Raw genomic sequence first — 55,695 nt, 5'->3', positions numbered from 1 at the left:
GTCACCTGCTCCCCGCTGGCGACGACGACATCATATTCCGCCGGGTCATAGAGCGAACTGGCTTCACGGCAGAAATTGATCAGCCTGTCGGTCTCACCCGCCATCGCCGAGACCACCACTGCCACCTCATGCCCGGCATCGGCCTGGCGCTTGACCAGCTGGGCGACGCGGCGGATGCGCTCCGTCCCCGCCATAGAGGTGCCGCCGAATTTCATTACGATACGGGCCATGGCGGTACGGATATTCCTCTATTGTCCAGGGCATGGTGCCGGAAGGCGGGAGACGCGGCTTCCAATCATGCCGATCAATCGCCATATTATGGCTAACGCTGATAATAAGGGGTGCCGGACATGGCAAGCACAGCAGAGTCGCAAACGGCTTCAATTGTCGACAGCGAGGCCGAGCATTTCGGCAAGCTGGCTGCCGACTGGTGGGACCCGAAGGGGTCTTCCGCGATGCTGCATCGGCTCAATCCGGTGCGGCTGGGCTATATTCGTCAGGCGATCGACCGGCATTTCGAGGCTGATCCGCGTGACCGCAGCCCGCTGGCGGGCAAGCGGGTGCTCGATGTCGGCTGCGGTGCCGGCCTGTTGTGCGAGCCGCTGGTGCGGCTGGGCGGCAATGTCACCGGGCTCGATGCGGCGGCGGAAAATATCGCCGTAGCACGCGACCATGCTGCGCAAGGCGGGCTGGAGATCGATTATCGCCATCTGCCGGTGGAGCAGCTCGATGCAGACGACTTTGATCTGGTGACCTCGCTCGAGGTGATCGAACATGTTGCCGACCCGGCGAGCTTTGCCGCCTCGCTTGCAGACAAGCTGGCACCCGATGGCCTGATGATTGTTTCGACACCCAACCGAACCGCGATGTCGCGGCTGCTGATGGTCGAAGGGGCGGAGCTGGCGGGCATGATCCCGCGCGGCACCCATGACTGGGACAAGTTTCTGACGCCTGAAGAGCTGGAGACACTTTTTGCCGCACACGGCCTGGTGATGGACCATATGATGGGCATTGATTTCAGCCCGGCGAGCGGATTGCGGTTGAGCGACAATATTGCGCTCAACTATATTGTCTGCCTGACTTGGCGGGATTGAGGCCAGACCATGCGGTTCCGTAATTACCGACCAGAGGACAAACAGGCCTGCCTCGCGCTGTTCGACAGCAATGTGCCGCGCTATTTCGACCCCATTGAACGGCAGATGTTTGCCGACTTTCTCGATGATCCGCGCGGGCCCTATTTTGTGCTGGAACTGGATGGGGACGTGGTCGGCTGTGGCGGCTATGCGCGTGAGGCGCCCGATCAGCATGGCACCCGCGCCGCGACCTTTACCTGGGGCATGGTGCATAATGCACGCCACAAGACTGGGCTGGGACAGGCTCTGGCTGAACACCGGCTGGCAGCGATACGGCAGGAGCCGGATCTTGATGAGGTGCGGCTGTCGACAACGCCGGACGTGGCACCGTTTTTCGCGCGCTTCGGTTTTATCGCCGGACCGGTCGAGAAGGACGGCTATGCCCCCGGTATGGACAAGGTCGAGATGCGGATGGGGCTCTGAATCCTCCCCGTAAACGGGGAGGATCTGATGGTTAGAAATCCACCTGGTCGTAATGGGGGGGCGGTTTGATTACTTCCATCCGTTCCGAGAGCAATGGGCGAAAGGAAGGGCGTGACTTGAACACGCTGTACCATCCCTTTGTCTGTTCATGCCCGGCCCAGTCGATCCCGCCGAGATAGTCGGCCACCGAAATCTGTGCCGCTGCAGCCAGATCGGCCAGGCTGAGCGTTGCCCCGGCGAGCCAGCTGCGATGGTCGATCAGATAGTCCATATAATCGAGATGGGTGTTGGCGCGGCGCATCGCCTCGCGCAATATCCGTGCCTCGGGCGGCTGGCGGGTTACCAGCCGCTTTGTCATGCGCTCATGCAGCAGCGGCGCCACGACATCGCCGTAAAACTGTTCATCGGCCCAAGCCACCAGCCGCCGGGTCTCGGCGCGATAGGCCGCAGTGCCGGTGAGCATCGGCGTTTTCTCGACGGTTTCCTCAAGATACTCACAAATGGCGCGGCTGTCGGCGAGAACCAGCTTGCGTTCCTTATGGACCATGGTCGGGGTCCGTCCTGCCGGGTTCATATCGAGGAAATCGTCGCGCATTTCCCACGGATTTTCCCGCACCAGCTCATAGCCAATGCCCTTTTCGCTCATCAGCAGGCGAACCTTGCGCGAAAAGGGACAGAGCGGAAATTGGAAGAGCTGCCACATAAGCGCCTCATGCCCCAGCCGCCGTGCAAGGTCTATAGAGGCGGACACACTGCCGCTAATTTTTCAGTGGAAAGCAGGGTGAATATCACGTCTGGACCTATCATGATTGCGCAAACTGAATGCTACGCCGCTGATATACAGGGGAAATGCAACAGACTGCGACAAAGGACCCTTTGCTTTCGACAGACTGTCTTCGGTGTTCATCTGCGGCTTAGTTTACATTGTGTAACGAAGGCATCGGGCCGGGATTACCCCGTGAACCTGAAAATATACGAGGATAATATGAAAAATCTCAAATATGCAGCGCTCGCAGGCGCTCTCGCAACCGCTGCCATGGCGACCCCGGCCATGGCGCAGGACGGGACCGATGCCGAAATTTTTGTCGGTACACAGGTCGGTTACCACGATCTGGGCGACAACCCCGTCGGTGCTGATGATGGCTTCATCTATGGTATTTATGGTGGCGTCGATGTGCCTGTCGGTGAGGTTGTGTTCATCGGCCTGGAAGGCAATTTCAACCTTGGCACCGATGCGATCGACAGTGAATATGGTGTCGCTGCCCGGCTTGGCGCACGCGTTGGCGATCGCACCAAGCTCTTCGTCCGCGGCGGTTACCAGGAAGTCAATTTCGATGTCGGCAATCTTGTCGGCGTTCCGGTGCCCGGCATTGACGATACCGATGGCGATTATCTTGTCGGTGCCGGTGCCGAATTCGGACTGAACGAGAATCTGTCGCTGCGTGCGGGCATCGATACGATTTCGTTCGACACGGTCCGTCTGACGACAGGCCTGCAGCTCAACTTCTGATCCTGCAGATTACACTTTGAAAAGCCGGGAGGTGTGCCACGCCGCCCGGCTTTTTTGTGCCAGAGCCAGTCATTCTGCCGCGACGGCCTCATTTTCGTCGTTCAGCGGATGTGTCAGGCGCTCAACCATCTCCTTGGGGCAGACCTGCCAGAACATGCCGCGATAGAGATCCCAATTGGCCAGGACTTCCTCAGCCCATTTGCTGCCAGTCATGCGGACATGCTGCGCAACAAGGCCCTTCAGCTCCTTTTCCCAATGGGTACTGGCGAGACGCTGCCACAGAATCGATTCCGGATTGGCATGACGGGCAAAGCTCTCCTCGCGGTCGAGGACAAAGGCCATGCCGCCGGTCATCCCGGCACCGAAATTATGGCCGATATCGCCAAGGATGACAGCCATGCCGCCGGTCATATATTCACAGGCATTGGCGCCGACACCCTCAATCACCACATGCGCGCCGCTATTGCGGACGGCGAAGCGCTCACCGGCCCGGCCTGCGGCGAAGAGATAGCCCGAAGTGGCGCCATAAAGCACCGTATTCCCCAGAATGACATTGTCTGCCGTCACCAGCGGTGAGCTGACGGTCGGGCGGATGCTGATAATGCCGCCGCAAAGGCCCTTGCCGACATAGTCATTGGCATCGCCGAATATCTCCAGCCGGATGCCCTGGCACAGAAACGCCCCCAGCGACTGGCCGGCGCTGCCGCGCAGCCGGACATGGACATGGCCATGGGCCAATGCCTTCATGCCATAGGCCCTGGTGATTTTGGCCGATAGCCGGGTGCCAACGGCGCGGTGCGTGTTGCGCACATTATAGGTGAGCTGCATCTTCTCGCGCCGCTCGAAGACAGGCGCGGCATCGCGGATAATCTGTGCGTCAAGGCTGTCAGGAACCGGATTGCGATGGGTGTCCAGTGAGAAACGCCGCTGGGTATCAGGGGCATCGACCTTGGCGAGGATCGGGTTGAGATCGAGGTCGTCGAGATGCTCGGCACCACGGCTGACCTGACGTAGCAATTCGGTGCGTCCGACAATCTCGTCCAATGTGCGATAACCGAGACGCGCCAGTATTTCGCGTACCTCCTCGGCGATAAAGGTCATCAGGTTGATTACCTTTTCCGGTGTGCCGGTGAATTTCTCGCGCAGTCGTTCATCCTGAACACACACGCCGACGGGACAGGTGTTGCTGTGGCACTGACGCACCATGATGCAGCCCATGGCGACCAGGCTGAGCGTGCCGATGCCATATTCCTCGGCACCCAGGATAGCAGCGATAACGATATCGCGGCCGGTTTTCAGCCCGCCATCGGTGCGCAGCTTCACCCGGTAACGCAGATTGTTGAGCGTAAGCACCTGATTGGCCTCGCTCAGCCCCATTTCCCAGGGTGTGCCAGCATTTTTGATGCTGGTCTGCGGGCTGGCGCCGGTGCCGCCGCTATGGCCCGAGACCAGGATGACATCGGCATGGGCTTTCGCCACCCCGGCGGCTATGGTGCCAATGCCCGCCGAGGACACCAGCTTGACGCAGACCCGGGCATCTGGGTTGATCTGTTTCAGGTCATAAATCAGCTGGGCCAGATCCTCGATCGAATAGATATCATGATGCGGCGGCGGACTGATCAGGGTAACGCCGGGGGTCGAATGGCGCAGCTTGGCGATAAATTCGCTGACCTTGAAGCCGGGCAGCTGGCCGCCTTCACCGGGCTTGGCCCCCTGGGCGACCTTGATCTCGATCTCCTCACAGGCACCGAGATATTCCGCCGTAACGCCGAACCGACCCGAGGCTACCTGCTTTATCGGGCTGTTGGCATTGTCGCCATCGGGATAGGGCTGATAGCGCTCCCTGGACTCGCCGCCTTCGCCCGAAACCGACCGCGCGCCGATGCGGTTCATTGCAATCGCCAGAGTCTCATGCGCTTCGGGTGACAATGCCCCCAGCGACATGCCGGGGGTGATGAAGCGCTTGCGGATCTCGGTTGTGGCTTCGACCTCGTCGAGTGGTATCGGCGCCGATGCGTAATTGAACTCCATCAGGTCACGCAGTGATACCGGAGGCAATGCCTTCACCCCTTCGGAAAAGCGCAAATAGGTGGAATAGCTGTCGCCAGCGACCGCGCTTTGCAGCAGATGCATCAGCTGCGCCGAATAGGCATGGGTCTCGCCGCCGGCGCGCTGCTTGTAAAAGCCGCCTATCGGCAACTGCGATACCAGCGCATCAAATGCGGCCCGGTGGCGCAATACCGCATTGAGATGCAGCGAGGCATAGCCCTCGCCGGAAATCTTGCTGGGCATGCCGGGGAACAGGTCATTGACCAGTGCACGGCTGATGCCGACCGCCTCGAAATTATAGCCGCCGCGATAGCTTGAGATGACGGAAATTCCCATCTTGGCCATGATCTTGAGCAGGCCGTCGTCAATCGCCTTGCGATAGTTGGCGATGCATTGTTCCAGGCTAAAATCGGGGTAGAGACCGCGGGCATGACGGTCGGCAATCCCCGCCTCGGCGAGATAGGCGTTGACCGTGGTGGCGCCGACACCGACCAGCACCGCATGGTCATGGGTTGTCAGCGCTTCGGCCGAGCGGACATTGACCGAGGCAAAGGAGCGCAGGCCGCGTCGCACCAAATGGGTGTGGACTGCCGCAGTAGCGAGGATCATGCTCATCGCCACCATGTCTTCGCCAATGGCATCATCGGTCAGGAATATCTCGGTCTTGCCCTCGCGCACCGCCTGTTCTGATTCCTTGCGGATGCGGCTAATGGCGGCGCGCATCGCCTGAACATCGCCATTGGCAGGGAAGGTGCAGGTGATTTCGGCGCTTTGCGATCCAAATGCGTGCTTCAGCCGAAACCAGTCGCGATTGCACAGCACTGGAGAATCGAGCACCAGCACATCGTCATTCTGGCTGTCCTGCTCGAGAATATTGGCAAGGTTGGAGAACCGAGTCTTCAGGCTCATCACATGCCGTTCGCGCAGGGAATCGATCGGCGGGTTGGTGACCTGGCTGAAATTCTGGCGGAAAAACTGGCTGATCGATCGCGGCTTGTCGCTGACCACCGCGAGCGGGGTGTCATCGCCCATCGAACCAATGGCTTCCTTACCGCTTTCGGCCATGGGTGAGAGGATCATTTCCATATCCTCCAGCGTCATGCCGGCGGCCACCTGTCGCCGGGTCAGCTCGGCGCGGTTCCATGGCAGGCTGCGGATATCATCGTCCAGCTGACCGGCATCGGGCAGATCGTCGACAGTGCGAAAACCCTCGACAAGATCCTCATAGGGCTGTTCTGCCGCGATCCGGTCCTTGATCGCGCGGTCATCGTAAATCGCCCCCTGTTCGAGATCGACCGCGACCATCTGGCCGGGGCCAAGCGCGCCCTTTTCGACAATCGTGTTTTCCGGCACCACAACCATGCCGGTTTCCGAACCGATGATCAGCAACCCGTCGCTGGTGCGCGAATAGCGCAGCGGTCGCAGTGCATTGCGGTCGACGCCAGCCACCGCCCATTTGCCATCAGTCATTGCCAGCGCCGCCGGGCCGTCCCATGGCTCCATCACGCTGGCCATATATTGATACATGGCGCGATGGTTTTCCGGAATGTCGCTGGCGCCATCACCGGCAGAGGCCTGCCATGCCTCGGGGATCAGCATGATCTTGGCCGTTGGCGCCTCACGGCCAGAGCGGCAGATAGTCTCGAACACGGTATCGAGCGCCGCAGTATCCGAAGCGCCGGCAGGAATTACCGGTTTTATGTCCTCGGATTCGGCGCCGAAAGCCAGGCTGGCCATCTTGATCTCATGGCTCTTCATCCAGTTCTTGTTGCCGCGTATAGTGTTGATTTCGCCATTATGCGCCAATGTGCGGAAGGGCTGGGCCAGCCACCATTGCGGAAAGGTGTTGGTCGAATAGCGCTGGTGGAAGATGGCGAGGCGGCTCTCAAACCGCTCATCCATCAGATCGGGATAGAAGACTGACAGGCTCTCGGCGAGGAACAGGCCTTTATAGATAATCGAGCGGCAGGACAGGCTGCATATGTAAAAGTCGTTGATCTGCGCCGCGATCACCTTTTTCTCGATCCGCCGCCGTACCAGATAGAGCCGCTTTTCGAACTCGTCATGGCTTTCGTCATCGGGCATCGGCCCGGCGATCATGATCTGCTCGATTTCGGGCCGGGTGATATGCGCCTTCTGGCCGATGACCGAAACGTCGATCGGCACTTGCCGCCAGCCATAGATGGTGTAACCCGCGTCGATAATCTCCGCCTCGACAATAGTGCGGCAGGTTTCCTGTGCATTGAGGTCGGTGCGTGGCAGGAACACCATGCCAACGGCGAGCGTATTGGGCAGCACCTTGTGGCCGCTATCCGCAATGGCATCATCGAAAAAGCGCACTGGCAGATCGACATGGATACCCGCGCCATCGCCGGTCATGCCATCGGCATCCACCGCGCCGCGATGCCACACCGATTTCAGCGCATCGATCGCCGCCTCTACCACCCGCCGCGACGGCTGGCCATCGCATGCCGCGACCAGCCCGACGCCACAGGCATCGCGCTCGGCCTCGGGATGGTACATTCCCTCACGCGCCAGACGGGCATGTTCGGGGGTAGCAAAGGTGGCACCAGACTTGGTCAAGAGGCGTCTTCCTCATATTCATAGGACTCTTCTATTGCGGGGCTCCGGCCAAGATCATCGACCGGGACGCCGAGCAATTCCGCCAGTTTCTTCCGCTCTTCATCGGACAGTTCATCCAAGCTGCGCTGTGGCGGGATGTCGCCCATCAGTTCTTCCGGATTTTGCAACTCGCCCATGAAACGCTCAAGGAACAGCGGCATCATTTCCATGGTCGCGCCAATAACCTCACGGCTGGAATAGACGGCAAAGCTTTCCGAGCCGAATTTGGTGCCGGTATCGGTGGAGAGAAAGGCGGAAATGTCATCCAGTTCGGCGGCGGTAAAACGCCGTGCATAGGCTTTGGCCAGACCCTGGCGTATCGCCGGCTCGAGCTCGTCCGAAAGCTCGATCATGATGTCAAAAACCGCTTTGACCATCACCTGTTGGCGCTCTTCATAATGCGGATCGACAATCTCCATCAGATCGCGGAGCGTGGCATCGTCCGGGGGAGATATTTCATCTTCGGGGATGCCGGCAAATGTGGTGATGGTGGACAGCGGCATTCTGTCGATAGAGCCCAGCATCGGTTCCACGATATTGCCCATGGTATCGGCCATGACCCTGCGATAGCTGCCATCGGGCAACAATCTGGCCGCGACATCTTCGCCTTTGGCCAGTTGCTCGGGCGCTATGGGCTCGCCATCATCGTCGATTTGGAACAATTCCAGAAATTTATCGAGTTCTTCCTGCTCCTTGCTCACCGCCTCTGTGGTTTCTGTGTCGTCTTGCGCGGCTATGGCCTGTGCCGGTGCTGCGACGACCATGGCGATGGCGGTGGCAGGGTAGATAAATGCGCGGATCATGCGGTCGTCCTTCTGCTGTTCGCGTGCTTTGTCCTGTCCAGGAGGGAATTATCCATCGAACTCCTCGATGAACTTGATCACTGCCTGTTCGATGGCGGCATTGGTGGTGGGCGCAGTCTCTGCAACCAGCGTGTTGGTCCAGTCTATGGTTTCCCTGGCCACCTCCATTGATGCCTTTGAGAATTTCTGACCCGCGGGAGTGAGGTTGAAAGCAATCACCTGGCGGCGCTCTTCCAGTGTCAGCCCGGAAAAGATTTTCAGGCTTGTCGCGTTGAGCTCGGACATCGCCTTGTCCTCGCTGATCTGGGGCACATCTCCACTGTCATCCTCTTCGTCGAACAGCGCCATGGGGTCGACCGAGCCATATTCGAGCGCGACGATCTTTCGTCCGAGATCGCTGTCATAAGTCTCAAGGATCTTGTCGAGTTCGGCTTCGGTGAATGTTTTGACATAGATTGCGCTGACCCGGCTAACAAGGTCGTCATGCCGTGCGATCAGCGCCTGGTCGACGATCGGGATAAGCGCATTGTACATCGCTTCGTCGATGCCGGGATAGGTGGAGAGCAGGACCTTCAGCGTGCTGTCGGTCTCGGCCATGGTGGCCATGCTCTTGCGGGTGTTTTCGGCATTGGCTTCGATGATCATGTCGATGGGTGCGACCAGCAGCGCCAATTGCCGGGATTTTTGCAGCACCGCAGGCGTCGCTTCCGGCGCTGCGGCAGCGGCCTCTGCCACTTCGTCGGATTTCCGATCGCTTGTGATCGGGGCATTGGCCTGGGCGGACAGAACGACTATCGCTGCCGGGAGAAAAAGACTGGAGATCATGCGGCATCCTTTTGCAACTGAGGTTTGTCGGTGCCGATGGCGCGCGCCTTTGCCTTGAGAAATGCATGCATATGTTCGGCAACATCGCGACCATCGCGTATTGCCCATACGACGAGCGAGGCACCGCGCACAATATCGCCTGCGGCGAATACCCCGTCGAGATTGGTCATCATGGTCTTGTGATCGACGCGCAGCGTGCCCCAGCGGGTGACGCCCAGCTCGGGCGCATCGAACATTTTGGGCAGCTCTTCCGGTTCGAAGCCGAGCGCCTTGATCACCATGTCCGCCTTGATCTCATATTCGCTGTCGGGCACCGGCTCGGGGCTGCGGCGGCCGGAAAAGTCAGGTTGGCCGAGGCGCATCCGCTCAACCCGCACGGCGCTGACCACACCGCCATTGCCCTTTTTGCCGATCAGTTCGGCAGGGGTGCTGAGCCAGGCAAACTCCACGCCTTCCTCTTCGGCATTGGCGACCTCGCGCTGCGAACCGGGCATATTGTCGCGGTCGCGGCGATACAGGCATTTGACCGACTTGGCACCCTGACGCACCGCGGTGCGGACACAGTCCATGGCGGTGTCGCCGCCGCCAACGACAACGACGTGCTTGCCCTTGGCATCGAGCGTGCCGTCATCAAAAGCGGGCACATCATCGCCCATGCCCTTGCGGTTGGAGGCGATGAGATAGTCGAGCGCCGGATGGACGCCGCCCAGCACCGAGCCAGGCAGCCGCAGGTCGCGGGCTTTGTAGACACCGGTGGCGATCAGGATCGCATCATGCTTCTGCCGCAATTCTTCGAGCGTTGCATCTTCGCCGACGCTGAAATTGTGGTGAATATGAATGTCGGCGTCTTTCAGTCGCTCGATGCGGCGCATCACTACCGGCTTTTCCAGCTTGAAGCCGGGAATACCATAGGTGAGCAGCCCACCAGCACGGTCATGCCGGTCATAGACATGCACTTCATAGCCACCCATGCGCAGATATTCTGCGGTGGCGAGGCCGGCGGGGCCGGCGCCGATAATGCCGACCGACTGGCCCTTTTCGGGGCCGACCGACACCGGCTCGACCCAGCCTTCAGCCCAGGCGGTGTCGGTGATATATTTCTCCACCGAGCCGATGGTGACCGCATCATGGCCGGAAAATTCGATGACGCAATTGCCCTCACACAGCCGGTCCTGCGGGCAGATGCGACCGCAGATTTCGGGCATGGTCGAGGTTGCATTGGACAGTTCATAGGCCTCGCGCAACCGCCCTTCGGCGGTGAGGCGCAGCCAGTCGGGGATATGGTTGTGCAGCGGGCAATGCACCGAGCAATAGGGCACACCGCATTGCGAGCAACGCGCCGACTGCTCTTTTGCCGCATCTTCGGCATAACGATCGGCAATCTCGCGGAAATCCTCGGTCCGAAGTTTTGCGTCGCGCTTTTCCGGATAGGCCTGTTCGGTGTCGACAAAGCGTAGCATTGGGCGCAGCATGGGGTCGGTAACAGGCTTGGACATGGCGTCAGGTCATTCCTTCACAAGAACGGAGCAAAATTGGGGAGGCGACGCGGTACGCAAAAATATTGCGGCGAACGCCTGATAGGTGCACTGTTTATACTCAGGCAGCGCAAGAGTCACGCAAAAACTGTCATATAGGACAGTATTACTGCCATAATATCATCGTGCATATTGGTACCTTTAGAGCCAAATATAGCCGAATCGATCATAAAGGACCGATTCGGCTATATATTTCTGCGCGACTTTCCTGCCTCTGGCCGCTACTGGCTCTGCGAACGGGCCCGGTGCGAGAGGTCTGGTGCGAAAGGGTGGACATGTCATTTCTGCAGATGCTGATCATCGCCATAGTTCAGGGCATCAGCGAGTTTTTGCCGATCTCCTCCTCGGGCCATTTGATCCTCATCCAATATGCCACCGACTATGCCGATCAGGGGCCGCTAATCGATGTTGCCGCGCATGTCGGTTCATTGCTGGCGATCATCGCCTATTTCTTTCGTGACAGCTGGGGGCTGGTACGCGGCGGCTTTGCTACTATCGGTATCGGCGAGGCACCCGCCGAGCGGCGGCTGTTCTGGTGGATCGTTATCGGCACTATCCCGGCGGCCGCTTTTGGCCTGTTCCTCAAGATGGGCGACTATCTTGAAGGTTTTCGCTTTGCCGAGCTGATCGCGATCAACCTGATTGTCTATGGCATTTTGCTGGGGCTGGCGGATCGCTATGGCGCGTCCACCAAAACCTATGAGGATATGACGCTGCGCGATGGCATCATTGTCGGTCTGGCCCAGGCGCTGGCGCTGATCCCGGGCACCAGCCGCTCGGGCGTCACCATGACGACGGCGCGCTTTCTCGGCTTTGGCCGGGTCGAGGCGGCACGCTTCTCCTTTCTGCTGTCGATCCCTGCAGTAGCCGGTGCCGGGGTGCTGATCGTACCCGATATCATCGAGGTCGGCGGCGGTCTGGTCACCGAGGCGCTGATCGTCGGCGGTCTGACCTTTATTGCCGCCTTCGCCACCATGGCGTTTCTCATGCAGTTTCTCAAACGCGCCTCGATGATGGTGTTCGTGATCTATCGCGTTGGCCTCGGCGTGCTGTTGCTGGTGCTGCTCAATCTGGGTGCCATCCAGTCGGCACAGGAACCACTGCCCGAGCCGCAGCCGGTCCCGGATATACCCTATGAGAATGCAGGGCTCTAAATAGCCGTACCCAGCGCAACCCCCGAAAGCCACGCATTTTCAACGCGTGGCCCGCTGAGCCAGTCACCGCACAGGCCGATCCGTTTTTCCGCATCCCATAAGCAGGGCGCGTTATCGGCATCAGGCTTTGGCACCATGGCATAGCGCCAGCGATGGGCATTGGCGAGCAACGGCGTGGGCAGGGGGATATTGCCCGCCTGTGCCAGCGCTGTGCCCAGCATGGCGATAATATCGCCCTTTTCCGCGTCCAGATGCTGTGTCGACCAGCGCGGATCGCCCTGTATCACCCAGCTCTCAATTGCTGCGCGGCGGCCCGGCTTGGCGCTGTTGCGCGCGGCCCAGCCTATGGGTGATGCGTCACGCATGGTGTCAGGCAGGCCTGCCAGTGGTGCATCAAAGGCGAGCATTACCGTCCAGCACGGCGCCGAGTGCACCGCTGCTGCAGTGGCGGCAAAAGTGGCATGATGCGATGCGAGCAGATCGCCGACCTGCTCGGCTGGCAAGGCGATTACCACGCTTTCGTAAGGGCCATGTTCACGGCCTTTACTGGCCAGCACCCAGCCCTGATCGCGCTGCTCCATCTGCGCGATGCGCGTTCCCCAGTGCACCTGTTGCTGGCTTGCCATTGCTTTTACCGGCGCGTTCATTCCCGGTGTGCCGACATAGGCGTCATCGCCCGCAACCAGCCAGCGCGCAACAATAGCATCCGCCTCCCATTGTGCTATTTGCTGCTGGAAATCCGGGTCGCGTGCGGTGATATATTGTGCGCCATGGTCAAAGGCGGTCTCACCCAGACTTGTCGCGGTCCGCCGCGTCGACATGCGCCCGCCCGGACCACGCCCCTTGTCGAACAGCGTGACGTCCAGCCCCTTTGCCGTCAGCCGGCCGGCACAGGTCAGCCCCGCCATGCCGGCACCGATAATGGCGACCTTGCCCTTGCCTTTGGTCATGCTGCTTGCCTTTCCCATGCCCGCCTTTATCGTGATGGGCCTCAAATGGTCATAGTGACCTTCAGGAGCAACCCCGATGAAGAGCCGTGCCGCTGTGGCAGAGCAGAGAAAGCATTCGCAGCGTTGTCACCTATTGATTGCCCGCCCCGAAAGCCTCTAGGTGACGGCAAGACAATTCACATCCAAACACCTGATTCACACAACAAGGAGACAGCCTGATGTATAGCCATATGATGGTCGGCAGCGATGATATCGCACGCTCGAAGAAATTCTACGATGCCACATTCAAGGCCTTTGGCGGCCCCGAAGGGATTACCGACCCCAAGGGACGGCTGATCTATATGCACAATGGCAGCATGTTCCTGGTGACCCCGCCTATTGATGGCGAGCCAGCTTCCTGTGGCAATGGCATGACCGTCGGTTTCGCCATGACCCCCGAACAGGCCGATGCCTGGCACGCTGCCGGCGTTGAGGCAGGCGGCACTGCCATCGAAGACCCGCCGGGCATTCGCGACAATAACGGCATGAAGCTCTATCTCGCCTATCTGCGCGATCCCGATGGCAACAAGCTGTGCGCGCTCAGCCGCGTCGAGGGCTAAACCCATAAGTGTCTGCCGAGCAGAAACTGCATGATGAACTGAAAGCGCTGGGGGTCGCCTTTGAACAGGTCGATCACCCGGCGGTTTTCACCACGCTCGACAGCAGCCAGATCGAGAAGAATATCGCCGGAGCGGCGACCAAGAACCTGTTTCTCAAGGACAGTGACGGCCATTATGCGCTGGTCACGGTGCCGGCGGAAAAGCGAGTCGATCTCGGTCGCCTGCGCCATCTCACCGGGGCGAAGCGATACAGCTTTGCCGGAGCCGATGAGATGGAGCGGCTTCTCGGCATTACCCCCGGCTCGGTGACGCCGCTGGCGGCAATGAACGACAGCGCGGGGAAGGTGCAGATCGTGCTCGACGAGATATTGTCGGCACAGCCACGGGTGAATGTGCATCCGCTGCGCAATACGGCAACGATCAGCCTTTCGGGGCTGTCGCTGGTGCGGCTGCTGGTGCGCTGGCGCCACGCGCCGCTGGTGATTCCCGTGCCGGCCAAAGCGGCAGGGCCGGAGCCGGAATAAGCTGCTGTCCTGCTCGGAATTGCCGATATTGCCTTTGCTGGCCAGCTTATAATCTATTATCCGAGACGATAACCCTGTGCGACCTTGCTGCCTAGCGCAAACGATTATCCAGAGCGGCAATCTCGGTGCGCTGGCGGGCAACGATATCCTGCACTTCCGATTGTGCATTCATCAGCAGCGTCAGATCATATGGCATGTCGCGTTCATATTGCCTCTCGGTTTCGCGGATGAACAGCGTATCTATCGCGCTCAGCAGATTGACGGTGCGGTTATGATGGGTCGAAAGCGCGCTGACCTCAGTCTGTGCGACGACCCAGCTTTCGCTATTCTTTCCCGCATCCTGTCCGGCCGCTACCGCTGTTTGTGCTTTGGCCAAACCGGACCGAAAGTCACTATCGGCAGCGCGCGCATCTTGCAGCAGCGTGTCGACTTCGCCGCGCAGATTGGCAGGCATGGCTATGGCCTTCTGCGCCTTGCCCTGTTTCGCAACCGGCTGGTCGTCGACCGGCATGTCTTCAATCGGGCGGCGCTTGAGGCTTGGGAAATCGGTATCGGGCAGGGCGCAGCCTGATAGCAGCAACGCCGTCAGCGCGATACAGATTGCACGGGGTAAAAAAGCATGGCGGGTCATCGCTTCAGCCCCTACATGATGATCGGCAGTGTCACAATCCGCAGTGATATCAAGCCGCGGCTATTACAGGTAGCGCCGGTGAAAGAAGTGGAATTTTCCCGCTGCTGTTGGTTGACAGTCGGGTGATTCTCCCTTATCGGGCACTGCTTTCCGGCGCAGATCATATATGCCTTATTTCAGGCACGAGGCGCGCCGAGCCAACAGATTGATTGAAGTGAGATAACCCATGTTCGCTATCGTGCGCACTGGCGGCAAACAATATCGCGTTGCAGCCGGAGACAAAATCGCGGTTGAAAAACTCGCCGGAGAAGCCGGCGATACCATCACGCTCGACGATGTTCTGCTGGTCGGCGATGGTGGCGCGGTCAAGGACGCCAAAGGCGTTGCCGTGTCGGCCGAGATCATCGCACAGGACCGTGGTGAGAAGGTTATCGTCTTCAAAAAGCGTCGCCGCCACAATTATCGCCGCAAACAGGGCCATCGCCAATACCAGACGGTGCTGAAGATCACCGCTGTTGGTGCTGCCAAGAAACCGGCCGCCAAGAAGGCGGCGCCGGCCAAAAAGCCTGCTGCAAAGGCCAGCACTGCGGCGAAGCCCGCAGCCAAGACCGCCGCCGCGAAAAAGCCTGCCGCGAAAAAGGCTCCAGCCAAGAAGCCAGCCGCCAAAAAGGCAGCTCCGAAGAAAACACCAAATACTGATGGCGACGCCTGAAGTCAGTCAGCATAAGGACAGAGAGACATGGCACATAAAAAAGCAGGTGGTTCATCCCGTAACGGTCGCGACTCCGTAGGTCGCCGCCTTGGTGTGAAGAAGTTCGGTGGCGAACATGTCATCGGCGGCAACATCATCGTGCGTCAGCGCGGTACCAAAGTGTATCCGGGCGACAATGTCGGCATGGGCAAGGATCACACCCTGTTTGCACTGATTGAAGGCCGCGTGAAATTTCACGCCGGACGACTTGGCCGCAAATATGTATCTGTCGAAGCCATGGCAGAAGCCGCCGAATAACGGATGACCGATAACGGGTCATCCACCAGGGTGACCCCGGACTCGCAAACAGCGAATCACAAGACAGGGAGCGGGGTCATCACCCCGCTCTTTTTTTGTCCCTGTCATAGGACCGACTCATGCCTGTCACCTTTTCGGGGCAAAGCGCGAACGGCCATCAGGAGAGACATTATGTTCGCTCGTACAGAAAGATTATTACTGCGGCCCGGCTGGCCCGAAGACTGGCAGGCGCTGTTCAATGCTATCAATGATGAAGGCATTGTTTGCAATCTGGCGCGTGCCCCCTGGCCTTATACGCCGGAGGTAGCGAAGGAATTTGCCGCCAAGCCCCAGGATCCCTTCTACCCCAATTTCTTCCTGACCCTGCCCACCGAGTCCGGCTCACAGCTGGTCGGCTGTTGCGGGCTGGGTGAAACGGATCAGGGTGAGGCCGAGATCGGCTATTGGATCGCGCGCGCACATTGGGGGCAGGGCTATGCTACCGAGGCGGCAGGCGCGGTGATCGAAATTGCCCGGACCATCGGCCACAGGCAGCTGCATTGCGGTCATTTTATCGACAACCCCGCCTCGCAACGGGTGATCGAGAAGCTGGGTTTCGTGCAGCAAGGCCCTGCCGTATTGCGCTACAGCGCCGGGCGCGGCAAAGACGTTCCCTGCATGGAATATGTGATGGAGCTGGAGCCGCTGCTACAGGTGGCCTAGCGGTCACTTCGCATCAGATATCCACGCCCTTGTCACGGAGGCATTGGACGATCAGCTGATAGCCGAAATCGGCTGACGGCCTGGAATTGGCCGGACCATATTTCTGGCCATCAAACTCCACCGAAAGCGTTTTGACATCCGCTAGCTGGCCGAGCATTTCGATACCTTTGTCATTGTCTTCCCAATAGGCCATCGCCCGATAGGTAAAGCCGGCCCTGTAGACGCCGGTATCGGCGGTTGTGCGATAGCTGTCATTGACAATGACGGTGATCGGTACATTGTCCTTGTCCAGTCCCTTTTCGACAATCTCCGGAGGCAGATTCTGGACCATGATCGAGACGTTGAAATTCTCCGCATTGATCAGGAATTCCAGCTTCTTGTTGTCGCCAAGCCGGTAGCTGGCACCGCACACCTTGTTATTGGAGATCAGGCCGACAGTGATATCGAGCTGCGTGGGCTGGGCGGTCCCGCTGGTCACGGGAGCGCTTGCCAGGGCCAGTGTTCCGAGCAATAGGGCAAGTCTTCTCATAATCCGGGCCTCTCGCGTTGCTGTCAGCAATAGGGGTTGGAACGGTTGCATGCGGTGGTGCGGCCGCGCAGATAGTTCATCCGCTGGTTGAAATGCAGCCGGTCCATCGCATTCTGATGCCGCTGCCAGCTTGCGGCGGCGGCGCGTTCGCTGGCCGAACGGCCGGTGCGGGTTGCAACCGGCGAGGAATAGGATGCCGATTCAAGCCATTTGACGAACCAGCTGCGTTGCTGGCGTTCGGCTTCTGCCTGCGCAATGGCGCGGTTTCGCGCGGCGATCCGGTCACGTTCGGGCTGCTGCAGCATCAATCGCCCGATCATGGTGGCTTCTTCATCGCCGAAGCGCGCCGCTATGCGCATATAGCCAAGCCCCATTTCGCGATCGAAGGCGACTCCATGGCGCCCATACCAGTGCGCCATGCCCATCCATTTCGCCGCTTCCACATGGCCGACCCTGGCGGCATTGTCGATCAGGATAACCGCATTTTCCGGATTGGGTGTGTCGATGATTCCACGCTTGCCGGTCAGGAACCAGTTGCCGAGCAGCCATTGGGCCTCGTCATATTGCTCCTCCATCAACAGATCGACCGTGCGCGCTGCCTTTTGCGGGTCGCTTTCGACGATCCTGACCGCTTGTTCCAGTTGTTCGGCGGCGGGCAGCGAAGGGTCGATCCAGCGCCGAAGGATATCGGTGCGCTTGCCCGCGCTTTGATCCCTGGTCGTCCATTCACAGGCCGGCATATGGCCTAGTCGGCAGGATTTGAGCATCAGCATGATCGCCACGCGATAACGGAACTGGCGCATTCGGTTGTTGATATAGGCATCGGCCAGGTCATGGCATGCCGCTGCATGGTCGAGGTCACAGCCGCGCCGCAGATAAAATCCCGCTTCGCCCGGCGTGACCTTGCCCAGCCTGGCATTAGTGGTGAAGCCATGCCGCCCGATGATATAGCAGGAACGAGCGACCCCGGCATCGCAGGCGGAATCAAGAAAACCTTCGGCCATGTCGACCGACTTTGCATCGCGACGGGTGATGATCTGGGCCGCATATTCGGCGCAGACGGCCAGCCTGTCGCCCTCGCCCTGTTCGCAGCCACGTTGCAGCAGCTGGACCGCCTGAGGCCGTTTGACACCCAGCATCTGCGCCGAACCGAGACAGGCCCAGGGCCGTGCTTCCTTTGCGCAGAATGTCGAAAAGAGGTTTTGCGCTTCCTTTGATGGCTGGCCTTTCGTCCTGCCTTGTTCTTCAAGATAGTTGGCAAGAAAGCGACAGCCATCATCCGCATCGGCAGCACAGGCACCGCGCCAGAGCTGTTCGGCGCGGCGTGTATCTCTGGCGACACCATAGCCACGATAATGTAGTACGCCTTCCCACGCACAGGCGGCTTGCGAGCCCGACTGGCATCCCCGGGTTGCGCTCGATACGGCAGCATCGGGCTTGGGCAGGGGCAGCGAGCCACCCAGCGCCAGGCCGGCATAGATCGCACAGGCTTTGCTTGCCCCCTTGTTGCATGCCTTGAGATAATAGCCGGCGGCGACACGGGTGCTTTGTTCCAGGTCACCCAGCCCGGTGGCAAAGGCGTCCGCCAGCCGAATACATTGGCTGGCCTTGCCCTTTATGCAATTGCGTTCCCATTTGCGCGCCACGCCATAGACTTTGACCGGCATATTCTGCTGGCCGTTATAAACCGCGCTGTTCATCACGCCGTCGCGTGCGCGCGGCAGTTTCTCTGCCTGTGCCGATGTCGCAAAGCCAAGCGCGATTATGCCGGCAAGCACGGTCGTTACGATGCGCGCAAGATGCATGGCAGCTCCTCTTGCCAGGCCTTTCTTTCAGCTTGGAACACAGCTGCCCAGCGTATTGAAAACGCCGATAATCTTGCCGGTTTCCAGTCCGTCGACGAAGCGCTGGAGCATCTGTTTGCGATATTCGCCGACGCGGTCGCCCGCAGCTTCCAGCTTGGCGCGATCACCGTCATAATGGGATGCGACTACGGCTCCCCAATATTTATGCCCCTTGTCCGCCGTGTCCTCATCCAGCCGGCTGGGCAGTTGCTGAAAGAAGGACACGTCTTTGCTGATACCGTGCAGGTCCTTGAGGGCAAACCAATAGCCCGCACACATCATGGCATCTTCATATGTGCTCGCCCTGGGTCCGGATTTGAGTGCATTATCGAATTCGGCGGTTGCTTCGGTAGCGGTGGAAACGCCCTGTGCCACAGCCGACACTGTACCAAGCAGCAAGGCAAGAGTGATCGGGATTGCGGCGGTAGCTTTTAGCCTCATGCGTTAGCCTCCTGCGAATGTCGGTTCAGGACATATCGCGCGGCGGATCACAAAAGTTGTAAGAACCCGACAAGCAAAGCGCATTGCTGTGGGGGAAGGACCGCGGGGCTATAGTGGCGCTGAAGCGCCGCAACGCTGGTTTTACTATTCCGCCGGTTGCACGACAGTGCCGCTGTCTGCTTTTGGCATCACCGCATCCTGATAATCGCTTTCCGCAAGCTTGATCAGATGGCGGTCATCACGATTCCATGGATGGAAGCCGGGCAGGAAATAGCTGATCCAGGGCAGGATGATCTTGCGCGCCATGCCGGGGCGGCCAAAGGCGTACCAGAACAGTTTCGCGCCGGCGCGCCAGCCGGTGATGCCATCCTGGCGCAGCAGTTCGAGCATGCCCTTGGCGCGGTTGACGCTGAAATACCAGGTCGTCAACAGCATCACCAGTGACTTCACCCGCCAGCGTTGCCAGCGTGACCAGTCGCGGGTGGCATGCAGCCAGGTGTCATAGGCAACGCCCTTATGCTCGATTTCCTCGAGTGCGTGCCAGCGCCACATATCCCCCGATTCGGGGTCGGCATCGGCTAGGTGGCGCGGATTGGCGAGCAGTTGCTGCGCGATGATCGCAGTGAAATGTTCCAGCGCCATGGTTGATGCGAGATTGGCAATCGCCGGTCGACCTTTGGTCATCGCCAGCGCTTCATCGACCTTCTCCTCCAGATCGCTGACATCATAGCCGGCATCGGTCACCGCGCGATTGAACGCGATATGCTCGCGCGTGTGATTGATTTCCTGCTTCACAAAGGCGCGGATCTCGCGGTTAAGCTGCTCGGGTGTGCCATCGCGAAAAGCCTTCACGCTTTCGATGAAAAATGCCTCGCCTTTGGGGAAGGTGACCGACAGAGCATTGTAAAAAGCGGTTGCCACCGGGTCGTTGCCGAGCCACCAGCGCTTCTTCGTATCATTGCGGCCAAAGCGGCGGTCGCGCGGCATGATCTCCAGATCATCCGGACTGGCCGAACCCTGTGGGCGTCCAGCCTGGTTTGGTGTCTTTGGGTTTTCCAGCAGTGTGGCATTTCCCAGGTCAGGCTTCACAGGCGCATTCATTGCATCTATCCTCGGATGATGGGAGAGGGGAGCTGTACTTACATCCCTGACAATAAGGATACTGACATAAATGTCAATAAGAAGAAAACGCCTTAGCCCCGAGGAAAGCCGGGCTGCCGCACTGGTTGCAGCACGGCAATTGCTGATCGAGGCCGGACCACAGGCGGTGACATTGAAGGCGGTGGCGGCGCGCATCGGTCGGACCCATGCCAATTTGCTGCATCATTTCGGTTCCGCTTCGGGTCTGCAAAAGGCGCTCGCCGCCTATCTGGCCGAGACTATCTGTCAGACCATAGCCGAGGCGGTGGTCAAGTCGCGCACCGGTGAGGGGTCGGCGCGTGATATTGTCGACCTCACCTTCGACGCTTTTGACAGCGGTGGCGCTGCAGCGCTGGCATCATGGATGATGATCTCGGGCAATGAGGATGCGCTCGACCCGATCATCAACGCGATTCACGAATTGGTAGACGATCTGGCCCAGGACGAAGCAGAGGATGTGCATCTGCGCGAGGACACGCTGGCGCTGGTGATCATGGCGCTTGGCGATGCGCTGGTGGGGCACCAGCTGGCAGCGTCGCTCGGCCTTGATCGTGAGCGCGCACGGCTACTGGCCGAGCGGCGGCTGACCGAATCTATGGAACGATGGTACCCCGAAGCACAGGTTGCGACAGAGCAGAGTTAGGCTTTTCGGAAGGTACATTACGGTGCCTGGCGCTTGGCTCCGAACCGGCCCTGGCTGCGATAGCGCACCATCCACTCGCTGAGCATCGGGCTCATCCCGCTGGCGGCGATACCCAGCATCTTGAAGCTGCGGGCATTTTCCGAAACCACATTGTCACTTTGCAGCATCAGCCACTGATCGCGCGTGATCGGTGCGCCCGGCAGCCACCCGGTAAGGTTCGCGAGCAGCCCGGAAGCGGTATCGGAAATATCGACAAATAGCGGGTTGCGGTTGCAGACCTCGGCAATACGTTCGTTGAGGCTACGCATGCTGATGATCTCCGGCCCGCCCAGCTCGAATATCTTGCCGGCATATTTGCCCGGCGACACCAGCACCGTGGCCACGGCGCGGGCGACATCGTTGACATAGACCGGCTGGAACTGCGTCTTGCCGCCGATAATCGGCACCACGGGCAATGCCGCGATCAGCGCGGCAAAGCGGTTGGTAAACTGGTCCTCTGCGCCGAAGACGATTGACGGGCGCATGATGATGGCTCCGGGAAAGGCCTCATGAACCGCGGCTTCGCCTTCGCCCTTGCTGCGGCCATAGCGGCTGTCGGATTGCGCATCGGCGCCGATCGCCGACATCTGCACCATCGCCTCGCAACCGGCTTCGCTGGCGGCTTCGGCAACATTGCGGGCACCATCGACATGGAAGGCGGTGAAGTCACCATCCAATATGCCGACCAGATTGATCACCATATCGGCGCCATGGACCGCGCGACGCACGCTGTCGGCATTGCGGATATCGGCGGTGGCGAATTGCGTCTGACCCAGCCGTCCCATCGTCCTGATCTGTTTGGCATTGTCCGGATTGCGTTCGGCGATGCGCAGCCGCGCGCCGAGCGACAACAGGTTTTCCGCGACATATTTGCCGATAAATCCGCCGCCGCCAAAGATCGTAATCAGCTTGTCTCGCATGGCCTTGCCTGTCCTATATTCCCCACATCGCTCTTCGCCTGCATATCCCCTGCATGGCGTCGGATGTGTTTGCGATAACTCCCGATATCCAGCACTCCGTTATTGTGCATCATGTGATTTTGCAATGCCAACCGTCATGCACAAAACGTCACACCCCAAATACCGACGACGGCCATTCCGATCGAATCATCACATGGATGGTTTTGGCCCCGCACCGGTTTTCCCGGTCATTAACGGCCTGAAACGGTGTCGCACCCAACTCCCTCGACTCTGCATCTACCGATGCATCATCCTCTATATCGCCCGGTTATGATTAACGGGATAGATTATTCTGCATCTCGGCGATTGCAGATATATATCACAGGTGTCGGCAGAGCGCCCATGAGGCTATGCGGGGTGCTCCCGATTTACAGATGTCCACAGACAGGATAGTCCTGTCGAAGCATAGCCGCTTTTCGCCGTTGACAAACACCGCGCTTCAGCGCTAAGCGCGCGCTTCACTCATCTACCCCGTGCCCAGATGGCGGAATTGGTAGACGCGCCAGCTTCAGGTGCTGGTGTCCGCAAGGACGTGGAGGTTCGAGTCCTCTTCTGGGCACCATTGCCGTGATTTAACTACTTGATATGGTTATGAAAACTCACTGGTGATGGGTTCGGCCCACCTTTTCGGGGGCCATTATTTGCACTTTATAGGCTTCTGTGTGCCTTGGCTTTGAGCGGCACGCTTATGATATATCTCGAAACTCGAAATTTCGCTTTCGATTCACATAACCAGATCATTGCATCGGCTGCTTTGCGCCCCAATTAAAGATGTAAGCGTTGGAATTCTTAACTCCTACAAGCTGACACTTGGCGAATAGCTCAAGGTTCTCCGTTCAATCAAGCCTGAACCCCGAAATTCCCGTCTGCATGTATCCGCCTTGGGCCAGCATATCCATCGCGACATAACCTGTGGTCATGGCAACCACCAATAATGCGCCGATCAGTTTTACAGGTGCGGGCAAGGGTAGATCAAAGGAGCGACAGCCATAACCGATGGCAAAAGCAAGCACGATGCCTATGAGGGCGGTGTAGGCCATCAGAAAGGACCACTTCCATAACCGGCAGAGCGCCCATCGCCGCCAGACGCAGACGTTTTTTGGTTTCTGATCCGGTGATCAGCCGTGATGTATCCCAGTGTCATGGAAAGTACCAGCATCGCCCCGATTAAAGCTGGTGGTGCCGGTACAGGTACGCCGGTCAGCCGTGCAACCGCGCCGATAGTCAGCGCCAGCAGGAAAGAAAGTACAAACTTTATCATGCCAGCTCTTTATCGCGCGCTAAACATTCCCGGTTCGCGGATGCCAACGGCCGGTTTCATGCCGCTGATACCGTCTCGGAAGGAGTATTGGCGTGAAACGGCTCCAGTTCCGCATAAACCGGAGCCAAATGGCTACCCTGCAGGCGCCGCAGCAATCGGTAGAGCGGCGCTGCCAGACGCAGCGCAAACGGTGCTTTGCTGATTTCCCTTGCCCATGCCGGACGCTTCAACAAACGTTGATAATAGACGGCCAGCGCAGGATGCTCGTCGAGCGGATAGCCAGCCAGTGCCAGACGGTGAATGTTGATAAACCAGGCAATATCCACAACGGTTGGATGATCGGCTATCAGCCATTCCGCCTTGCCCAACCGTATCTCAAGCTGGCAAAATGCCTGATGGAAAGCGCTGACCGCATCGCGTGCATCATCGCGGCTGATGCCATTATCGGCAAAGTTGCGCCACCACTGCACTTGCTCCTGGCGATAGCTATTGTCCGGACCGTTGGCGAGATAGGCCTCCAGCTCCGCCTCGCTTTTTGTCATCATCTTATTCGGCGCGAGAAACCCCATAGTGATGGCGCGCAATTGCGGGTGTAGCGATGCCTCGAGGTCGAGAAGCTTTTGCGCTTCTCGTTCTTCTTCTGCGTTGGTTGGAAACCAGCTTTCTTCGCCCGGATAGCGCTCTTCGAGATAGGCCAGAATATCATTGCTCTCGATATGGACATCGCCATTATCAACCAGCACTGGGACAACGCCGCGCGGATTAATGCCGAGAAACCAGGGCGTTGTGTGCTCAAGCTTTTTCAGGTCAATTTCGCGCGATCTGTAAGCTAGGCCTTTCTCCGCCAGCAAGACGCGTATTTTTTGCGAGCAGCTGCTCTGCGCGTTGTTGAGCAGGTGCAGCCCTTTCCAGGCCAGCACTTCGCCTGTGGCTATATCTGATTTATCCAGTTTCATGCGCCTGACTCCTTGGCTTGCAGTCAAAATATTATAGCGCGTTATATTTTATTCAAGATAAAAATTGACACGCGTTATAAAAATATTATTCTCCGGGCGCATGACACGTCGAGAAGAAGCCAAAGCGTTTAATCGCGCCCGCATAACCGCTGCTGCGGAGGACATCATCCGCAAGGACGGCATGGAAGCGCTATCCATGCGTCGCCTGGCCGAGCAGGCAGGTGTCAGCCTGCGCACACCCTATAATCTGTTTGGTTCCAAAACCGATGTATTGCTGGCGCTGATCGAAGGAGCGGAATTCGATCCGATGCAGCTTATGGCTGGTGAAGCAGACCAGCTGGTGACCATCATGCTGTTGGCGGCGATTGACCGGATTGAGTCCTTCTTTGCCAGAGATGAAGTCTTTTATCGCGACATTTACGGTGCGATCATGACATCTGATCATCAAGAGGTACGCATTGACGGCGTCGAACGCGTTGTTGCAACCGGGCAGATGATGGTGGGCTATGCTCTCGCCAATGGCGAGCTTACGCCTGAAACCGATGCGCCGCAGCTTGGCCGCCATCTTGCGCTGCAGTTGCTCGCGCTGCTCGGCATGTGGGGTGCGGGCTTCTTTTCCAATCATGAGTGTATGGCACAGGTGCGGCGTGGCTGGTGCGCTGTACTGCTGAACCACTGCACCGACAAAGCAAAGCCGCTGCTGCAGCAGGCCTATGACACAGCACTATCGGGAGGAGAGTGACATCATGATGCTCCAAAATCTCGGATATTCCGAACTAGAACTGGCCGAAGGCCCTTATGCCGAATTCTATAACCCTGACATCGGGCCGATGCAGGAACAGGTGAAAGAGGCGCTGCTGGCGAGAAATCAGGCGCATGAACTATTCCCGCCGGTGGAACAGGCCGCCAGCATGGCCGAACCCGGCTATTGGGCAGTGGAAACCGGCTATACCCGTGCGCCGGACGGCGCGATCCGCGTATTCTGCCTAACCCATATGCCGCGTGTCACGCCGGCGATGTGGGATTGGTGGTTTGGCTGGCATGGCTGTGAGGCGCGGCGCTATAAGCTGTGGCACCCCAAGGCGCATATTGAAGCAAAATGGGCCGATGGCCGCGATGATGAGGCCTATATTGGCCGGACATCGCTGATCACCGAATATCTCGGCCCCAATATCGCCAAGGCAGGGATCAGCTTCTTGCCGCCCTCGGCTCTGGGTTTTGATGAGGCTCAGCTTGCAGCAAAGGGCGAGCTTGTGGTCTGCGCCCGTGTCGGCCTGCCCGGTTCTCCGCTCAAAGCCGGTTGGCTGTTGCACCAGTTGCGTCCGGTTGAGGGTGGATCAGAGATGCGTTCGCGCATGTGGATGGGGGGTGCTAATTCGGCCATTGGTGACGATCCCGGCGCATTGGCGCGCGGTGCGGTGCGGTTGCTTCGCCCGGTTGCCAGCACGATGTTGCCCGATCCGGCCGAGCTGCTGGTGCACAATGCGCAGGAGATGGCGCATCTTGCTGGCTTCCTGCCCGAGCTCTTCGCGACTTTCGGTGCGCATGTGCAAAGGAATGCAGCATGAAACGCCCCAAGGGACCAGGCCGTGTCTGGAAACGCGGCGATGCTGGCTTTGACAAGGCCGTACTCAGCACCAGCTTCAATGCGCGCGACCCAGGATGCAGACCTGAGATGCTGGTTGAAGCCAATGATGTAAAGGATGTCGTCGCAGCGCTTGAGCAAGCGCGGGGTAATGATTGGAATGTCAGTATCGTCTCGGGCGGGCATAGCTGGGCGCAGAACCATCTGCGCGAGGGCGCGTTGTTGCTCAGCATGGCGCGGATCAACCAGATCGAAATCAATGCTGAAGCGCGCACTGCCAAGGTCGGCCCGGGCTGCTGGGGTCTTGACCTCGACCGCGCACTGAAGAAGCACAAGCTTTTCTTCCCCATCGCGCATGCCCCGGACGTGGCGCTGGGCGGGTTTCTGCTTCAGGGTGGCTTTGGTTGGGGCAGCCGTGAGCTTGGTCTCGCCACGCAAAGTGTTATCGGGATGGATCTGGTACTTGCGGACGGAAGACAAATCCATGCCAGCGAAAACGAAAATGCGGATATCTTCTGGGCCGCGCGCGGCTCTGGCCCCGGGTTCTTTGCAGTGGTCTTATGCTATCATCTGAAACTCCATCCGCGACATAAGCATACTGCGCTCAAGATGCAGATATTCAAACGCAAGCACCTTGACGCGCTGTATCGCTGGGCTGACGAGATCGGCCCTGAGGTACCGCGCTCGGTAGAGTTTCAGATGGTGATCACGCCCAAGGCTGGCGGCATATTCGGACCGGGTATCGAGGTGGTCGCACCTGTACTTGCAGGCAGCCGCAAAGAGGCGAAGGAAGCCGTGCGTTTCCTTGACGAGAGCCCGATCCGGCACCTTGCCAGCTTCACCACCCCGCTTATCCCGATCAGCACCAGTCTGATGTCGATCGGCGCCAATATCACGCACTTCCCGCCCGATGTGCGCTGGTGCGCGGACAATATCTGGACCGAAGCGCCTATCGATGATTTGCTGCCGGGCCTGCGCAATATTGCCGACACCATGCCGCCCGCGCCGAGCCATAGTCTGTGGCTAAATTGGCAGCCACCCAGTGAGCGCCCAGATATGGCGTTCGGGCTGGAATCCAAACATTATCTCGCTGTTTACGGCGAATGGAAGCATGCCGAAGACGATCACAAATATGAAGGCTGGGCTACCGAATGTATGGAGCAGATGCAGCAGCATGCGCTCGGTATCCAGCTGGCGGATGAAAATCTGGGCAACCGGCCAGCGCGCTTTACCCGGGATGCAAAACTGCAACGCCTTGATGCACTGCGCGCGAAATATGATCCTGATGGTTTGTTCAATGCCTGGATGGGGCGCCATGACCGGAACAAGCAGACACGCAAAGCTTCTCTTGCAGAAGCATGATTGCTGGCGGCTTTATGGGCAGCCTCCCATTAAGCGCTGCGGCAGCAAATAATGAGGACCTATTTTCATGCGCTACTCACTGAAAACCGACTGGTTGTTCTATCTTTTCCTGCTGAGCTACGCCTATCTGATCATCAATATGACCGCGCGGCTCTGGTTTGGTGACGGCATCAATATATTCGCAACCTATAGCGATGCGACGCTTCCTGCCCAAATAATGATCGACGCCAACAAGGTATACTGGTCTAAAACCTGTTTTCTTTTCAGTATCTTGTTGCTGATGGGGTTGAACGTTGATTTTCGCGCAGCGGCTGGGCTTGGAGGGGTGTTCTGGTCCGGCTCGTTGATGATCATCTTTGGATTAAGCCAGACTTTGATTGGCGCATTTGTCATGGGATTGCTTCTGGTTTTACTGCAACTTTGGCGCGGACAGTTTTTCTCTGATCGGGCTTCCGATTCATCTATGGCCCCGCAGACATTTGACTAGCTATGGTTGTAAGAACGCTGATCGGAGCTGAACAATGCCTCGCTTCTCTCGCCGGGACGTGATTGGCGCAGGCCTTGGCCTCGGAGCCGTTGGGGCTGCGGGCTATGGGCTGGGCTGGTTTGCACCAACAGAAGCGCCCGGAACGCGCGCAGTCAGTTTCGGTGCGCCTCTTCCCAAGGCACGAAACGACCTTAATCTGCTGATCCTCATGGTGGATCAGGAGCGCGCTTGGGAGACGCTGCCGACTAATCTCGCCATGCCCAATCACCACCGGATTGCGGAAAAGGGCACGATGTTCACCAACATGAACGTCACATCGCCCTTGTGCACGCCGTCACGCTCTGTGTTTTGGACTGGCCAGCATGTCCAGCACACAAAGGTGCAGGACAACACCAATGTGCCGCTGATCGGCAGGCCGCTGAATCCGGCCATTCCGACGTTTGGCCATATGCTGCGTGATGCCGGGTTTTACACCGCCTATAAGGGGAAGTGGCATCTGCACGACCTGCCGCAGCACGCGGCCTGGGAGCAGGCACCGGATAGGGCAACGGCCCTGGAGCCCTATGGATATGCCGATTATGGCTGGGGCCCGGAACTGATCGACAGCCAGCATGGATGGAAGTTTGACGGCCGGATAGCGCAGGATGCTGCACAATGGCTTACGGGCAAGGCCCCAAGGCTTGATCAGCCCTGGGCGCTGACTGTCAGCTTCGTCAATCCGCATGATATCATGTACTTTGATGCTACAGGGGATCAGGCTGGCACGCGTGTGCAAAACAGTTTTCCCGGCCCGGTTCTGCCGATGCCCGACGATCCGCTTTATCATAGCAGTGAGAGCTTTGGCCTGCCCCGCGATTTTCGCGCCTCGGACTATCCCGGGAGAATAGCGACACAGGCGGATTATGAGACCTTTATGGACGATTTCTACGGGTCCATGCCGCATAATGATATCGTGGCATGGACCCGCTTCAGCGACTATTATTATAGCTGCATTCGCGATGTCGACCGGCACCTTGGCACCGTACTCGATGCGCTGGAACAAAGTGGTCAGGCTGAGAACACAATCATTGTCCTGACCTCTGATCACGGAGAAATGGGCGGTGTCCACGGACTGCGACAGAAAGGACCGTGGATGTATCGTGAAAATCTCAACGTCCCCTTTGTGGTGTCGCACCCCGATGCGCGCACCTCGCGCAAAAATACGGGCCTGGTATCCGCGCTTGACTTTTCCCCCACTATGCTCGGCCTTGCCGGAATGGGCCAAAGCGAGGTGACCGGCCGCTATCCGGCGATGAAAGGCAGAGATGTGTCGGGCGAGCTGGCCGCCGGATCAACCGAACGCAGCCGTTCGGGCGAAGGCGCGTTGATTACCTATAGTGTCATCCACCATAGCGATCCGCACTTTGCCCGCGCAGGACTGAAGAATCAGGCAACGGATTCGCTGACGGAAAAGTTGCGCAATAGCGCCGATGCAGGCGTTCTTCCTGATCTTGGCAAGCGCAGTTTCATGCGTGGCATCGTCACCGACAATTACAAATTTGGCCGCTATTTCTCGCCGCGCGATCACCATCGGCCAGAGACGCTGGATGATCTCAAGGCGCGAAACGATCTGGAGCTGTTTGATCTGCAGGCGGACCCCGGCGAGAGCGAAAACCTGATCGCCACGGGCAGAGTTTCAGACGATGTCATCCTTGCCCTTAACAACCGTCTGAACGCGTTGATTGATGCCGAGATAGGTCCTGATGACGGGCGTGATATGCCGGGTCCGGCCTTTTACTGGCGCGGATAAGGGAGAAGGCGATGAAACGCGGCGCTATCATTGTCGGCACTGTCATGTTGCTGCTTGCTGTTGGTTTGCTGATTGCCTGGGCCACATCACCCGACCCGAGATACAACATCGCCAGCTTTGAGGACAAACCTCTGCAATCGACAATCGCACCGCTTGAGGAAGCAGTTACCTTGGCACAGTTTCGTGATTCACGGGGCGTGACACACACTATATTAGTGACTGGATTTGCAGGCGAAACCGTGATCGGCGTCGATCTTGTGGCAATGGGTGCAGACCCTGCGGTTGATCCGTTCGCGGCTCTCGCCTCGCTGCCCTATGTGCCGAACAGCGCCAGCGACATTGCCAGCGCGCCGACAATAACAATCGCCGTGTCTGATCTGCTTGCAAGTGGCAGCAGTGGCGCACAGCATATCGGCACCGGAACCAACTTTCCCGAACACGCCGAAGAAGCCAATAGCGCATCGGTCTTCCAATTCCCCAAATTCGGCACAGCAACACCGGCAAGGACACAGGTAAAAGCCGCGCCCGGCATATTGCTGGATTATGAGGTGGAACTGTGCATGCGCTTTGACCGCGATATCGCTTCGCCTGCCGACTTTGACGCAGCGGTGAAGGGTATTTTCCTATGTGGCGATTTCACAAACCGCAACGCACTGGTAGAACTGGCCGATCCCGACAATCTCGATTCCGGCTCCGGTTTCAGCGATGCCAAGAGTGGGCCCGATTTCTTCCCGACAGGGCCATTCCTTGTCATCCCCAAAGACTGGTCAAGCTTTGTCCGAAAGCTGCGCATGACGACAAGCGTCAATGGTGAGCCACGCCAGGATGCGCGCGGCGGCGAAATGACACTAGATTTCCGCCAACTGACTGAAAAGGCGCTTGCAGACATGCAGCAGCCGCGTTTCCTCTATCAGGGAGAGTATACCTCCCTGGCTGAGGACGGGAAAATAGGCGCTGGCATGACTTTGATGTCTGGAACAGCAGAAGGAACGATCTTTACGCCACCGACGCGCGGTGACCTGATAGAAGGTGTGGCAAGCTATATCGCAAGCGGAGGGCCATTTTCAAAGCGCGGGCTTGTCGAAACGGCCAAGGCCACCTTTATTGAGAATGAGAATTCTTCAGAGCACTTCCTGCAACCAGGCGACAAAGTTCAATATCGATCATCTTGTCTGGGCAGCATTGAAGTGAAAGTTATCGGCTAACGATATACTAGAAGTTTGCTCAAGACGAGTCCAACAACCTTGGACCCGTTTATCAAGATGGCTTGCAAACTTGAGGAAAGTATAACCGAAAGCAGCCTGTCCCCTATCGGCTCCCTTTTGACATTTCGGCAATCAAAGAATTAAGCCCACCCTATAGCCCACCTTTTGGGATGCGAAACTATGGTGTTGTCAGTTTCATTTTGCAGGCAAGAGACTTCCGGCTAGCCTTTGGAGCCTAGCCGGAAGTCTCTTTGGAAAAAGCACCTGATTTGAGGGATGAGGGCCGCGCCAAAATTGCTGATGGTATTGATCCATTAGTTGAACGAAAAAAGGCAAAAGCCAAAGCGAAGGTCAGCGCCGAGAATATATTGAAGCTTGTTACGAGCCCCTTTGTTCGAAATACGGTGGAGCACGCTGACGGCTTTGCCAAGCTCTTTGCTGCAGCTTTAGGCTTTGCGACTAATCCAGAGAACCGCCAGAAGGTGGAGATTGGAGCAGGTGTTGCGCCCTTGCCGGAAGTCTTCGCTCAAGCAGGTCGGCGAGCGCATTGAGCACAGCGTTCGGAGGTTGCGCTATATCGAGCGTAACAACAGACAAACGATCATGCCCTTGTCCCCCATTCAATCGGAAGACGCGCTCGAAAGGCGCATTTCCCAGCCTGATGTGATGCGGATATAGGAGCACCAGGTCCGGACAGTCATAGAGCCGCGAATAGGCCATCATCTGATAGACATCAGCTTGCGAAATTTGCTGCTTCTTGTCCCGGGTTTTTGGCACAAGCCGCTTCCACTTTGCATCAATCAGCGAGACGACTTTCCCTTCTTGCAGCAGCATAAAGTCGGGCTTGGTTTGAAAGAATGGTCCGGGCTCTGCCGATTCCTCGAAAAGACAGAATTTGCGCCCGCCTTGCGACTTGATGTCAAATGGCAACCTTCTGGCGGCTTTGCCGAGGAGCGCCTCAACATACTCTTCGAACAAGTCGTTCATGGGGAATAGAAGCGAAAGTCCGCCTAGTCCGTCACGTTCAGCCTTTGTGTTCTGCCAATCGCGCTTGAGGAACAGTCGCGATATTTCGAGCAGTGACTGCCAACGGTAGTTAGTACGATTGATGTGGATCGCGTTCCACGGCAATGCACTCACCGGGATATCACTGACCTCGGCAAGAAGGAAACGGAGTTCATCCAGGCGTCTGGTTGTTTTCGGATTCCGGCTATGGTGCAAAACAAAATTGACGGTCGCCTTCATGATCTGCAGCAAAGGGATATCGTGCGAAAGCGCATCAAAGCGGCTTGCGACCTTGTCCAGCCGAACCGCAAGCTGGGTGAATTGCCTTCCTATGTTGAGGCGTCCACGAAGTTGCGGCAGGTCATCTTCATGGGCCAGGTAACGCCTTGGCAAACCTCTTCGTACCTCGGAAAGCAAGGCATCGGCAAAGTGCCTGATGACAATCTCGAGCAGGCTTTCCCTTTGCGTGCCGAGGTTGGCTGAATTCCCTGTTCCGATATTGAGCTTGAGTACAAGATCAAGCATCGACACGAGGTGATGGCGGATTGCAGCAGGCCCATTGCCATCAATCTTGGGCAATATCTCAAGTGAGCATCCCTCGGCGGCGATCACGCCAACCATTTGCTTGGTTCTCAGGCAGCTGTGTCGATCCTCGATGATTTGCGAACCATCCTTTCCGGAGAGAGGATGCGCTTTGGCAGCACTCAAGATCGAGTTGGCCTGATCTCGTGAAAAGTGTCCTGAAGGAACCCCCGCCTTGCCATTATGTACTGGTACTTCCGACCATTCGAGGCAGGAAAGATGGGTCAAATATCCTCATCCTTATGGAGCGCTTCGAAGTCCTCCTCTTCACGCAACAGGAGATCATAGGCATTGGCAGGGAATCTGCCTCCGGTTTCGCCATTGCCTGTTTGGACAAAATAACTGCGCTGTTCCGGGCCATCGATCCCCGGGGGCGCTTTGAGTTGTTTTGAGCCTATGAACCCTTTGCCAAGGACTGATTGCACACGCGACCAATCCTCGAAGAAATACTCTTGTACCAAGGGAATGACTTTGTCTCGCATCACAGCATCAACGTCATCGCGCGTTTTGCAACCAATGAAGAATGCATGGCCAATTCGGTGATCCCGGTCGATCAGATATTCAATGCGGTCATTGATTGTTTGCAGAATTCTGCTGAGCGGCAAGCCAGTTTGGCCCTCAGCCGATTTGAACGCCTCAACGCTGGTGTCGGGTGCAAGCTCTTTGAAGTCGAAGCGTCGCCGCAATGCAGTGTCCAGAAGCGCGATAGAACGGTCGGCGGTGTTCATCGTGCCGATTATATGAAGATTGGAAGGCACCCCGAAATCCTGTTTCGAGTAAGGCAATTTCACTGTCAGAGCATTTGCCTGACCCAGTCGCTTGTCTGGCTCAACAAGGGTAATCAGCTCGCCAAAAACCTTTGAGACATTTGCGCGGTTGATCTCGTCAATGATCAGCACATAGGGAAGGCTATCACCGCTCTGCTCAAGGCCTTCGTCTTTCTCGTCAACAAGCTGAGCAATCGCATCAAGCTTCAGATCGCTGTTCGAGAATTCGTACATCGTGACCTGAGAGAAGCGTTTGCGACAAATTACACTGTGATCGACGCCTGATCGGTCTTCCCAGAGCCATCTTACCCGCCGGCGCATCGTGTAATCGTCTTCTTTCCGCGATACCTGTTCATACTCTCCGTAAATTTCGCCAATGGCACGGAACAGCAGATTGCCCTTGGTGACGATGACTATGTCCCTGGGTCGCGCACGCAATTTTAGCCTGTAAGGGTATTCGATCAGGCCGCTATTCGGGTGGAGCCTTTCTCCGTTATGAGCCTCGGCATAGCCGTCGATCATGGATTGCTTGTCGACGAAGCGCTCTTGCCTCCAATCTATTCCACCATCGTCGCCGATATGGATAAAGCCTCCGTCCATGGCCTCATCAAACAAATAGGCTTGTTCGGGTTTCGCCGCTTCGCCGAGGGATATCTTGAAGAAACGGCGACCCGTTAGGTCGATGCCACCAGATTGCCTTGCCTGGAAAATCTGCGCCCGTTCGGCGATCTTCCGGAAAATCCCAGCTTCGGGAGCCAGACGAAAGCCGCTTTCGATCTGCTCTCCATCCTCATCCTGCTGGCTGGGCCGCAAGCCTTCGACAAAATCTTCATACGAGAAATTCTGATGGAATGTCACAAAAGCAATGCGGTCTTGGTCGACCAGCAGATTATATTGCTCCATGAGTTCGTTACGGTCTTCCGGTGCCGAGCCATTACACAGCCTCACCGCTTCATATGCTGTGTGATACGTTTTGCCGGTACCCGGGGGGCCATGGAGAATGAGATTTTGTGGTATGTGCGGTGGCGCGTCCACATCTTCACCTTCTGTCACCTGGTTTGCGTTTTGATCTTGTCGCTTGCTTTCCATCTCTGTCCATATCCGATGGCCAAATTCGAGAATGCCTTCACCGCTCTCGCGTTGCGACAGCAACAACCTATAGATTTCTGGTCGCGATGTCTTCTTGTCGGTCAGGCCCAGATGATCGACCAACCAATCATGCTTGAAAATATTGACGATTGATGGATGCTCGCGGTCCTGGAAATGGAAAGCAAGCTTCCAGGCAACAACCTGCCAGACAGATTTATGTGCTTGGACGGCTTCCATGTTGCCCGCTCGCGCTGCCTGTACGATCGAGAGAATTGATGCTCTGACCCTGGTGAAGGCCTCATCGGCACTGTTACCCAGCTCACTGCTCCACCCATAGTCATCGTCATATGAGTGCGTCTTGTTGCTGCTTTTGGCTTCAGTGTTTGCCCGGGAGAAGATTCCAAATTTGAAGGCCGAGCCTCCCCAAATGCTCCCCATCTCACCCAGTCTGGCTTCGAGCCAATATGTAAGGCTGTCCTTGGAACCCGCCGAGCTATACTCACCCAGCGTCATCGATTGCAGTCTTTCCAGCGGCCAGGTCTCGAGAAACTCATCCCAAAGCCGGTAAAGGCTTTCAAATTCGGGTGCTGCACGTGACGAAGCCCCAGTTGCGAACTGTTCATATTGACCCAACCAACTGATCCAGCTTGTCAATCTGCCATCTGGATTGCTGGACTCGGGCATTAGAATTCGAAACTTTTCGCCGCCAGATTTCGCATCCTTCCGGAGATCCTTCATCGTTTCGCGAAGTTGCTCGATTTCGCCGTTATTGACGAGATCGTCCAAATTACTGTCAGGCCAGCCGAGTGCCGACAAATTCTTGTTGATTGTGCGGATCGCATAGCTGCGCGTGTTGATGGAGTTCTGACTTACGCCGCGCTGTTTTAACCAGGCTCTGAATTCCGCTTCACGCAAACCGTTGCTCCCAATGCTGCTCTGAACAAGCTTCAGCTAGTAGTTGGATGAGGTCTTGAGATACCCGTATTCTCCAAGTCTGCCCCACGCTTTCCGGCAAATTCCGTAAAGTATATCCGGTGCATCAGTAAAGAATTTCAGTGATTGATGGTGAGGGTGATTGTTCATGCATTGCGCAATCGGGCAATGTTTCCGGGTTCGTTATAATGCCTGGCTATGAAATACTTATAATCAACAAAATCAATAAAAGAAAGTGAGATTACCTAAATTTTTGTATTTCTGCGTTAACTTTCTCTATAAATATTAATAAAAACTCTAATATAGTTAGCATTAATAGATATTTTACCTTATATAAATTTCTTATTGAAAATAAAAAAGAATCGAATAATAAATTCGGAATGAGCTTTATTGTAGAAAATGCGTATCAGGTTATGTCTTTAGGGCAGCAAAAGCTGGAGGCTTCTGCGCATAATATCGCCAATGCCTCTACCAGCGGATATAAATCCTACGCCATAGACAGCTTTGATGTAACGCCTGACGCACGGAACCAAAGTCGGCGCATCAGCAATGATGCGGCTGTCCACCTTGCCAACAATATGGCACAGGGCGATCTTGTAAGGACCGGCAATCAGCTGGATATTGCGATATCCGGTGCAGGTATGTTTCTGGTGCGTGGTGGGGATGCGATGTTCTACACACGCCAGGGCGATTTCTCGCTGTCCCCCGAAGGCCATATCGTCAACGCCCAAGGCTTCGTCTTGCAGTCTGAAGATGGCGATTTGGCGATATCGGGCCAGAAGCTGGAGATAATGCCGGACGGCATCGTGCTTGAGGATGACGTGCCGATCGCGCGCATCCCGATATTTGCACCAGTTGATGACGGTGAACAGGCGGGTGGCGGGTGGAACCGGCTGGAGGCAGTCAGCGGTGCCATATTCCGGGCCGGCGAGAGCGGGATGCGCGAGGTCGACGAACCGGTATTGCGGCAGGGCTTTCTCGAGTCATCGAATGTTTCTGCAACGACAGAGATGGTGCGGATGATGGCGGCGCTGCGTGAGGCTGAGGCCGGAGCCAAGCTGGTACAGGTTTATGACGAACTGATGGGGCAGGCAATTTCCACATTTGGTCAGAGTTGAGCGCAGGAACACAGCCTGCAGCATTTTTCACAAGCGCTGTTCCAGGCGCAATGGACAGGGGAGCGAGCAGATGAATGGTGCGTTTTATATTGGTTCCGTCGGTCTCGATGCCCAGCAACGGGCTCTCGATATCATTGCCAATAATATCGCGAATGTGAACACCTCCACCTTCAAGCGATCCGATGTCCGCTTTGCAGAAATCATGTCGATCAGGATGCAGCAGCCGGATGCATTGCAGTTGCGTGATACGGCTACCAGCGCGGCTGGTGGTGTGATGGCGAGCGAACGGTTTCAGCTTTTTTCCCAGGGACAGATTCGCCCCACGGGCCGGGCGACGGATCTCGCCATTGACGGCGCCGGCTTTATCGAATTGCTCGGCGCGGCGGGCCAGACCACATTGTGGCGCGGTGGTAGCCTGCAGATCAATGACGAGGGGTTCCTGACGGCCGAGAATGGCATGGTGCTGCGTGATCGCATTGCTGTCCCGGATGGGGTGATGGCGGTGCAGATTGCCAGTGACGGCAGTGTCAGCGCCATTATGGGCAATGGCGAGCAACCGGTGCCGCTGGGCGAGATCGGCCTGGTAACTGTCTCCGATGCGGCTCAGCTGGAGCGCCATGATGGCGGCTATTATGTGCCGGTTGAAGGTGCCAGAATCGATACTGGTCTCGCCGGCGAAAACGGCAACGGCCTGTTCGTACAGGGCGCGGTTGAAGGCTCCAATGTCGAGCTTTCCGAGGAAATGGTGGAGATGATGCTGGTCCAGCGCGCTTTTGCCTCCAATGCCCAGATTGTCCAGGCGGCTGACCAGATGATGGGTATCGCCAACAGCCTGCGGCGGTGAACCATGGCTATATTCACAGCCAACCTTTTGCTTCTATCGACGGCGGCTACTCCGGTGCTGACGATAGCGAATACCGCCGCAGTAGAACTTGAGGACCCTGTCGTCAGGCTGGGCGATATTGCTGATCTTTCCTCTTATTCCGAACCATTGCGTAGCCGCATGGCGCGCCGGATCATCTGGCATTTTGACGATCATCTGGACATGGTGGAAGTCCCGGTCAGCCGGTTGCAGGCCGAGGCACGGATGCAATTCCCAATGCTGCGGTTCGAGCAGAAATCCGTAGCACGCAGCATCCGGTTTCATTTTGTTGCACCACGGGATAGCGGCAAGACGATGGCATCGGCGCCGACAGGCCCTGCTGTATGTGCCGAAACCACGACATCGCTGGCGACGGGCGCGATCATCACCCAAGCCGATACCCGGCCGGTGCCGTGCCGGCTGCCGGTTAACCGGCAATTGCTGCGTTATGATCGCCATGCCTCGGTGCTGCGTGCGGGCGATGATATCGCTGCCGGGCAGTATCTGGGTGCCGTCCGCCTGGCGCCGGCACAGGCCCGCGACAGTGGCACCGACCTGCTATTCATCGTCAATCGCGGACCAGCACGGGTGATCCGCCGCGTTTCCGCCTTGCAGCCGGCGATACCTGGCCAGCGGCTGTTCGTCGAAACCGCCGACGGTCGAGTCTTGTCCACCATCTATCATCCGGGTGAGCCCGACAGCCTGGCAGGAGAAGAGCCATGACCGGATATTCCCTCAGGCCTTGCCGTGCTCTGGCCATGGGCATGGCCCTCACAATCATGCTGGCCGCCACACAATCAGCTGCGGCGCGCGATCTCTATCGCGACAGGCACAATGGATGGGCAGCGCTGGTCAGCGATCAGCGGGCCCGAAATATCGGCGATATCCTGACCGTTGTGGTGTACGAAAATGCCAGCGCAAGTAACAGCGCGCAGAATGGATCGAGCAAGAGTCAGAGCCTCGACGGCAGGATTGCCGGCGGCTCGCTCAGCGAGGACGGCGAATTGTCCTTTGGCGGCAGTTATTCCGGGCGCGGTGAGGTGCGCCGGTCCGGACGCATGGTCGCGCAAATCAGCGTCGAGGTCACCGACAGGCTGACCAATGGCGACTTCATGGTCGCCGGCAAGCAGGTGATGTTCATCAATGGGGAGGCGACCGATATCGGCATTGAGGGCCGGGTTCGTGAGGCCGATATAACCAGTGACAACCGCATTCTTTCCTCGCGTATCGCAGAAGCCCGCATCACTTATGATGGCAAGGGCTTTGTCACCCGTAGCGCCAAGCCTGGCCTGATCACGCGTATCTTTCGCTTTCTGGGACTGAGCTGATGCGCATTATTACCCGTTCCATAAATGGCTTCTGCGTGTCTGGTCTGGCCATGCTGCTGCTTTGCTTTGCAGGTCCGGTACAGCCTGCAAGAGCGCAGATGAATGAACCCGTTCAGGCGTCCCAGCCGCTCAACCGCATCGCACTGAAGGATCTTGGCCGGCTGCAGGGCTGGCGCGATAATGCACTGGTGGGCTATGGTCTGGTGACCGGACTGGCCGGGTCGGGCGATACCCGACGCAGTGCCGTGACCCGCGTTGCCCTGCGCAATGTGCTCAACCGGCTGGGCACCAATGTCGCCGACGAACAGATCAGCACCCGCAATATTGCGGTGGTTCTGGTCACCGGCCGCTTGCCGCCATCGGCCAATGTCGGGGATCAGATCGACGTCACCGTGTCGTCGATCGGCGATGCCCGCAGCCTGGCCGGCGGGACCCTGCTGATGACCCCGCTTATGGGGCCCGACCGGATGGTTTACGCCTTGGCACAGGGCGGGCTGGTCACCGGTGGCTATCGCTTTGAGGCGCAGCTTAATCGCGAACAGAGCAATTATCCGACATCGGCAACGCTGCCCAATGGTGCGACCGTAGAACGGGCGGTACAGGCGCAACTGCTGTCGTCGGACAACAGCCTGTCCTTCATTTTGCGCGAACCGAGCTTCACTACCGCACAGCGTATTGCCGATGCGGTGAATGTCCAGCTCGGTGCCGCGCGGGCATCAGTGGTGAGCGCGGATGAGGTGCATATCATGGTTGATCCGGCGCGCGGCAATCTACCGCGCTTCATCGCCATGCTGGAAAATCTGGCCGTGGTTCCCGACCGTTCGGCGCGAATCGTTATCAATGAGAAATCAGGCACAGTCGTGGCCGGCGGTGATGTCAGGCTGTCGAGCATTGTGATCTCGCAAGGCGATCTCAGAATCTCGGTGATCAGCGACAATGAAGGCTCGCAGCCCAGCTTTATCGGCGGTTTCGCCACTGACATCAGCAGCCTGATCATCACCAATACCCAGCTCACCATATCGGAAGGCGGGAAGGATGTGGCGATGCAGTTCCCCAACACCAGCGTTGCCAGCCTGGTCGAGGGGCTGAACCGCGCCGAAGTCGATACCCGCAGGATCATCAGCATCCTGCAGGCGATAAAGGCGGCCGGAGCGCTGCATGCGGAGATAATCGTACAATGAGGAGGGATGATCCATGGATGCAGTATCGGCAGCATTGATCAACAAGGCGCTTGACGGCCTTACCATGCGCATGACGGCGACGGCTGACAATATCGCCAATAGCCAGACGCCCGGATTTGTACCGATGATGGTGCGCTTTGAGGATGCGTTGCGCGCCGCGAGCGACCAGGGACTCGACGCCATTGCGAAGGTCGCACCAGAGCTTGAATCACGGCCTCTGCCGCCGGGTGCCAGCGCCGCCGGCCAGACGGTACGCATGGATATGGAATTGGCGACCGCGCGCATGACCCAGGGCCGTTATGCCGCGTTGCTCGACCTTCTCAACCGCCAGATGCAACTCGACCATATCGTCATCAAGGGAGTGCAATGACCATGCAGGCAGCCGAAATCAGCATGTCCGGCCTTGATATTGAATGGCAGCGGTTACAGGTGATCGCCCAGAATCTCGCCAATATCAACACCACCCGGACCGCCGAGGGCGATGTCTATCGCCCGATGCAGCTGGTCTCTGGCCCCAAAGCGAGGTTCGATACGATGCTCAGTGAGCGCCGTGCCGAACAGCTTCAGGGGGTCGAGGTCTATGGCATAGAGGCCCAGCGCAGTGCCGTGCGGCGGGTCCATGAACCAACCCATCCGCATGCCGATGAGGCCGGTTTTGTCAGTTATCCCGATATCGACCATGCGCGCCAGATGACCGGCATGATCCGCACATCACGCGCCTATGAGGCCAATCTGGTGGCGATGAACCTGGCGCTGCAGATGAATGCGCGGGCGCTCGATCTGGGGAGGCAGCTATGACGATTGAGGCAATAGCCGCGATTCAGGCGGGTGCGGAAACCCAGCCGACCACGCTGCCACTCGGCCAGGCGCTGCCCCAGACCGCCCCGTCGCCCGGGGCGAATTTTACCGACATGATGACCGGGGCGGTTGCGCAGGTCGAGGACAAGGTCGACCAGGCCAACCGGCTGGTCCGCAGCTTCGCCATCGGTGATGATGTTCCGCTGCATCAAGTGACCTTTGCGCTGGAAGAGGCGCGGCTGTCGGTCGAACTGATGATGCAGTTTCGCACCCGGCTGGTCGAAGGGTATCGCGAAATCATGAACATGCAGATGTGAGCCGGCCATGGGTAGGATTCTGCAACAGTTGAGAGAGATGCCACCGGGGCGACAGGCAGGCATTGCGCTGGCGATGCTGACCATCGTCCTGGTGCTCATTTTCGCGACATATTTCCTGCTGTTCCGCCAAAGCTACGGGATACTCTATTCCGATCTGCGTCCGGCGGATGCGGCGAAGATCGTAGAACAGCTCGAAGCGCGCAACATCGCCTATCGTATCGGCGATAATGAAACGACGATCCTGGTGCCTGATGACCAGATTGCCGAGACGCGTATTGCCATGGCAGGGTCGGATATGCCGCTGGGCGGCGTTATCGGGTTCGAACTGTTCAATGAGTCCGATATGGGACTCACCGAATTCGCTCAGAAGATCAACTATCAACGCGCGCTGCAAGGGGAACTGGCGCGCACCATCATACTGATGCAGGAAGTCGATCATGCGCGGGTCCATCTGGCCTTGCCACAGCGTACCATCTTTCGCGATGACAAGACCCGGCCCAAGGCAGCGGTGACTATTACCAAACGCAAGGGCCGGACTGTCGACCGGCGCAGCGTATCGGGCATCCGTCAGCTAGTTGCATCATCGGTCAATGGTCTGGCCCTGGATGATGTTACAGTGCTGGATGAAACCGGCCGGCTGCTCGATGCGGCGGGTTCCGGCGTGGCGCAACCACTCCCGCCACGGGATGCCGAACGCGCCGCCATCGCCGATTACTATCGCGCCCGCATCGCCCGGGCGGTCGAAACGGTGATACCCGGGCTGTCGGTAGATATCATGGTCAGCCTGGGCGACATCATCCCCCAGCCAACACCTGTTCCGGATGGACAGGACGAAACCGTACCGGACACGGCTTCGCCCGATAACATATCGGCCGAACCATCCGGCACAGGCCTTCCTTCGCCGTCATTGCAGCGCAACTACAGCCTGCAATTGCGGCTGGTTACCCGGTCCCGGCTCAACCGCGAAGAGACTTCCCTATTGGCCCCTGCGATTCGCGAGGCTGTCGGCTTTCGCGATGATGCCGGAGACAGTCTTGTCTTCGCCACGCATGACATGCTCACCAAGGATGTTGCCGCGACGGATAGCCAGGCAGTTGCTCCTCGTACAGGCGCACATACAGGCCAGTCAGTACGTCATGCGGTCAGCACAGCGGTACCGGCGTCTTCGCGCAATATGGCGCTTATGATCGCCGCGTTTGTGGCGGCCATAGCCGGCGTGATCGCAATCATCATCGTCCGCAGGCGCCGCCAGGCGCAGCGCATGGAGTCCGGTCATGGCGATGCGCTGGTCGAACGGATCATCACATTCTTCCCGGAAAGCAGCGAGGCACTATGAGCGCGCGCGCGGAAATGGTGGCCGAGCTGGTTGCGGCCTATAATGGCTGTTCCCGGGAAGAACGGGAGCGGATAATTGGGGCCTTGCCGGCAGACAGTCGCAAGGCTTTTCTTGCGGCGCTTGCGCGCGAAGACCATGCGGATATGCGGGACAGTGAAGCTTCTGCAGCGGCACGACATGTTGCGCCATGGCTGCTGGCCTGTAAGCATCACGATGCGCGTACAGGCTTTCCGTTTTTGCGCAGCGGCTTTGAGCCCAGCGAACGGGCGCGCAATGCGCTGACTGCCGCCCTTGCCAGCCAGGATGCAGACAATGTCCGCATCGACATGCCACTAAAACTGACATCGCAGCATCTTGCCCCCATTCATAACCCGCCGCCGTCATTTTTCGCGCGGCTGCGTGAATGGCTCTGGCCCAAGGTACAGAGCGATGCGAGCATGACCGCGCAGCCTTCGATACGGTTGTCCAGGCGGCCGGATGGGAAAGGCCTGTGACGATGCTGCTCAAATCTGGACGGCACGAACCATTGGTGCAACCGGTTCGTGCGCTTGACAGCCAGGACGATATGGCGGACCGCACCGCTATTGATCCGGACCCGGAAATGACGACGCTGCGTCGGCAGAACGCGGCGCTGTATGAAGAAATTCAGGCGTTGCAGCAGGCGCAGGCGCAGCGCGAGACGGAGTATCAGCGTCGCTGCAGCGAGGCGCGTGAAACAGCCTATGCGGAAGCGCTGGAACAGGCCGCCGATGACAGTGCGGCGCGGTTGGCGCAACTAGCGGCCATGAGCGCCGATGCTGTCGCGCAGTGGCGCAAGACCCTGGCCGAAATGGAGACGCTGGCGGTAGCACTTGCCTGTGCCGCGGTGGAGAAGATCATCGGGTCAGGAGAGAGAAAGGGTGAGGCGAGCGCGGCTTCGCTGGTGATCCAGGCGTTGCAGCTGCAGCTGCGGCAGCTCCAGGATACCAGTCTGATATCAATAACCGTCAGTGCCAAGGACTTTCCGGATGAAGCCGCTGTCGCGACCCTCAACGATAGCATGATCGCCGATCGCTGCACAATCAAGACGGATGCGCTCAGACCCTCCGGCTATTGTACCATCGCCATGCATCTGGGCAGCCTCGATATCAGCCTGGGAGAGCAGACGGATGCGTTAAAGGCGCTGTGCCGAGACATGCTGGCCCCCGGTTTTGTCGATGATTTCCCGAACAAAGGCGATGATGACGGTCACACCGTGGAGCCAGCCTCATGAGCGGGTTGCGCGATCATCTGCTGGCGCGGCTGGAGCATCATGATCTGGCCTGTCATTATGGTCGCGTGCGCAAGGTCAGCCCGACGCATATCGAGGCGACCGGGCCAGCCGGCAAAATCGGCAGCCTTTGTCGCATCACCGCCGCTAGCGCAACGACCGGAAACGATGGCGGGCACTCTGTAGATGATGGTGCGGTGGATGCTCAGATTGTCGCCATCGAGAATGACCATATTGTGCTGGTCCCGCTACAGAACAGCGCTTCCATTTCGCCACATGCAAGAGTGACAGGCCATTGCGCTGCGAACGACCTGTGCAGTACAGCATCGGCCGGACGCGCGCTCGACGCGCTGGGCCGACCGGTGGACGGTCAGGGCCCGCTCGCATCGGACAAGACGGATCCCATACCGATCATGCCCGAGGCGCTGCGGCGCATATCCAGCGGGCGGCCTCTGCGCACCGGTATTTGCGCCATTGACCTGTTTACCGCGCTCGCTGAGGGCCAGCGCATCGGTATCTTTGCCCCGGCGGGGGTCGGCAAGACCAGCCTGATCGGACAGATTGTGCGCCAGGCCGATGTCGATCGGGTGGTCATCTGCCTTGTCGGCGAGCGCGGCCATGAGGCGCATGGCATGTGGCAGATGTGCCAGACCATGGACGTGCCGCAGCGCTACAGCCTGATCGTGTCCACCTCCGATGAAAGCGCCGCATTGCGCGCACGCGCGGGGCACACTGCACTGACCCTGGCTGAGCAATGGCGTGCCCGGGGCGAACATGTGCTGTTGGTCGTCGACAGTTTGACCCGCATGGCTATGGCGTTGCGCGAAATCGGCCTTGCCGCAGGCGAACCGCCTACATTGCGGGCCTATACCCCGAATGTCTTTGCCGCCTTGCCGCGCTTTGTCGAACGCTGTGGTGCAGTTGCCGGCAGCGGGTCGATCAGCCTGATCGCCACGGTGCTGGCCGAGGACAGCGAAGTCGATGACCCGCTATCGGAAATGCTGAAATCAGTGCTCGATGGCCATATCGTGCTGTCACGAACATTGGCGGAACAGGGTCTGTTTCCGGCGATTGATATCAGCCGCAGCATCAGCCGTCAGGCATCCGGCATCTTGTCCGAACAGGCCCGCAGGAGCACAGCCGAAGTGCGCCGCCTGTTCGCCGTCTATGAGGATTCACGTACGCTGGTGGAAAGCGGGGTGTATCGCAAGGGCAGCAATGCGGAACTTGATCGGGCGGTAGCGCTGCGCGACCGGCTGCGCGCCTTTCTGACTCAGCCGCGCGAAGACAACAGACCGGTCGAAACAGCGGTGCAGGAGCTTGGTGCATTGCTGGAGCAGGCCGCATGATGGCGCAACGTCCCCCGATTGGCGAGATACGCGCCATTACCGGCATCCGCAATGCCCAGCGTCAGCAGGCCGAAGCCGAGCTGCACCGGGCACGTTACCGACTGGAAGCGCTGACCGAGGAGGAGGTCGCACTAAGAGCGAGGCGGGATAGACTGCTCGGCCAGTGGCAAGCGCATAACCAAAGCGCCGGAGGTCTGGATATCGGCATGATGCCGATACTGGCACAGGCCCTTTTGCAGCAGGATACAGCGCTTCAGCAAGGCCGCGATGCCGTGCGTCGTGCACAGGACAATGTGGAGGGCAAGACCCGGCTTTGGCGTCACAGCGACAGCCATGTCCGCGCCGCAGAGGCGATCGAGAAACGTGCAGCGAAGCAACGGGTGAAGAGACTGGAGAAACACGAAATGGCCGAGATGTCGGAAATGCAGATGGTGAGGAAGCGTAGTTATGAGCGCTGATATCCCCATGACCACATCGGGCCTGCCGCCGATGATCGCGGTCGAAAGCTCTTTGCCAGTGCAGGTAGATATTGCCGCAGGGCAGACAGCGTCTGATCCGCCATTTTTGCAACAGCTCGATACGCAATTGCAGCAGATGGCCCAGGCCGCTGCCGATGGCGACACAATCACACGGGACGATCCAGCCGGAAGTGGCAAGCGCTCGCTTCGTGCCGATATATTTAATGAAAACGGCTTTTTTGGCACTCCCGTCGCCGATGGTCCGGCCAGTGCCTCCCGTCCATCGCGGCCAATAGCTGAATCCGAAGCATTGCGGTTATCCGAGATGTTGCACGACAGCGGTCTTGTTGCGGCGCTGCGCAGCAGCGATATGACGGCGGTACGGCAGGTAGTTGCCAGGCGTCCTGCAACGCTGGTATCGGGAACACCGGCCTTCCCGGCTTCTCGCGACAGCGTGTCGGCAACGCTGTCGCTGGTGCAGCATCCAGCGCAACCCTCTCTTGTCGATCTGGTAATTTCTCACGACCGTCAAGCCATTGCACAACCAGCCGCGGCGACAATGCCAACGATCAGCCCGGCACTGGAGATATCCGCTGCCCCGGTTCGCTCCGTCGATGCCGCGCCGGAATCGAGGGACCCGGCATCCGCACTTCGCCCCGAGACAATTGCCCGTCAGGCCGCAGTCTATGCGACACCGCAACGGGGGTCACTGCGCATCATCCTTCGCGAACGTGGTCATGGACTGGAATTGGTCGCCGATAGCACAAGCCTCGACGAGACCAGCCAAGAGGCGCTGCGCAGCATATTGCGCTCGCTGGTCGCCCAGCAGGGCCTGGGAAATTATGATCTGTGGATCAACGGCGTACATGACAGCGGCCGCAACACCGGTTTCGAAACCTCTGACAGTGAAGGAGAATAGACAATGCAGGTCGCGCCCATTCCCGGCCAGCCGGTCAACAGCACACCGCCGCAAAATGTCGAGACCGACAACGATGCCTCGGCAGCGACCGATGCATTCGGTCTGAGTTTTGAGTCGCTGCTGCAGATCATTCTCACCCAGTTGACATTCCAGGACCCGCTGGAGCCGTTGGACAATTTCGAATTTGTGTCGCAGTTGGCGCAATTTTCCCAGATCCAGCAGACGCAGAATCTGAACGACAAGTTCGACACGCTGTTGGCGACGCAGAGCATTTTGCAGGCGACATCGCTGCTGGGCCAGATTGTCGATATTCCGGCTGGCCAAAGCGCACTGTCCGGGACTGTCACCGGGGTCAGCTTCAACAGTGGTGCACCACGCGTCACCATCGAGACAGCCGATGGACAGACGATCAGCAATATCGGGCTCGCCGCTATTTCCCAGGTCAGACAAGGAGAATAGATCATGTTCGGAGCGATATATACAGGATTGAGCGGTTTGCTGGCTTATTCCGATGGTCTGCAGACGATCAGCAACAATGTCGCCAATCTCAACACTTCCGGTTTCAAGGCGACGTCGGTGCGCTTCAGCGACCAGTTCAACAGCGGCAATGGTGCTGTCGGCTTGTTCGGATCAGGTGCACAGGGCGGCGGTGTGCGGCTCGATGACCTGCAAGTGAGCTTTCAGCAGGGCGATCTCAGACAGTCCGACGATGGACTCGATCTGGCGATCGACGGATCGGGCTTTCTGCTGCTGCTCGATGGTGATCGCACCCTTTATACCCGTACTGGCAGCTTTATCGTAGACAATGAGGGCTTTATTGTCCTCGAAGGCACCGACTATCGTCTTGCCGTGCTCGATGACGCCGGCAGAGCGGTTGCCGTCAACATCGACAGCAACCGCACAAACGCGCCGGTCGCGACCACCACCATCCGCTTTGCCGACAACCTCTCTTCGACGGCGACCGAACAGATCATAAGTGATCTTGTCGTGTTCGATGCCAATGGCGTCGAGCATGTGTGGCAGGTCCGCTTTGCGCGGGACGGTGATGCCGGTGGCAATGCGTGGGATGTCATCGTCACCAATGACGAAGATGAGGAAATCGGTACCCAACGCCTCAGTTTCACCCAGGGGGAGGTCGACGCTGACAGCAGCCAGCTGGTATTTGATGATCCTAATAATGACGGGCTTTCGGTTACCCTGGATTTCTCTGAAAATGTAACGTCTTTCTCTTCCGGTGAACTATCGACGCTGCGCGCCGCCGGGATAGACGGCAATGGTATCGGCACCATCACCAATGTCACAGTGAACGGTCAGGGCCGGGTCGAGATTCGCTATTCCAACGGCGAGACCGAGGATATTGCGGCGGTTGCCATTGCCGATTTTCGCGACCAGCAGCAGCTCCAGCGTGCCGATGACGGGCTGTTTATCCATGATGGCCGCGGCGAACGGCGTCTGGTCGCCAGCGATGACCCTGCTGCCGGCAGGGTTGTTGCCGGGCGACTGGAAGCATCCAATGTCGACCTTTCCGAACAATTTGGTGAGCTGATTCTGATCCAACGGGGGTTTCAGGCGTCATCACAGATCGTCAGCGTGTCCAATGACATGATTCAGCAACTGTTCGGAATCCGGGGGCAGTAATGGCTGGTCCGGTCCTGCATTACGGTGATGGTGTTGCTATAGCCAATGCACCGAAAATACACGCCTGGCTTCCCGAAACGGCGCTGAATCCGGTAAGGCTTGCCGCTACGCTGTCAGCGGATATCGATGCCTGGGCCGATGACTGGTTCGCCGCGTGGCGGATACAGCCCATCGTCGTCGATAAATGTACGTCTGTTGCCGACAAGCCGGACAGGGCAGAGAAGCGGCAGATCAAACCAGGCCTGACACTCACAATATCGCAATCGGGGTGTGACATACTCGCGGCAGAGCTGTTCGGCATAGACTGGGACAGATTTTCGCCACGACCGGCCGATCGCAGACCGGTTGATGATGCTGCGAGCACCTGTCTTGATGATTTGTGCGATCGCATTCGCCGGACCATGCCTGACGATAATAGATCCATGGACAGTGCCGATAGCGATCAAGGATCATCAGCAATCCCGCAAGCACAGCCCGCACAATGGAGCGCTGCGCTGCATGACAAGCAGGGGCGGGACATAGCGCAGATAGGTATCGCGCACGATTTCCTGCTCGATTACAGCCGCGCCGCCATTCCCCCCAGCCGCTGCCACAGAACGCTCACCGACAGAGGCGATGCGTTGCTGGCAAGTTGCGTAGCGCTCGGCGCGCGCATTGGCGGAGCAACATTGTCACTGGCCGAGATTGCCGCATGTGAACCGGGCGATGTGGTCATACTCGACCGGATGATGGCAGACCGGGTGCAGTTGACCGTGAATGATCTGCTTTTGCCGACCACAGGGGCGCAAATTGATCGCCACGGCGATGCAGTGCGCCTCGCTATCCATAGTGAAACACCGTGAAATCGTAACACACCTTAGGGGGCATTATGACAGATTTGGTCGAATCCAATGGTGGCGAGGCCACCGATAGCGATACCGGACCCGGCGACACCAGGCAGAGCGACAATGGCGCACAGCCTGCGTCCGAAGGCGGCAATGCTCCGGCGCTAAGGCCGGAGCTGATACAGGATATTCCGGTCAGCCTTGATGCCCTGGTCGGTAGTGCCGAGATAACCGTATCGGACATGCTGGCGCTGCAATCCGGTTCGGTTGTGACGCTGGACGCGACACTGAACCATCTGGTGTCGCTGATGCTCAAGGATCGTCTCATCGCGCGCGGCGAGCTGGTTGCTGTGGGTGACAAGTTCGGCGTCCGGCTGACCGAGATCGGATAAGCCGTGGCTTTGGCAATACGGATTTTCCGGTGTTTCGCGGTGTCGCTGGCGGCTCTGATGATGTCTGTCAGCGCTGCGCTGGGACAACAGCTTGGCGGCGGTGCCGCGCCGGATATACCGGTGCTGCGGGTCGTGCTTGCGCTGGTGCTGTGTCTGATCGTGGCCATTGGTGTCATATTGTGGTTGCGGCGTCGGCATGGTCATGCTGGCGGCAAAATGCCGCTCGCGGGTTTTCTCCGCGACAGCGACGCCGCAACAGGGCTGAATATTGTCGAGACGCGCAGGCTCAATGCCCATTATGACAGTTGCGTGATCCGGCATAATGACCGGGAATATCTTCTGCTTCTCGGTCCGCAGGACGCCAAGATCCTCTCCGATCAGCCCGTCTGTGGCAGCCATGACAGCGACGACACCCGCATAGTGGATTGGCCCCATGTCGCCGGATAGTCTGATGCTGCTTGCCGACGCAGCGATGTTGGTCGCGTCCAATGGTGCATCCGGAGGACTGGGGCCATCGGTAGCGGGCATTACCGCGGCTGCAGGAAACAGCCCCGACACTGTCCGGGTAGCCCTGATACTCACTCTGATGGCAATTATTCCGGCGCTGTTCATCAGCATGACCAGTTTCGTCCGCATCGTCATCGTACTGGCGATGGTGCGCCATGCCTTTGGCATGCCGGAAACGCCACCGAACCAGGTGCTGATCAGCCTTGCACTGTTTCTTTCGCTATTTTCCATGGGTCCGACGCTGACGGCGCTCAATGACGAGGCGGTACAACCCTTTCTGGATGACAAGAAAGAGCTGTCGGTGGCGATTGAAGATGGCACCGCGCCGCTGCGCAGCTTCATGCTGCGGCAAGTGCGCGACCAGGACATCGAGACGATATACGCCATTTCGCGAGAACCTGTTCCGGCCACCGCCGACGATGTCGACATGCTCAAGCTGATACCGGCATTCCTGCTCAACGAACTGCGTGTCGCGTTCATGATCGGCTTTGTCATCTTCCTGCCGTTCTTGCTGATCGACCTTGTGGTTTCCAGTGTCTTGCTCTCGCTCGGCATGATGATGGTGCCACCCGCGACAATTTCCCTGCCGATCAAGATATTGATGTTCGTCCTCATCGATGGCTGGTCGCTGGTGCTGCAGGGTGTACTCGGTAGCTTTCAATGACGATCCTGGGCAAAGGGCGGGTGACGGGAAAAGGCCTCGCGCTTGTCCATGATCCGATGTGGACGGAGGCCGATCTCTGGTATCGCATTGCGGTGCGGGATGAGGATGACGCGCGGCAGCGCCTGTTCACACTCTATCTGCCTTTTGCCAAGAAGATTGCCGCGCGAGAATATCACCGTCGGCGCAATGACAATTATGACAGGGCCGATCTGGAGCAATGGGCAATGGAAGCTTTGCTGCAGGCGATCAACCGGTTTGACCCGACGCGCCGGATACCCTTCACCGCTTATGCCCGGCGGCGCATTACCGGCCATATTGCCGATGGTATTGCCAGTATGAGCGAAGTGGCGCGCCAGTCGCGACACTATTATCTGGCAGAAAGGGAAAGGCTGGAGCATCTCAAACAGGGGGCAACCGGTGAGGATGATGATCCGCTTGCCGCGCTGCGGCGTCTGGCGGTCGGTCTGGCGCTCGGCGCGATGCTGGAGGGCACACGCATCTATGTTGATGAAAGCCAGCCCAGCGATCTGCGCAATGGCTATGACCAGCTGCTGTGGAAGTCGACGATGGAGCGGCTGGATGGCGCGGTTGATGATCTGCCGCCGCCCAAGCCTTTCATCATCCGCCAGCACTATCAGAACGGCGTCAGTTTCCGCCAGATCGCAAAGCTGTTGAAGCTCAGCGCAGGACGCATATCGCAGCTGCATCGCGAAGCGCTGTCGGGCCTGCGCCAAAGGCTAGGGAAAATATGATAGGATTGTATAATGAGGAGAACGATATAATGACCTTTTGCCCGGATGATGACATCCGCCAGTTGCTGCAATTGATCGATTCAGACGATGTGCAGGGGCTGGCCGAGCTGGACAGTGCTATTGACCGTTTTCCGGATGATGCCCGGCTGTACTTCCTGCGCGGATCGCTGCTAGCGGCCACTGATCGCAAGGTCGAGGCGCTGCAATTGATGCAGCACGCGGTTGCGCTCGACCCGGAATTTCATATCGCCCGGTTCCAGCTGGGCTTTTTTGCGCTTTCTTCGGGGGATGCCGAAGCGGCCAGGGACCATTGGAACAGACTGGAGAGTCTGCCGAAAAATCACTATTTGCGGCTGTTCGTTACCGGGCTGCATCATCTGATTGCCGACGAGTTCACGGCGACGATTGCCACTTTGCGTCAGGGCATCAGCCTTAACCGCGACAATCCGCCGCTTAATCATGACATGCAGCTGATTATCGACAAGTGCGCAGATCTGATGGCTATGGCCGAACCGCAGGCTGCACCAGCGCAAGCGGCGGGGGGAGAGACCGAACTGTCTTCGACATCGTTGCTGATCAATCAGCTCGCAAAACCCAAACAGCCGTGACCGGACGATAAAGCGAGACAGCATGACCCGTATCGACCAGAATCAGCAGCTTATCGCCCTGGTACGGCAACAGCTGGAGCGCTTATCCAAGACCCGAAAGGCGGTCAGGCCCAAAACGTCTGCCGGTGATGGCAGCGCCGACAGTGATAGGCTGTCGGCGCTGCAGCGTCTGGACGCTCTGAAACAGGCTGCGCCGGAGCGGTTGCATCGGGCGCTGATAGAAGGGTTGCTGCTCGAGGAATTTGGTGATGGCGTGGCCAATGACGCGCGCTTTCAGAATGTCGTCGACCGGGTGCTGATGCTGCTGCGCAGCGATGCCGAAACGCAGCGGTTGCTAGACCGGGTGGTTGACCGGATGACCGAATAGATATTGCTGTTTCGTGTTCGGTCAGTGCAGCGGATTTGCACCAAAAATCACGCTACCTGCGCCACCGCCCGTCAGCCCCGACAGCATTGCGCCGAGGCTTCGGCCCTCGGCATCGATCGGATGTGCCATGGCCCGTGCGACCAGTGCCTGTGCTTTTCCGGTGTCGCCGGCAGCTTCGAGCATGATGCTCTTTGCCAGCGTGGCCGAGAAGCATTGGCGATTGAGACGAAACGCCACCTCGCACTGGCGTTCAGCCGCTTCGCTGTCGCCTTCTACAAGGTTCAGCACCGCCAGTGACCCATGGCTTTCGGCAAAATTGGGATCTATATCCATCGCCGTGGTGAAGCGAGCACGGCATGTCTGAAGGTCTCCTGCAGAGAAATAGGCCCAGCCGGCGGCCAGCCACGAACCGAGATGGGTGCCGAACAGTCTGGCACCGCAGTCGAGATCCTGTGCTGCTGCTTCATGAAAGCCGTTGCGTAAGCGCGCCAGCCCCTGACCGATCCATGCCCTAGCCTGACGGTCATTTAATGCCAGCGCCCTGGCAAATTCGCGCTCGGCTTCTTCGGTCCGGTTTGCCTCCAGATGCAGCAGCCCAAGCGTCGTCAGGGCATCGGGATGTTCACCGGCCTTTTTTGCACTGGTCAGCGCCAGTGACCTGTCTGCCATATCGAGCGCAAGCGTTGATATTGCAGCCATCAGCCCGCGATCTTCGGGATGCACCGTCATCAGCGCTTTTGCCTGCTCCTGCGCTGTCTCGAACTGCCCGGCAGTGTGCAGCGTCTGTACCCGCAGCGCCGCGGCTTGCGGCAAGGCTTCCGCCAGTTCGTCCGACAGCAGCGCGAGTGCCTCCTCATGCCGACCCTCAAGTGCGTGGCACCAGGCCAGGTTGAAGCGTGTTGCATCGTTGACGATACCAGCATCGTGCAGGCTCTCGAAATGCGCAATGGCGGCTGCCGCATCGCCGCGCTTCAGCGCCAGCAACCCGGAGAGATTGCGTAGATTGGGGTTATCCCTGTCACTTTCCGGTGTGGTTCTGATCAGCTGATCCGCAATATCCAACAGTCGATTGTTGAGGGCCAGCGTCAATGTGTCTAGCCGCAGCGTCATATTGCCGGGATCGTCCTTCAGCCATTCCAGTCGCTGTAGCGCCATTGCCTTATTGTCGGTCATATTCTGCTCCATGCAGGGTCATTAGTTGCTGACTATCGTCATCCGCTGTCATCGTCATACTCCACCACGGCGAAGGATTGCAGCGCGATCTTCATCGGGATCTCATCGACCGAAAGCACCGCCAGCCTGGGGATGCTTCGTCGCGTCAGCGCGCGCAAATGGCGGCGCAATTCCGGGCCGCACAGCAACACCGGATTACGGCCTTCGCGTCCCATGGCCTCGGTCAGCGGCAGCAGCTTGCGCAAAAGCTTCTCTGCAAGTGACGGCTCTACCACCGCAGATGCGGGCGGCTCACTCCCGGCATTGCCGACATTGGTCATGATCCGGTGTTCATAGCGTGGATCGAGGCTGAGCACTGCCAATTCCGCATGGTCGCCACGCAACCGGTGGCAGATGGCGTTTTTCATCCGTTGCCGCACATGCTCGGTCAGGGTCGCGATATCCTTGGTCTGACGACCGGTATCGACCAGCGTTTCGGCGATGAGGTCGGTATTGGCGATCGATACATTCTCTTCCAGCAGCCTTTGCATCACGCGCTGGACATCGGCCACGGCCATGATGTTGGGGATCAGATCCTCGATCATGCCGGCTTGGCGACTGCGCACGCCTTCGAGCATCTGCACAACATCGTTGCGTGTTAGCAGGCTGTCGACCTCGCTCTTCAATGTTTCGCTGAGATGCGTGATCAGCACCGTCATCGGATCGACCAGCGTATAGCCCAGGCTGTCCGCTTCTTGTCGGAGATCTTCATCGATCCAATAGGCCGGTAATCCGAACGCCGGATCGGTGGCGCTTATGCCATCGAGGTCCTTCATGACGTTTTCGCTGCGCACCGCCAGCAGCTTGTCGCTCAATATTTCTCCTTCGCCATGCGGTACGCCGGACAGCCTAATGGCATAGCCTTGCGGTTTCAGGCGCGAATCCTGTCTCAGCTTGACCTCTGCGAAGCCGAAGCCGAACTGCTCGGTAAATTCGCGTCTCAATGTGCCGACCCGGCTGCTGATAATCGCCGCCTCGCCATGCCACTGATCATGCAATGCCGGGCCGAGACCAATCTCTATTGGTAGAGGCACGGCAGCGACATCGACACCATCAGTCTCTTCGGACGTATCATCAAGTCTATCCTCGGCTTCGCCCGATTGCCGCTGGCGTCGTATGCGCCACCAGACAAGGCCAAGCAACATGATGATGATCACAATCGGCCATTTCGGCATGCCGGGCAACAGCATCAGCAATAATAACGCTGCGGTGACGATCACCGGAATCCGCGGCACAGAGCTGAGTTGTGTCAGCACCTCGGTGCCAAGCTCGCGATCGGCCGCTGAGCGGGTGACAATGATGCCGGTGGCAATCGAGATGATCAGCGCCGGAAGCTGGGTTGCAATGCCATCGCCGATGGTAAGCAGGGTGAAATGCTGCAGTGCGTCGATCCAGCTCATGTCCATCTGCACCACACCGACAATCCAGCCGGCAATGATATCGATCAGCAGGATGATGATGCCGGCAATGGCATCCCCCTTGACGAATTTACTGGCACCATCCATCGAACCATAGAAATTCGCCTCTTTCTCCAATTCCCGGCGTCGCGCAATCGCTTCCTTCTGGTCGATCAGGCCCATGTTGAGATCGGCATCGATGCTCATTTGCTGGCCCGGCATGGAATCGAGAGTGAACCGCGCAGCGACCTCTGATACGCGCTGGGCACCGGAGGTGATTACGACATATTGCACCACCACCAGGATGAAGAATACGACGAGGCCGATGACGAAATTGCCCTGCACCGCATAGCTGCCGATCGAGCCGATAACATCGCCGGCATCTGCACCGGTGAGGATAAGCCGGGTAGCCGCGACATTGAGCGCAAGCCGAAACAGCGTTGCGACCAGCAGCAGCGAGGGAAAGGTCGAGAATTCGACCGGCTTTGCGACATAGAATGTCAGCAGCAGGATCGTCAGGCCAAGGCCGAAATTGATGATGATCGCCAGATCAAGAACGAAAGGAGGGATCGGCGAAAACAGGATAAGCAGGATGATGATGGTGCCGATCACCAGTGCCAGGTCACGCGATTCACCGAGCAGTTTGCCGATCACGAGCTGTGCTCCCTCTGGCTGTCACTCTCCTGCGATCGCTTCTTGTGCGGCAGCCGGAGATAGATGCTGACAACATCGCGATAATAGGCCTCGGGAATCATCGCCCCGGGCTTGCACGCCTTGTACAGACCCTGCGCCAATGGTCTGTTCTCGATGATGGTGACGCTGTTGCGCCAGGCGATCTGCTTGATCGCCAGAGCAAAATGGTTGCGACCCCTTGCGACGAGCTGCGGCGCTTCCATCTGCTCCGGATCATAGCGCAGGGCCACGGCAAAATGCTCCGGGTTGACGATCACCACATCGGCGCCGGCGACATCGGCGATATTGCCGCTGGACTGGGTGAAATCGGCATGGAGCGATTTGCGCTTCTGCTTCAGCCGTGGATCACCTTCGCGATCCTTGTTCTCGCGGGTAACCTCGCGCCGGCTCATCCGCATCTGCTTGCGATATTCCTGCCGCGCGATGATCTGGTCAAGCACCACGAAAAAGGCAGCGCAAACGGCGAAGGCCAGCAACAGCCGTAACGCCGATAGCTGCATCGCATCGACCAGCCGGTCGGCATCGCGCATGCTATGGGCATATTGCTGCACGCCATAATGAACAACCAGTCCCGATACAGTGGCATAAACCACCAGTTTGACGATGTTTTTCAGCGTTTCCTTGAGCATCTTCATGGAGAA

61 protein-coding genes and 1 tRNA gene (2 of these 62 running past the window's edge) are annotated in these 55,695 nt (G+C 58.2%); 41 read left to right on the top strand and 21 right to left on the bottom strand.

Annotated elements, in window-relative coordinates:
• Positions 1-230: the beginning of an aspartate kinase gene (locus AAFX04_10945; GenBank protein ID MEO1045947.1), read on the bottom strand. The gene continues 1,045 nt to the left of window position 1, outside the view; the window shows 230 of its 1,275 coding nt (coding positions 1-230); the start codon lies at positions 228-230; its stop codon lies off the left edge, out of view.
• Between the two features lie 120 nt (positions 231-350).
• Here AAFX04_10945 and ubiG point away from each other — a divergent pair, with 120 nt between their 5' ends.
• Together ubiG and AAFX04_10935 are read left to right on the top strand one after the other, a co-directional pair.
• Positions 351-1,094 carry a bifunctional 2-polyprenyl-6-hydroxyphenol methylase/3-demethylubiquinol 3-O-methyltransferase UbiG gene (gene ubiG / locus AAFX04_10940; protein ID MEO1045946.1) on the top strand — a complete coding sequence of 248 codons (744 nt, stop codon included), beginning with the start codon at positions 351-353 and terminating at the stop codon, positions 1,092-1,094.
• A gap of 9 nt (positions 1,095-1,103) precedes the next feature.
• Positions 1,104-1,556, top strand: coding sequence for a GNAT family N-acetyltransferase (locus tag AAFX04_10935; protein ID MEO1045945.1), 453 nt, complete (start codon positions 1,104-1,106; stop codon positions 1,554-1,556).
• Between the two features lie 31 nt (positions 1,557-1,587).
• Here AAFX04_10935 and AAFX04_10930 read toward each other — a convergent pair whose 3' ends face one another.
• Positions 1,588-2,259: a glutathione S-transferase family protein gene (locus AAFX04_10930; protein MEO1045944.1), complete on the bottom strand. Its 672-nt coding sequence runs from the start codon at positions 2,257-2,259 to the stop codon at positions 1,588-1,590.
• Between the two features lie 282 nt (positions 2,260-2,541).
• Here AAFX04_10930 and AAFX04_10925 point away from each other — a divergent pair, with 282 nt between their 5' ends.
• Complete coding sequence (locus AAFX04_10925) at positions 2,542-3,066, top strand: outer membrane beta-barrel protein (protein ID MEO1045943.1); 525 nt, start codon at positions 2,542-2,544, stop codon at positions 3,064-3,066.
• A gap of 69 nt (positions 3,067-3,135) precedes the next feature.
• Here the strand turns inward: AAFX04_10925 and gltB are convergent, their stop codons facing one another.
• Genes gltB through AAFX04_10905 form a run of 4 tightly spaced genes read right to left on the bottom strand, consistent with a single transcriptional unit; the run spans position 3,136 to position 10,861 of the window.
• Positions 3,136-7,638, bottom strand: a complete 4,503-nt coding sequence (gene gltB, locus AAFX04_10920) for a glutamate synthase large subunit (protein ID MEO1045942.1) — start codon at positions 7,636-7,638, stop codon at positions 3,136-3,138.
• A 56-nt stretch (positions 7,639-7,694) separates the two neighbouring features.
• On the bottom strand, positions 7,695-8,540 hold the full coding sequence (locus AAFX04_10915) for a DUF2059 domain-containing protein (protein MEO1045941.1): 846 nt from the start codon (positions 8,538-8,540) through the stop codon (positions 7,695-7,697).
• Between the two features lie 48 nt (positions 8,541-8,588).
• The gene (locus AAFX04_10910) at positions 8,589-9,365 is read right to left on the bottom strand and encodes a DUF2059 domain-containing protein (protein ID MEO1045940.1); all 777 of its coding nucleotides are present in this window, start codon (positions 9,363-9,365) and stop codon (positions 8,589-8,591) included.
• Positions 9,362-10,861 (bottom strand): NAD(P)-dependent oxidoreductase, encoded by a 1,500-nt coding sequence (locus AAFX04_10905; GenBank protein MEO1045939.1) that lies wholly within the window; start codon positions 10,859-10,861, stop codon positions 9,362-9,364. The genes AAFX04_10910 and AAFX04_10905 overlap by 4 nt, the downstream gene beginning before the upstream one ends.
• 314 nt (positions 10,862-11,175) lie before the next feature.
• On the opposite strand from AAFX04_10905, the gene AAFX04_10900 reads away from it, so the two are divergent.
• Entirely contained in the window at positions 11,176-12,054 is an 879-nt protein-coding gene (locus AAFX04_10900; protein ID MEO1045938.1) for an undecaprenyl-diphosphate phosphatase, read from the top strand.
• On the opposite strand, the gene AAFX04_10895 is transcribed toward AAFX04_10900, so the two are convergent.
• The gene (locus AAFX04_10895; protein ID MEO1045937.1) at positions 12,051-13,004 is read right to left on the bottom strand and encodes an FAD-dependent oxidoreductase; all 954 of its coding nucleotides are present in this window, start codon (positions 13,002-13,004) and stop codon (positions 12,051-12,053) included. The two genes, AAFX04_10900 and AAFX04_10895, sit on opposite strands and share 4 nt — an antisense overlap.
• A 218-nt stretch (positions 13,005-13,222) precedes the next feature.
• Between AAFX04_10895 and AAFX04_10890 the strand changes: the two genes are divergently transcribed.
• Both AAFX04_10890 and AAFX04_10885 read left to right on the top strand, forming a co-directional pair.
• A complete protein-coding gene (locus AAFX04_10890) occupies positions 13,223-13,603 on the top strand; it encodes a VOC family protein (GenBank protein MEO1045936.1) in 381 nt (126 codons plus the stop codon).
• Positions 13,604-13,611: 8 nt separating this feature from the next.
• Positions 13,612-14,127 (top strand): prolyl-tRNA synthetase associated domain-containing protein, encoded by a 516-nt coding sequence (locus AAFX04_10885; protein MEO1045935.1) that lies wholly within the window; start codon positions 13,612-13,614, stop codon positions 14,125-14,127.
• Positions 14,128-14,218: 91 nt separating this feature from the next.
• Here AAFX04_10885 and AAFX04_10880 read toward each other — a convergent pair whose 3' ends face one another.
• A complete protein-coding gene (locus AAFX04_10880) occupies positions 14,219-14,758 on the bottom strand; it encodes a hypothetical protein (GenBank protein ID MEO1045934.1) in 540 nt (179 codons plus the stop codon).
• A gap of 226 nt (positions 14,759-14,984) precedes the next feature.
• Between AAFX04_10880 and rplU the strand changes: the two genes are divergently transcribed.
• The 3 genes from rplU (at position 14,985) to AAFX04_10865 (ending at position 16,469) form a co-directional block, all read left to right on the top strand.
• Positions 14,985-15,470, top strand: a complete 486-nt coding sequence (rplU, locus tag AAFX04_10875) for a 50S ribosomal protein L21 (GenBank protein MEO1045933.1) — start codon at positions 14,985-14,987, stop codon at positions 15,468-15,470.
• A 27-nt stretch (positions 15,471-15,497) separates the two neighbouring features.
• On the top strand, positions 15,498-15,767 hold the full coding sequence (rpmA, locus tag AAFX04_10870) for a 50S ribosomal protein L27 (GenBank protein MEO1045932.1): 270 nt from the start codon (positions 15,498-15,500) through the stop codon (positions 15,765-15,767).
• Positions 15,768-15,938: 171 nt separating this feature from the next.
• Positions 15,939-16,469 (top strand): GNAT family N-acetyltransferase, encoded by a 531-nt coding sequence (locus AAFX04_10865; protein ID MEO1045931.1) that lies wholly within the window; start codon positions 15,939-15,941, stop codon positions 16,467-16,469.
• A 13-nt stretch (positions 16,470-16,482) separates the two neighbouring features.
• On the opposite strand, the gene AAFX04_10860 is transcribed toward AAFX04_10865, so the two are convergent.
• The 4 genes from AAFX04_10860 to AAFX04_10845 all read right to left on the bottom strand — a co-directional run bounded on the left by AAFX04_10860 (position 16,483) and on the right by AAFX04_10845 (position 20,270).
• Complete coding sequence (locus AAFX04_10860; GenBank protein ID MEO1045930.1) at positions 16,483-16,947, bottom strand: hypothetical protein; 465 nt, start codon at positions 16,945-16,947, stop codon at positions 16,483-16,485.
• Between the two features lie 74 nt (positions 16,948-17,021).
• A complete protein-coding gene (locus AAFX04_10855; protein ID MEO1045929.1) occupies positions 17,022-18,803 on the bottom strand; it encodes a hypothetical protein in 1,782 nt (593 codons plus the stop codon).
• A gap of 27 nt (positions 18,804-18,830) precedes the next feature.
• Positions 18,831-19,283 carry a hypothetical protein gene (locus AAFX04_10850; GenBank protein MEO1045928.1) on the bottom strand — a complete coding sequence of 151 codons (453 nt, stop codon included), beginning with the start codon at positions 19,281-19,283 and terminating at the stop codon, positions 18,831-18,833.
• Positions 19,284-19,427: 144 nt separating this feature from the next.
• Positions 19,428-20,270 carry a metal-dependent hydrolase gene (locus AAFX04_10845; GenBank protein MEO1045927.1) on the bottom strand — a complete coding sequence of 281 codons (843 nt, stop codon included), beginning with the start codon at positions 20,268-20,270 and terminating at the stop codon, positions 19,428-19,430.
• 184 nt (positions 20,271-20,454) lie between these two features.
• On the opposite strand from AAFX04_10845, the gene AAFX04_10840 reads away from it, so the two are divergent.
• Positions 20,455-21,066 (top strand): helix-turn-helix domain-containing protein, encoded by a 612-nt coding sequence (locus AAFX04_10840; protein ID MEO1045926.1) that lies wholly within the window; start codon positions 20,455-20,457, stop codon positions 21,064-21,066.
• 17 nt (positions 21,067-21,083) lie between these two features.
• On the opposite strand, the gene AAFX04_10835 is transcribed toward AAFX04_10840, so the two are convergent.
• Positions 21,084-22,025, bottom strand: coding sequence for a complex I NDUFA9 subunit family protein (locus AAFX04_10835; protein ID MEO1045925.1), 942 nt, complete (start codon positions 22,023-22,025; stop codon positions 21,084-21,086).
• A 514-nt stretch (positions 22,026-22,539) separates the two neighbouring features.
• On the opposite strand from AAFX04_10835, the gene AAFX04_10830 reads away from it, so the two are divergent.
• Positions 22,540-22,626, top strand: a tRNA-Leu gene (locus AAFX04_10830).
• Between the two features lie 274 nt (positions 22,627-22,900).
• On the opposite strand, the gene AAFX04_10825 is transcribed toward AAFX04_10830, so the two are convergent.
• Genes AAFX04_10825 through AAFX04_10815 form a run of 3 tightly spaced genes read right to left on the bottom strand, consistent with a single transcriptional unit; the run spans position 22,901 to position 24,281 of the window.
• Positions 22,901-23,104 carry a XapX domain-containing protein gene (locus tag AAFX04_10825; GenBank protein ID MEO1045924.1) on the bottom strand — a complete coding sequence of 68 codons (204 nt, stop codon included), beginning with the start codon at positions 23,102-23,104 and terminating at the stop codon, positions 22,901-22,903.
• Positions 23,104-23,325: a DUF1427 family protein gene (locus AAFX04_10820; GenBank protein ID MEO1045923.1), complete on the bottom strand. Its 222-nt coding sequence runs from the start codon at positions 23,323-23,325 to the stop codon at positions 23,104-23,106. Before AAFX04_10820 ends, AAFX04_10825 begins: the two co-directional genes overlap by 1 nt.
• Positions 23,326-23,381: 56 nt before the next feature.
• Complete coding sequence (locus AAFX04_10815; GenBank protein ID MEO1045922.1) at positions 23,382-24,281, bottom strand: glutathione S-transferase family protein; 900 nt, start codon at positions 24,279-24,281, stop codon at positions 23,382-23,384.
• Positions 24,282-24,381: 100 nt separating this feature from the next.
• Here AAFX04_10815 and AAFX04_10810 point away from each other — a divergent pair, with 100 nt between their 5' ends.
• From AAFX04_10810 to AAFX04_10780, 7 genes are all read left to right on the top strand, one after another.
• The gene (locus tag AAFX04_10810; protein ID MEO1045921.1) at positions 24,382-25,023 is read left to right on the top strand and encodes a TetR/AcrR family transcriptional regulator; all 642 of its coding nucleotides are present in this window, start codon (positions 24,382-24,384) and stop codon (positions 25,021-25,023) included.
• Positions 25,024-25,027: 4 nt separating this feature from the next.
• Positions 25,028-25,849 carry a hypothetical protein gene (locus AAFX04_10805; protein ID MEO1045920.1) on the top strand — a complete coding sequence of 274 codons (822 nt, stop codon included), beginning with the start codon at positions 25,028-25,030 and terminating at the stop codon, positions 25,847-25,849.
• Positions 25,846-27,228, top strand: a complete 1,383-nt coding sequence (locus AAFX04_10800; protein ID MEO1045919.1) for an FAD-binding oxidoreductase — start codon at positions 25,846-25,848, stop codon at positions 27,226-27,228. Before AAFX04_10805 ends, AAFX04_10800 begins: the two co-directional genes overlap by 4 nt.
• A gap of 67 nt (positions 27,229-27,295) precedes the next feature.
• Positions 27,296-27,715: a hypothetical protein gene (locus AAFX04_10795; protein MEO1045918.1), complete on the top strand. Its 420-nt coding sequence runs from the start codon at positions 27,296-27,298 to the stop codon at positions 27,713-27,715.
• Positions 27,716-27,749: 34 nt separating this feature from the next.
• Complete coding sequence (locus AAFX04_10790; GenBank protein ID MEO1045917.1) at positions 27,750-29,504, top strand: sulfatase-like hydrolase/transferase; 1,755 nt, start codon at positions 27,750-27,752, stop codon at positions 29,502-29,504.
• Positions 29,505-29,515: 11 nt separating this feature from the next.
• Positions 29,516-30,709 (top strand): fumarylacetoacetate hydrolase family protein, encoded by a 1,194-nt coding sequence (locus tag AAFX04_10785; GenBank protein MEO1045916.1) that lies wholly within the window; start codon positions 29,516-29,518, stop codon positions 30,707-30,709.
• A gap of 251 nt (positions 30,710-30,960) precedes the next feature.
• The gene (locus tag AAFX04_10780) at positions 30,961-31,260 is read left to right on the top strand and encodes a hypothetical protein (GenBank protein MEO1045915.1); all 300 of its coding nucleotides are present in this window, start codon (positions 30,961-30,963) and stop codon (positions 31,258-31,260) included.
• Here AAFX04_10780 and AAFX04_10775 read toward each other — a convergent pair.
• Complete coding sequence (locus tag AAFX04_10775) at positions 31,169-32,524, bottom strand: calmodulin-binding protein (protein MEO1045914.1); 1,356 nt, start codon at positions 32,522-32,524, stop codon at positions 31,169-31,171. The two genes, AAFX04_10780 and AAFX04_10775, sit on opposite strands and share 92 nt — an antisense overlap.
• Positions 32,521-35,067, bottom strand: coding sequence for an AAA family ATPase (locus AAFX04_10770; protein ID MEO1045913.1), 2,547 nt, complete (start codon positions 35,065-35,067; stop codon positions 32,521-32,523). Before AAFX04_10770 ends, AAFX04_10775 begins: the two co-directional genes overlap by 4 nt.
• A 398-nt stretch (positions 35,068-35,465) precedes the next feature.
• Here AAFX04_10770 and AAFX04_10765 point away from each other — a divergent pair, with 398 nt between their 5' ends.
• From AAFX04_10765 to AAFX04_10655, 23 genes are all read left to right on the top strand, one after another.
• Positions 35,466-36,203: a flagellar hook basal-body protein gene (locus AAFX04_10765; protein ID MEO1045912.1), complete on the top strand. Its 738-nt coding sequence runs from the start codon at positions 35,466-35,468 to the stop codon at positions 36,201-36,203.
• A 70-nt stretch (positions 36,204-36,273) separates the two neighbouring features.
• The gene (locus tag AAFX04_10760; protein MEO1045911.1) at positions 36,274-37,047 is read left to right on the top strand and encodes a flagellar hook-basal body protein; all 774 of its coding nucleotides are present in this window, start codon (positions 36,274-36,276) and stop codon (positions 37,045-37,047) included.
• 3 nt (positions 37,048-37,050) lie between these two features.
• Entirely contained in the window at positions 37,051-37,788 is a 738-nt protein-coding gene (locus AAFX04_10755; protein ID MEO1045910.1) for a hypothetical protein, read from the top strand.
• Positions 37,785-38,393 (top strand): flagellar basal body L-ring protein FlgH, encoded by a 609-nt coding sequence (locus tag AAFX04_10750; GenBank protein MEO1045909.1) that lies wholly within the window; start codon positions 37,785-37,787, stop codon positions 38,391-38,393. The genes AAFX04_10755 and AAFX04_10750 overlap by 4 nt, the downstream gene beginning before the upstream one ends.
• 98 nt (positions 38,394-38,491) lie before the next feature.
• Positions 38,492-39,574: a flagellar basal body P-ring protein FlgI gene (locus AAFX04_10745; GenBank protein MEO1045908.1), complete on the top strand. Its 1,083-nt coding sequence runs from the start codon at positions 38,492-38,494 to the stop codon at positions 39,572-39,574.
• Positions 39,575-39,587: 13 nt separating this feature from the next.
• Positions 39,588-39,944, top strand: coding sequence for a hypothetical protein (locus tag AAFX04_10740; protein ID MEO1045907.1), 357 nt, complete (start codon positions 39,588-39,590; stop codon positions 39,942-39,944).
• The gene (gene flgC / locus AAFX04_10735) at positions 39,941-40,372 is read left to right on the top strand and encodes a flagellar basal body rod protein FlgC (protein MEO1045906.1); all 432 of its coding nucleotides are present in this window, start codon (positions 39,941-39,943) and stop codon (positions 40,370-40,372) included. The genes AAFX04_10740 and flgC overlap by 4 nt, the downstream gene beginning before the upstream one ends.
• Positions 40,369-40,689: a flagellar hook-basal body complex protein FliE gene (gene fliE / locus AAFX04_10730; protein ID MEO1045905.1), complete on the top strand. Its 321-nt coding sequence runs from the start codon at positions 40,369-40,371 to the stop codon at positions 40,687-40,689. Before flgC ends, fliE begins: the two co-directional genes overlap by 4 nt.
• 7 nt (positions 40,690-40,696) lie before the next feature.
• Positions 40,697-42,025, top strand: coding sequence for a flagellar basal-body MS-ring/collar protein FliF (gene fliF / locus AAFX04_10725; protein MEO1045904.1), 1,329 nt, complete (start codon positions 40,697-40,699; stop codon positions 42,023-42,025).
• A complete protein-coding gene (locus tag AAFX04_10720; protein MEO1045903.1) occupies positions 42,022-42,519 on the top strand; it encodes a hypothetical protein in 498 nt (165 codons plus the stop codon). Before fliF ends, AAFX04_10720 begins: the two co-directional genes overlap by 4 nt.
• 2 nt (positions 42,520-42,521) lie before the next feature.
• Positions 42,522-43,277: a hypothetical protein gene (locus tag AAFX04_10715; protein ID MEO1045902.1), complete on the top strand. Its 756-nt coding sequence runs from the start codon at positions 42,522-42,524 to the stop codon at positions 43,275-43,277.
• Positions 43,274-44,623, top strand: a complete 1,350-nt coding sequence (locus AAFX04_10710) for a FliI/YscN family ATPase (protein ID MEO1045901.1) — start codon at positions 43,274-43,276, stop codon at positions 44,621-44,623. The genes AAFX04_10715 and AAFX04_10710 overlap by 4 nt, the downstream gene beginning before the upstream one ends.
• A complete protein-coding gene (locus AAFX04_10705; GenBank protein ID MEO1045900.1) occupies positions 44,620-45,081 on the top strand; it encodes a hypothetical protein in 462 nt (153 codons plus the stop codon). The genes AAFX04_10710 and AAFX04_10705 overlap by 4 nt, the downstream gene beginning before the upstream one ends.
• Complete coding sequence (locus AAFX04_10700) at positions 45,071-46,000, top strand: hypothetical protein (GenBank protein ID MEO1045899.1); 930 nt, start codon at positions 45,071-45,073, stop codon at positions 45,998-46,000. The genes AAFX04_10705 and AAFX04_10700 overlap by 11 nt, the downstream gene beginning before the upstream one ends.
• Positions 46,001-46,003: 3 nt before the next feature.
• The gene (locus AAFX04_10695) at positions 46,004-46,459 is read left to right on the top strand and encodes a flagellar hook capping FlgD N-terminal domain-containing protein (protein MEO1045898.1); all 456 of its coding nucleotides are present in this window, start codon (positions 46,004-46,006) and stop codon (positions 46,457-46,459) included.
• Positions 46,460-46,462: 3 nt separating this feature from the next.
• On the top strand, positions 46,463-47,638 hold the full coding sequence (locus tag AAFX04_10690) for a flagellar hook-basal body complex protein (GenBank protein MEO1045897.1): 1,176 nt from the start codon (positions 46,463-46,465) through the stop codon (positions 47,636-47,638).
• Positions 47,638-48,480: a FliM/FliN family flagellar motor switch protein gene (locus tag AAFX04_10685; protein ID MEO1045896.1), complete on the top strand. Its 843-nt coding sequence runs from the start codon at positions 47,638-47,640 to the stop codon at positions 48,478-48,480. The genes AAFX04_10690 and AAFX04_10685 overlap by 1 nt, the downstream gene beginning before the upstream one ends.
• Before the next feature lie 26 nt (positions 48,481-48,506).
• Positions 48,507-48,854, top strand: coding sequence for a FliM/FliN family flagellar motor switch protein (locus AAFX04_10680; protein MEO1045895.1), 348 nt, complete (start codon positions 48,507-48,509; stop codon positions 48,852-48,854).
• A gap of 39 nt (positions 48,855-48,893) precedes the next feature.
• Positions 48,894-49,301 (top strand): hypothetical protein, encoded by a 408-nt coding sequence (locus tag AAFX04_10675; GenBank protein MEO1045894.1) that lies wholly within the window; start codon positions 48,894-48,896, stop codon positions 49,299-49,301.
• Positions 49,288-50,025: a flagellar type III secretion system pore protein FliP gene (fliP, locus tag AAFX04_10670; protein ID MEO1045893.1), complete on the top strand. Its 738-nt coding sequence runs from the start codon at positions 49,288-49,290 to the stop codon at positions 50,023-50,025. Before AAFX04_10675 ends, fliP begins: the two co-directional genes overlap by 14 nt.
• Before the next feature lie 20 nt (positions 50,026-50,045).
• Positions 50,046-50,777, top strand: coding sequence for a sigma-70 family RNA polymerase sigma factor (locus tag AAFX04_10665; GenBank protein ID MEO1045892.1), 732 nt, complete (start codon positions 50,046-50,048; stop codon positions 50,775-50,777).
• A 29-nt stretch (positions 50,778-50,806) separates the two neighbouring features.
• Positions 50,807-51,385 carry a hypothetical protein gene (locus AAFX04_10660; GenBank protein MEO1045891.1) on the top strand — a complete coding sequence of 193 codons (579 nt, stop codon included), beginning with the start codon at positions 50,807-50,809 and terminating at the stop codon, positions 51,383-51,385.
• A gap of 22 nt (positions 51,386-51,407) precedes the next feature.
• Positions 51,408-51,752: a hypothetical protein gene (locus tag AAFX04_10655; protein ID MEO1045890.1), complete on the top strand. Its 345-nt coding sequence runs from the start codon at positions 51,408-51,410 to the stop codon at positions 51,750-51,752.
• Positions 51,753-51,773: 21 nt separating this feature from the next.
• Here AAFX04_10655 and AAFX04_10650 read toward each other — a convergent pair whose 3' ends face one another.
• The 3 genes in view from AAFX04_10650 to AAFX04_10640 are tightly spaced (at most 38 nt apart) and all read right to left on the bottom strand, a layout consistent with a single transcriptional unit that may run on beyond the window.
• Entirely contained in the window at positions 51,774-52,925 is a 1,152-nt protein-coding gene (locus tag AAFX04_10650; GenBank protein MEO1045889.1) for a tetratricopeptide repeat protein, read from the bottom strand.
• A gap of 38 nt (positions 52,926-52,963) precedes the next feature.
• Complete coding sequence (locus AAFX04_10645; protein ID MEO1045888.1) at positions 52,964-55,015, bottom strand: flagellar biosynthesis protein FlhA; 2,052 nt, start codon at positions 55,013-55,015, stop codon at positions 52,964-52,966.
• Positions 55,012-55,695, bottom strand: partial view of an EscU/YscU/HrcU family type III secretion system export apparatus switch protein gene (locus tag AAFX04_10640; GenBank protein MEO1045887.1) — the 3' portion only. It continues 411 nt past the right edge of the window; the window shows 684 of its 1,095 coding nt (coding positions 412-1,095); its start codon lies beyond the right edge, outside the window; it ends in the stop codon at positions 55,012-55,014. Before AAFX04_10640 ends, AAFX04_10645 begins: the two co-directional genes overlap by 4 nt.

This window comes from Pseudomonadota bacterium (assembly GCA_039818985.1).
GTDB lineage: Bacteria > Pseudomonadota > Alphaproteobacteria > Sphingomonadales > Sphingomonadaceae > Alterisphingorhabdus.
Note: the sequence above shows the minus strand (reverse complement) of the source record. Positions and strands in the feature narration are given on the sequence as shown.

Bases quoted from the DNA above. Each gene is read 5' to 3' on its own strand.
- fliE (MEO1045905.1), top strand. From the start codon at position 40,369: ATGACGATTGAGGCAATAGCCGCGATTCAGGCGGGTGCGGAAACCCAG.
- AAFX04_10910 (MEO1045940.1), bottom strand. From the start codon at position 9,365: ATGATCTCCAGTCTTTTTCTCCCGGCAGCGATAGTCGTTCTGTCCGCC.
- fliF (MEO1045904.1), top strand. From the start codon at position 40,697: ATGGGTAGGATTCTGCAACAGTTGAGAGAGATGCCACCGGGGCGACAG.
- AAFX04_10935 (MEO1045945.1), top strand. From the start codon at position 1,104: ATGCGGTTCCGTAATTACCGACCAGAGGACAAACAGGCCTGCCTCGCG.
- AAFX04_10710 (MEO1045901.1), top strand. From the start codon at position 43,274: ATGAGCGGGTTGCGCGATCATCTGCTGGCGCGGCTGGAGCATCATGAT.
- AAFX04_10745 (MEO1045908.1), top strand. From the start codon at position 38,492: ATGAATGAACCCGTTCAGGCGTCCCAGCCGCTCAACCGCATCGCACTG.
- AAFX04_10795 (MEO1045918.1), top strand. From the start codon at position 27,296: ATGCGCTACTCACTGAAAACCGACTGGTTGTTCTATCTTTTCCTGCTG.
- AAFX04_10845 (MEO1045927.1), bottom strand. From the start codon at position 20,270: ATGCCGCGCGACCGCCGCTTTGGCCGCAATGATACGAAGAAGCGCTGG.
- fliP (MEO1045893.1), top strand. From the start codon at position 49,288: ATGTCGCCGGATAGTCTGATGCTGCTTGCCGACGCAGCGATGTTGGTC.
- gltB (MEO1045942.1), bottom strand. From the start codon at position 7,638: ATGTACCATCCCGAGGCCGAGCGCGATGCCTGTGGCGTCGGGCTGGTC.
- AAFX04_10895 (MEO1045937.1), bottom strand. From the start codon at position 13,004: ATGACCAAAGGCAAGGGCAAGGTCGCCATTATCGGTGCCGGCATGGCG.
- AAFX04_10825 (MEO1045924.1), bottom strand. From the start codon at position 23,104: ATGGCCTACACCGCCCTCATAGGCATCGTGCTTGCTTTTGCCATCGGT.
- ubiG (MEO1045946.1), top strand. From the start codon at position 351: ATGGCAAGCACAGCAGAGTCGCAAACGGCTTCAATTGTCGACAGCGAG.
- AAFX04_10840 (MEO1045926.1), top strand. From the start codon at position 20,455: ATGTCAATAAGAAGAAAACGCCTTAGCCCCGAGGAAAGCCGGGCTGCC.
- AAFX04_10705 (MEO1045900.1), top strand. From the start codon at position 44,620: ATGATGGCGCAACGTCCCCCGATTGGCGAGATACGCGCCATTACCGGC.
- AAFX04_10855 (MEO1045929.1), bottom strand. From the start codon at position 18,803: ATGCATCTTGCGCGCATCGTAACGACCGTGCTTGCCGGCATAATCGCG.
- AAFX04_10835 (MEO1045925.1), bottom strand. From the start codon at position 22,025: ATGCGAGACAAGCTGATTACGATCTTTGGCGGCGGCGGATTTATCGGC.
- AAFX04_10820 (MEO1045923.1), bottom strand. From the start codon at position 23,325: ATGATAAAGTTTGTACTTTCTTTCCTGCTGGCGCTGACTATCGGCGCG.
- AAFX04_10810 (MEO1045921.1), top strand. From the start codon at position 24,382: ATGACACGTCGAGAAGAAGCCAAAGCGTTTAATCGCGCCCGCATAACC.
- AAFX04_10655 (MEO1045890.1), top strand. From the start codon at position 51,408: ATGACCCGTATCGACCAGAATCAGCAGCTTATCGCCCTGGTACGGCAA.
- AAFX04_10765 (MEO1045912.1), top strand. From the start codon at position 35,466: ATGAGCTTTATTGTAGAAAATGCGTATCAGGTTATGTCTTTAGGGCAG.
- AAFX04_10905 (MEO1045939.1), bottom strand. From the start codon at position 10,861: ATGTCCAAGCCTGTTACCGACCCCATGCTGCGCCCAATGCTACGCTTT.
- AAFX04_10915 (MEO1045941.1), bottom strand. From the start codon at position 8,540: ATGATCCGCGCATTTATCTACCCTGCCACCGCCATCGCCATGGTCGTC.
- AAFX04_10925 (MEO1045943.1), top strand. From the start codon at position 2,542: ATGAAAAATCTCAAATATGCAGCGCTCGCAGGCGCTCTCGCAACCGCT.
- AAFX04_10890 (MEO1045936.1), top strand. From the start codon at position 13,223: ATGTATAGCCATATGATGGTCGGCAGCGATGATATCGCACGCTCGAAG.
- AAFX04_10900 (MEO1045938.1), top strand. From the start codon at position 11,176: ATGTCATTTCTGCAGATGCTGATCATCGCCATAGTTCAGGGCATCAGC.
- rpmA (MEO1045932.1), top strand. From the start codon at position 15,498: ATGGCACATAAAAAAGCAGGTGGTTCATCCCGTAACGGTCGCGACTCC.
- AAFX04_10850 (MEO1045928.1), bottom strand. From the start codon at position 19,283: ATGAGGCTAAAAGCTACCGCCGCAATCCCGATCACTCTTGCCTTGCTG.
- AAFX04_10695 (MEO1045898.1), top strand. From the start codon at position 46,004: ATGCAGGTCGCGCCCATTCCCGGCCAGCCGGTCAACAGCACACCGCCG.
- AAFX04_10790 (MEO1045917.1), top strand. From the start codon at position 27,750: ATGCCTCGCTTCTCTCGCCGGGACGTGATTGGCGCAGGCCTTGGCCTC.
- AAFX04_10740 (MEO1045907.1), top strand. From the start codon at position 39,588: ATGGATGCAGTATCGGCAGCATTGATCAACAAGGCGCTTGACGGCCTT.
- AAFX04_10720 (MEO1045903.1), top strand. From the start codon at position 42,022: ATGAGCGCGCGCGCGGAAATGGTGGCCGAGCTGGTTGCGGCCTATAAT.
- AAFX04_10760 (MEO1045911.1), top strand. From the start codon at position 36,274: ATGAATGGTGCGTTTTATATTGGTTCCGTCGGTCTCGATGCCCAGCAA.
- rplU (MEO1045933.1), top strand. From the start codon at position 14,985: ATGTTCGCTATCGTGCGCACTGGCGGCAAACAATATCGCGTTGCAGCC.
- AAFX04_10685 (MEO1045896.1), top strand. From the start codon at position 47,638: ATGGCTGGTCCGGTCCTGCATTACGGTGATGGTGTTGCTATAGCCAAT.
- AAFX04_10715 (MEO1045902.1), top strand. From the start codon at position 42,522: ATGCTGCTCAAATCTGGACGGCACGAACCATTGGTGCAACCGGTTCGT.
- AAFX04_10930 (MEO1045944.1), bottom strand. From the start codon at position 2,259: ATGTGGCAGCTCTTCCAATTTCCGCTCTGTCCCTTTTCGCGCAAGGTT.
- AAFX04_10815 (MEO1045922.1), bottom strand. From the start codon at position 24,281: ATGAAACTGGATAAATCAGATATAGCCACAGGCGAAGTGCTGGCCTGG.
- AAFX04_10680 (MEO1045895.1), top strand. From the start codon at position 48,507: ATGACAGATTTGGTCGAATCCAATGGTGGCGAGGCCACCGATAGCGAT.
- AAFX04_10800 (MEO1045919.1), top strand. From the start codon at position 25,846: ATGAAACGCCCCAAGGGACCAGGCCGTGTCTGGAAACGCGGCGATGCT.
- AAFX04_10785 (MEO1045916.1), top strand. From the start codon at position 29,516: ATGAAACGCGGCGCTATCATTGTCGGCACTGTCATGTTGCTGCTTGCT.
- AAFX04_10700 (MEO1045899.1), top strand. From the start codon at position 45,071: ATGAGCGCTGATATCCCCATGACCACATCGGGCCTGCCGCCGATGATC.
- AAFX04_10750 (MEO1045909.1), top strand. From the start codon at position 37,785: ATGACCGGATATTCCCTCAGGCCTTGCCGTGCTCTGGCCATGGGCATG.
- AAFX04_10805 (MEO1045920.1), top strand. From the start codon at position 25,028: ATGATGCTCCAAAATCTCGGATATTCCGAACTAGAACTGGCCGAAGGC.
- flgC (MEO1045906.1), top strand. From the start codon at position 39,941: ATGACCATGCAGGCAGCCGAAATCAGCATGTCCGGCCTTGATATTGAA.
- AAFX04_10660 (MEO1045891.1), top strand. From the start codon at position 50,807: ATGACCTTTTGCCCGGATGATGACATCCGCCAGTTGCTGCAATTGATC.
- AAFX04_10650 (MEO1045889.1), bottom strand. From the start codon at position 52,925: ATGACCGACAATAAGGCAATGGCGCTACAGCGACTGGAATGGCTGAAG.
- AAFX04_10880 (MEO1045934.1), bottom strand. From the start codon at position 14,758: ATGACCCGCCATGCTTTTTTACCCCGTGCAATCTGTATCGCGCTGACG.
- AAFX04_10690 (MEO1045897.1), top strand. From the start codon at position 46,463: ATGTTCGGAGCGATATATACAGGATTGAGCGGTTTGCTGGCTTATTCC.
- AAFX04_10755 (MEO1045910.1), top strand. From the start codon at position 37,051: ATGGCTATATTCACAGCCAACCTTTTGCTTCTATCGACGGCGGCTACT.
- AAFX04_10865 (MEO1045931.1), top strand. From the start codon at position 15,939: ATGTTCGCTCGTACAGAAAGATTATTACTGCGGCCCGGCTGGCCCGAA.